Raw genomic sequence first — 56,522 nt, 5'->3', positions numbered from 1 at the left:
TGATATGAGCAAAAAAACATTCGTGGTAGCGACTGCGCTCACCAGTGGGGTGAGCGCGGCGATTGTGGGATTAGGAGTCAATGTCGCGCAGGCGAAGCCTGGACCGCCTTGCCCGCCGATGCAGGTGTGCAACGGTCCTGGCAATGGGCATGGGCCAGGTAGCGGCGGTCCGCCTGGGAACCCCGGCGGCCCACCTGGGAACCCCGGCGGCCCGCCTGGAAACCCGGGCGGCCCCGGTGGGCCGCCGCCCGGTGACCCGGGCAATCACGATGACTGGCACCCCGGTGATCAAGGGAATTGGCACCCGGGGGACCAGGGGAACTGGCATCCCGGAGACCAGGGGAATTGGCACCCGGGGGACCAGGGCAACTGGCATCCCAGACCCGGCGATCCGGGTCCTGACGACTGGCACTGGCGCCATGGCCCGCCACCGTGGGGCCATGGCCCGGGGCCCTGGGGCTGGGGACCGCCGCCGAGACCGCAGATCATCTGGGTGGCGCCGCCGCCGTGGGCGCCGCCGCCTCCGCCGTTCGATTATTGGGGCTACACCGTGTACCCGGTGTGGGACCCAGGATTCCTGGCATGGGGTTTCTGGTTCTTCGGCATCTGGATTGCGTTGTAATCCGTCAGTAGTTGCCGTCTGATGACTGGGCCTGTCACTGGTGACAGGCCCAGCGTCATGTCGGGAATCGGAGCTGCCGAGAAAGGTGTTGCAATGAGCATGACCGAGCGCCCCGTGCTGCAGTCCAGTGCGGCTCACCCCATCACGATCACGCCGACCGGCGGGCGCGTCACCGTCACGATCGACGGACGTGTGGTTGCCGACACGACTGACGCGATCACGTTGCAAGAGTCGAATTATCCAGCGGTGCAATATCTTCCGTTTGCGGATGTCGACCAATCGGTGCTCACCCGGAGCACCACCACCAGCTACTGTCCGTACAAGGGTGACGCCGGCTACTACCACGTCGGCGACGTCGAGGACGTCATCTGGACCTACGAACAGCCGTACCCGGCGGTGGCCGAGATCGCCGGTCGGGTGGCGTTCTATCCGCAGAAGGCCGACATCGTGGTGCGCCCCGCCTAACCTGAATCCGTGCCCACCGCCAGCTTGGTCCTGGACGGCCCGGCCGGCCTGGGTCTGACGTTGTCGCCACTGCGCCGCGGCGGGTCCGACCCGACCTTCCGGACCGTCGACGGCGTCGTCTGGCGCACCAGCCTGATGCGCACCGGCGGGGTGACGGCGCGGCTCAGCTCATCGGGGCTCGATACCGTCGACTGCGAAGTCTGGGGCGACGGCGCCGCCGAGTTCCTCGACCGGTTGCCGGGGCTGGTCGGCGCCGACGACGACCCGACGGGATTCGCGCCGACCGAACCGACCATCGCCGAAGCCTGGCGCCGGGCTCCGCACCTGAGGTTGGGCCGGACCGGCCGGGTGCTGGAGGCGCTGGTGCCCGCGATCCTCGAACAGCGGGTGCACGGCATCGATGCGTGGAGCGCGTTCCGCAAGCTGACCACCAAGTACGGCGCCCCGCCGCCCGGCCCGGCGCCGACCGGGATGCGGCTGCCTCCGACCGCCGACGCCTGGCGGCGTGTCCCGTCCTGGGAGTTTCACCGGGCCAATGTCGATCCTGGCCGGGCCCGGACCCTGGTCGGCTGCGCGCAGCGCGCCGATGCGCTGGAGCGGCTGACGCCGGATACGGCCACGGCGGCACTGATGTCGCTGCCGGGCGTCGGGGTCTGGACGGCGGCCGAGACCGTGCAACGGGCTTTCGGCGACGCCGACGCCCTCTCGGTCGGCGATTACCACCTGGCCAAGATGGTCGGCTGGACCCTCTTGGGGCGTCCGATCGACGACGCCGAGATGGTCGAACTGCTGGCACCCCTGCGGCCGCACCGGCATCGGGCGGTACGGCTGCTGGAGGTCAGTGGCCTGGCGCGCAACCCGAGATTCGGTGCGCGCCAGGCGATTCCAAACCTGAAGGAACTTTAGTCCCGATCTAGTCGTCGGCCTTGCCGAACAGCAGCGGGTAGGCGACACCGGCGACCGCGGCTCCGACCAGCGGTGCCAGCCAGAACGCCCACAGCTGCGTCGGCGCCCCGTTGCCGTTGAAGAACGCCACAGCGGTGGAACGGGCGGGGTTGACCGAGGTGTTGGAGATCGGAATCGAGATCAGGTGGATCAGGGTCAGGGACAGGCCGATGGACAGGCCGGCGAACCCCTTGGGCGCCCGGGCGTCCGTGGAGCCCAGGATCACGAACAGGAACATCGCGGTCAGGACGATTTCGGTGATGAGCACCGACACCAGGCCGAAATGTTCCGGTGAGTGGTCACCGAACCCGTTCGCCGCCATGTTCCCCGTTGCCGACCAGCCCTGCTGCCCGCTGCCGATCCAGTAGATCACCCCGCCTGCGATCAGTCCGCCGACGACCTGAGCGATCCAGTAGGCGGGCAGCGCCTTCCACTCGATCCGGCGGGCCAGCGCCGCACCGAGCGTGACTGCCGGATTGAAATGACCGCCCGAGATGCTGCCGAACGCGTACACGCCCGTCAGTACCGTGAGGCCGAAAGCGATTGCGACACCGAGGAATCCGATGCCGACAGAGGTGTGCTCGCTGGGGTTGGCGGCAAAGACCGCTGCGCCGCAGCCGCCGAGGACGAGCCAGAACGTGCCGACGGCCTCCGCCGCCAATTTGTGTGTCATCGTGGGAGCACTCATTTGGTGAAACCCTCCAGTTCGAGTCGAAAAGCCGGGTCAGCAAACCGCCATTCGAGCGTCCCACCCATTGACCGCGCAGCCCGCCGTCGTTGCTGAACAGCGGCTCAAAGGTGACCGGAGGTTGCTCCGCGGGAGCCCGCGAATCTAAGAATCTGAGCAATCTTTGCAGCAAATAACCATTTGATAACAGCCAGCGGAAATGTGATTTATAGCAAACTTGGATGAGGCGTAGTGACCAGTGGTGCGGGTGGGCGTCGCCCGGGTGTGACGGGAATCGATTAGCGAAAATGCAAGTGCTCCAATAAAATTGGCCCTACCGACGGGTAGCTTTCGAGTGTTGTGAACCACGTTCGCAGCAACCTCATTAGGCCTACCTAAGTTGGCATGTCAGGCCGGGTTTGTCATATCGTTTTGTCTCAATCGAGGCGAGCGGGACGGCCCGTCGTTCAGTGCTGCACGCTGGCATACCGTCGCTCAGTCCGCTGGCGCCGCCATAAGCGGCGGTCAAGCGATGCTTCGTAATGAAGATGGTGAAGGGTTAGGTGGGAATGACGCCGCAGCACGGCGGACCCAGCAAGGTCGGGCTGTACAACCCCGCGCATGAGCACGACGCCTGTGGCGTCGCCATGGTCGCGGACATTCACGGACGTCGGAGCCGCGACATCGTCGACAAGGCGATCACGGCACTGCTGAACCTGGAGCACCGCGGTGCTGCAGGTGCCGAGCCGAACACCGGCGACGGCGCAGGCATCCTGCTGCAGGTTCCGGACGAGTTCCTCCGCGCCGTCTGCGCGGAGGAAGGCATCGAGCTGCCCGCCGAGGGCAGCTACGCCACCGGCATCGCGTTCCTGCCGCAGTCGGCCCGCGACGCCAAGCTGGCGTGCGAAGCCGTCGAGAAGATCGTCGAAGCCGAGGGCCTGCAGGTCCTGGGCTGGCGCGACGTCCCGTTCGACGAGTCGTCGCTGGGTGCGCTGGCGCGTGACGCCATGCCGACCCTGCGTCAGATCTTCATCGCCGGCGCTGACGGCATGCAGCTCGAGCGCCGCGCCTACGTCATCCGCAAGCGGGCCGAACACGAGCTGGGCACCAAGGGCCCGGGCCAGGACGGCCCCGGCCGCGAGACGGTGTACTTCCCCAGCCTGTCCGGCAAGACCATCGTCTACAAGGGCATGCTCACCACCCCGCAGCTCAAGGCGTTCTACCTGGACCTGCAGGACGAGCGGATGAAGAGTGCGCTGGGCATCGTGCACTCGCGCTTCTCGACCAACACGTTCCCGTCGTGGCCGCTGGCGCACCCGTTCCGGCGGGTCGCCCACAACGGTGAGATCAACACCGTCAACGGCAACGAGAACTGGATGCGGGCCCGTGAGGCGCTCATCCACACCGACGTGTTCGGGTTCCACAACGACCTGAACAAGATTTTCCCGGTCTGTACGCCGGGCGCCTCGGACACCGCACGGTTCGACGAGGCGCTCGAGCTGCTGCACCTGGGTGGTCGTCCGCTGCACCACGCGGTGCTGATGATGATCCCCGAGGCGTGGGAACGCAGCGAGACCATGGACCCCGCGCGGCGGGCGTTCTACCAGTACCACTCGTCGCTCATGGAGCCGTGGGACGGCCCGGCGTCGGTGTGCTTCACCGACGGCACCATCGTCGGCGCCGTCCTGGACCGCAACGGCCTGCGTCCGTCGCGGATCTGGGTCACCGATGACGGCCTGGTCGTCATGGCCTCCGAGGCCGGCGTCCTGGACCTGGACCCGTCGACCGTCGTCAAGAAGTTGCGCCTGCAGCCCGGCCGCATGTTCCTCGTGGACATGGCCGAGGGCCGGATCGTCGACGACGAGGAGATCAAGGACAAGCTGGCGGCCGAGCACCCCTACCAGGAGTGGCTCGACAACGGCCTGTTTCACATCGACGACCTGCCTCCGGGCGACTACGTCAAGATGCCGCACCACCGCGTGGTGCTGCGGCAGCAGGCGTTCGGTTACACGAACGAAGAGGTCACCCAGCTGATCGTGCCGATGGCACGCACCGGCGCCGAGGCGCTGGGCTCCATGGGCACCGACACCCCGATCGCTGTGCTGTCGCAGCGGCCGCGGATGCTCTACGACTACTTCCAGCAGCTGTTCGCGCAGGTGACCAACCCGCCGCTGGATGCCATCCGGGAAGAGGTCGTGACCAGCCTCTCGGGTGTCATCGGCCCCGAGGGCGACCTGCTGAACCCGGACGAGAACTCGTGCCGGCAGATCGTCGTACCGCAGCCGATCCTGCGCAACGGTGACCTGTCCAAGCTGATCTGCGTCGACCCCGACCACGAGATCCGGGGCCGCAAGCACGGCATGCGCGCCGCGGTCGTCAGCTGCCTGTACCCCGTCGCCGACGGCGGTGACGGCCTGCGCCGGGCCCTGGAGGACGTGCGCACCAAGGTGTCGCAGGCCATCCGCAATGGCGCCCGCATCATCGTGCTGTCGGACCGTGAGTCGAACGAATGGCTCGCACCGATCCCGTCGCTGCTGTCGACGGCGGCCGTCCACCACCACCTGGTCCGGGAACGCACCCGCACCCAGGTCGGTCTGGTGGTCGAGTCCGGTGACGCCCGTGAGGTTCATCACATGGCCATGCTGGTGGGTGTCGGCGCTGCCGCCATCAACCCGTACATGGCCTTCGAGACCATCGACGACATGGTCGACCGCGGCGTCATCTCCGGACTGACCAGTGACAAGGCCAAGGCCAACTACGTCAAGGCCGCCGGCAAGGGTGTGCTGAAGGTGATGTCCAAGATGGGCATCTCGACGCTGGCGTCCTACACCGGCGCCCAGCTCTTCCAGGCCGTCGGTATCAGCCAGCGCGTGCTCGACGAGTACTTCACCGGCATCTCCTGTCCGACCGGCGGTATCGACCTCGACGACATCGCGGCCGACGTCGCGTCGCGGCACAGCCTGGCCTACCTGGACCGGCCCGACGAGTGGGCTCACCGCGAGCTCGAGGTCGGCGGCGAATACCAGTGGCGTCGTGAGGGCGAGTACCACCTGTTCAACCCGGACACGGTGTTCAAGCTCCAGCACTCCACCCGCACCGGGCAGTACTCGGTGTTCAAGGAGTACACCAAGCTGGTCGACGACCAGAGCGAGCGCATGGCCTCGCTGCGTGGCCTGTTCACGTTCAAAGACGGTGTGCGCGAGCCCATCTCGATCGACGAGGTGGAGCCCGCCAGCGAGATCGTCAAGCGCTTCTCCACGGGTGCGATGAGCTATGGCTCGATCTCGGCCGAGGTGCACGAGACCCTCGCGATCGCGATGAACCGCCTTGGCGGACGGTCGAACTCGGGCGAGGGCGGCGAGAACGTCGAGCGGTTCGACCGGGACGCCAACGGCGACTGGCGACGCAGTGCCATCAAGCAGGTGGCGTCGGGCCGGTTCGGTGTCACGTCGCACTACCTGACGAACTGCACCGACATCCAGATCAAGATGGCCCAGGGCGCCAAGCCCGGTGAGGGCGGTCAGCTTCCGGGACACAAGGTGTACCCGTGGGTGGCCGAGGTCCGGCACTCGACCCCGGGTGTCGGCCTGATCTCGCCGCCGCCGCACCACGACATCTACTCGATCGAGGATCTGGCGCAGCTGATCCACGACCTGAAGAACGCCAACCCCGAGGCCCGCATCCACGTGAAGCTGGTGTCGGAGAACGGTGTCGGTACGGTCGCGGCCGGCGTCTCGAAGGCGCACGCCGACGTGGTGCTCATCTCCGGGCACGACGGTGGCACCGGTGCCACCCCGCTGACCTCGCAGAAGCACGCGGGTGCCCCGTGGGAGCTGGGCCTGGCCGAGACGCAGCAGACCCTGCTGCTCAACGGTCTGCGCGACCGGATCGTCGTGCAGGTGGACGGCCAGCTCAAGACGGGCCGCGACGTGGTCATCGCCGCGCTGCTCGGCGCCGAGGAGTACGGCTTCGCCACCGCACCGCTGGTGGTCTCGGGCTGCATCATGATGCGCGTCTGCCACCTCGACACCTGCCCGGTGGGTGTGGCCACCCAGAACCCGGTGCTGCGTGAGCGGTTCACCGGCAAGCCGGAATTCGTCGAGAACTTCTTCCTGTTCATCGCCGAAGAGGTCCGCGAACTCATGGCGCAGTTGGGCTTCCGCACCATCAACGAGATGGTCGGCCAGGTCGGCGCGCTGGACACCAGCAAGGCCGTTGCACACTGGCGGGCGCAGAAGCTGGACCTGACCCCGGTGCTGTACGAACCGGAGTCGGCCTTCATGAAGCAGGATCTGTACTGCACGTCGGGCCAGGACCACGGTCTGGACAAGGCGCTCGACCAGCAGCTGATCGCCGAGTGCCGGGACGCCATCGAGTCCAAGGTTCCGGTGAGCCTCGCCATGAAGATCACCAACGTGAACCGCACCGTCGGCACGATGCTGGGCCACGAGGTCACCAAGGTCCATGGCGGCCAAGGGCTTCCAGACGGCACCATCGACATCACGTTCGACGGTTCGGCGGGTAACAGCTTCGGCGCCTTCCTGCCGAAGGGCATCACGCTCCGGGTGAACGGCGACGCCAACGACTATGTCGGCAAGGGCCTTTCGGGTGGACGCATCGTGGTCCGCCCGTCGAAGGACGCGCCGGCCGGTTACGTGGCCGAGGAGAACATCATCGGCGGCAACGTGATCCTGTTCGGTGCCACCAGCGGCCAGGCGTTCCTGCGCGGTGTGGTGGGCGAGCGGTTCGCGGTGCGTAACTCGGGTGCGCAGGCGGTCGTCGAGGGCGTTGGCGATCACGGCTGCGAGTACATGACCGGCGGCAAGGTGGTCATCCTCGGTGCAACCGGCCGTAACTTCGCCGCGGGTATGTCGGGCGGTATGGCCTACGTCTACGACCCGCAGGGTGCGCTGCCGGGCAACATCAACGGCGAGATGGTCGATCTCGATGCGCTCGACGCCACTGACGAACTGTGGCTGCACGAGATGATCACGGCCCATGTCGACGGGACCGAATCAGCTGTGGGACAGCGGATTCTGGCCGACTGGCAGAATCAGAAGGAGCAGTTCATCAAGGTGATGCCTCGCGACTACAAGCGGGTACTGGAGGCGATCGCCGGGGCCGAGGCCGCCGGCGAGAACGTCGAGCACGCGATCATGGCGGCCGCTCGTGGCTGATCCGAACGGCTTCCTCAAGCACACCCACCGCCAGACCCCGGTTCGCCGGCCGGTCGACCTGCGCCTCAAGGACTGGAAAGAGGTCTACGAGGAGTTCTCGAAGGAGACCCTGCAGGTCCAGGCCTCGCGCTGCATGGACTGCGGTATCCCGTTCTGCCACAACGGTTGTCCGCTGGGGAACTTGATCCCCGAGTGGAACGACCTGGTGTACCGGGACCGCTGGCGTGACGGCATCGAGCGCCTGCACGCCACCAACAACTTCCCGGAGTTCACCGGGCGGCTGTGCCCGGCGCCGTGTGAGGCGTCGTGCGTTCTCGGCATCAACCAGGACCCGGTGACCATCAAGCAGGTCGAGGTCGAACTGATCGACAACGCCTGGAACGAAGGCTGGGTCAAGCCGATGGTTCCGGACGTGAAGACCGGCAAGACGGTCGCCGTCATCGGTTCCGGACCGGCCGGCTTGGCCGCTGCCCAGCAGCTGACCCGCGCCGGCCACGACGTGACCGTCTTCGAGCGGGCCGACCGCATCGGTGGTCTGCTGCGTTACGGCATCCCGGAATTCAAGATGGAGAAGCGGCACATCGACCGCCGTCTGGAGCAGATGGAGGCCGAGGGCACGAAGTTCCGCGCCAGCGTGAACGTCGGTGTGGACATCACCGTCGAGCAGCTGCAGGAAGACTTCGACGCGGTGGTGCTGGCCGGCGGCGCGACCGCATGGCGTGACCTGCCGATCCCGGGCCGCGAGCTCGAGGGCATCTACCAGGCCATGGAGTACTTGCCCTGGGGTAACCGGGTGCAACTCGGCGACGACGTCGTCGACGCCGACGGCCAGCCGCCGATCACGGCCAAGGGCAAGAAGGTCGTCATCATCGGTGGTGGCGACACCGGCGCCGACTGCCTGGGCACCGCCCACCGGCAGGGTGCCGAGAGCATCCACCAGTTCGAGATCATGCCGCGTCCGCCGGAGGAGCGCGCCGAGTCGACCCCGTGGCCGACCTACCCGCTCATGTTCCGGGTGTCCTCGGCACACGAAGAGGGCGGCGAGCGCGTCTTCTCGGTCAACACCGAGGAGTTCATCGGCGCCGACGGCAAGGTCACCGCACTCAAGGTGCACGAGGTCGTCATGAAGGCCGGCAAGTTCGAGAAGGTCGAGGGTTCGGACTTCGAACTCGCGGCGGACATCGTCTTCCTGGCCATGGGCTTCGTCGGCCCGGAGCGTGAAGGCCTGCTGAACGAGCTGGGCGTCGAGCTGACCGACCGCGGAAACGTGGCCCGGGACAACGACTTCCAGACCACCGTGCCCGGCGTCTTCGTCGCCGGTGACATGGGCCGCGGCCAGTCGCTGATCGTGTGGGCCATCGCCGAGGGTCGCGCCGCGGCCGCCGGCGTGGACCGCTACCTGATGGGCGAGTCGGCGCTGCCGAAGCCGATCAAGCCGACGGCTGCTCCGCAGCGCTGATCTGACAATCGACCGGGCCCGGTGGTGCGATGCACCGCCGGGCCACGGTTTTTTTGCGTCACGAACGAGTTTCTGAGTCACGGACATGCATGTCGATCGCAGAACCGGTGATCTTGACGCTGCGTTGGTGGTGCAGATTGGTGACGGGCGCCGCATGCATTGCTCGGTAAAATCGGCCGGTGAACAGCGGGGGAGGGCAAACGCGGCTGCCGCGTCTAGTGGTGCTGGGTTCGGTCGCTGTCGCGATACTGGCGTTGGTGGCGCACAACCAGCTTGTGCCGTTCGATGTGAAGTTCTTCGGATTGATGGAGAACGACTTCGACCTGTCGACGTATCGCGCTGCGGTCGATGGGCTTTGGAACGGCAAGCCGTTGTACGAGACGCCGGCGTTGAAAGAGGCGTGGTTCGTCTACCCGCCGTTCGCGACAGTGCTGCTTGCTCCTTTCGCGTTGGCCAGTTTCGAAGCCGCGAAGTGGTCGCTGTTGGTCCTGTCGGTAGGGCTTTTGGCGCTGTTGGCTTGGCGCATCATGCGATTGGCCGGCGTTCGTTCTGGCTGGAGACTGGCGGTGGTCAGCGCTGCACTCGGCGTGACGGTCATGGATGTCGAGCCGGTGCAGGCCACGCTCTGGTGGGGACAGGTCAACGTGGTGCTCATGGCGATGGTGCTGCTGGATCTATTGCGGCCCAAAGCTTCCCGTTCTCGAGGTGTCGGGTTGGGTCTGGCGGCTGGTATCAAGCTGACGCCGCTGGTGTTCCTGCCGTACCTGCTGCTGACTCGACAATGGCGTACTTTTGCCATTGCCACAGGGACTTTCGTGGCAACGGTGGTGGGTACCTGGCCGTTCCTCCCGACGGACAGCGGTTGGTTCTGGAGTCACCTCGGAGATACCACGCACATCGCTCATATCGATCACCTGGCGAACCAGTCGATCAATGGCTTCCTCGCCCGCTTCTTCGCACCTCTTCCACGGCCTGAGTGGTTGTGGATCCTCTTGAGCCTCTTGGTCCTTGCTGTCGGACTGGCGGTGGCGTGCTGGGCCCACCGCCGCGGCGAGCAGGCCCTGGCTCTCGGGGTGGTGGGCCTGACCGGTTGTGCCGTCTCGCCGTTCAGCTGGGCGGCGCACTGGGTCTGGTTCGTGGCGGCGATCTTCTGGCTCGTCGGGAAAGCCTGTACGACGCCGGGCGGTTGGGCTCGGGGCTGGGCGTACCGTGCTGCCGGCTTGTTCGCGGTGGTGTTCATGTGGACGCTGCACAAACCCGGCAGGAACCACACCACGATGTACTTCAGCGGTGTGTACTGGAATTTCCTCGACCTGCGGCCGTTCTGGATCGGCCAATTGATGAGCGGGTGGTATCCGCTGGTGTACCTGTGCTTCCTGATCGGTGCGGTCGGTTGGTTGCGGTTGAGTACGTCGGAGCCGCGTGTGGTGGGCGCGACGGCCATGAGTGCCGACGATCTCGGGGACTACCCGCCGGAATTCCTTGACGACGAGGTGGCTGCTCGCGTCTAGCGCGGTCGGGGCGCGCCTCGGCACCTAGTGATGCCGTTGGTAACAGCTCGATACCGCCGGGTGTGTCGCATGAGGCTGGTGTGACTGAAGTTGCACAATGAATCGGTTCGGGTCCCGATCGACCAGAACTGAATACTTATGGCGAACTACTCCACTATCCCCGGACCCCAGTTCGCCGGCTCCGAGCTGAGCCGGCGACGCTTTCTGGTCGGCTTGTCCGCCTCGGTGGTGGCCGGAGTGGGCCTGGCGCGGTGCGCCTTCGACGGGCCGACAGCTGCTGTGGCCGCGGCACCGCCGCCGTCGCCGTCGGAGCCGGTGCGACACGGCATGGGATTGGCGTTGCCCGGTGGCGGCGAGCTCAGCAGCCTGCCGGACGTGGCCGGTAACCGGGTGGCGATCACGCTCGACGACGGCGTGAGTTCCGAGGTGGTGCGCGCGTACACCAAGCTCGCGCGAGACACCGGGATGCGGCTCACCTATTTCGTCAACGGCAGGTACCAGTCGTGGACCGAGAATCGGGACCTGATGCTGCCGTTGGTGGAGTCGGGGCAGATTCAGCTGGGTAACCACACCTGGTCGCATCCGGACCTGGCGAAACTCTCCAAGGACGAGATCGTCGATCAGCTGGAGCGCAACCACAAGTTCCTGCAGTCGACCTTCGGGGTCGACTCCCGGCCGTACTTCCGGCCGCCTTACGGCAGTCACAACGCGATCGTCGACAAGATCGCCGCGGAGCTCGGCTACTCGACGCCGACCATGTGGACGGGATCGCTGGGTGACGAGAACATCGTCACCGAGGACTACATCCTCAAGATGGCGGGCAAGTACTTCACGGAGCAGACCGTGATCATCGGTCACCTGAACCATCTGCCGGTGACGCACGTGTACGGCCAACTGGTCGACCTGTTGAAGGAACGCAACCTGCGGACGGTCACGCTCGACGACGTGTTCCGGAAGCCGCGCGAACTGCCTGTCTGATCCGCATGGTGACGTAGCTCATATTGTCTGGTAGGTCACTTTGGTCGACGTGCCACTCTTAAATTAAGAGGGCATTAAGGGCATCTCGCGCAACATGAATCACATCAGCCACACCAGAAACGCGAATGTTACTTTCGGCGCGCCTCCGGAGGTTTGCCGGTGACCGGCGTTGTAATGAAATCGCGAGGGCCTTGCGATAGTCTGGCCCCACGGTGCAACCAAACGCCGACCGCAGGAGTGATCACCGTGTACAACAACCCGCTAGCGCGCACGCGTATGGGACGTATTGCCTGGTCCCTGTTCCGCCATCCAGTCAAGAGCCGCGAGTTTCCGGCCAAGAACGAGCGTCTGGCCACCGCAGCGGACATGGTCCGCTTCGGCGTCTAGCGCCAGATCGACCGGAGCGGCCGACCGTAATCGGCGGTAACGTCAGCTGCTTTGCTGACCGTTATCAATTTGTGACCTCCGCGATAATTAAGAACCCAGCCCGCCCGGAACCGATCTCTCGGCTCCGGGCGGTTGCCGTATCTCAGGCGGTCAGTAGCCCTGAGTCCCGGATGGTTTCGGCCAACGGTTCCAGCACGGCCGGGTCGTGCGGTTGTGGGATGTAGATGATCGCCAGATCCAGGCCCTCGGCGGCCAGCCCGGCAGCCTCGTCGACCGCCTTGCGGTAGTCGCGGTCCTGGCCGAGCCGCACGTGCGCCGACAGGGTGATCTCCTTGGGATCGCGACCGATGTCGGCACAATGCGCCGCCAGCACATCGCGCTTGCGGGCAAACTCCTCCGGCGTCCCGCCGACGAAGTTCCAGTGGTCGGCGTACTTGGCGGTGATCTTCAGGGTGCGCTTCTCGCCGCTACCGCCGATGCAGAACGGCGGATGCGGCTGCTGTGGCCCCTTCGGCTCGTTGCGGGCGTCCTTCAGTTGGTAGAACTTCCCGTCGAAGGTCGTGGTGTCCTGGCTGAGCAGGCCTTTGAGTACTTCGCAGGCCTCTTCGAAGCGGTCGAACCGCTCTTTGATGGAGCCCAACTCGATGCCGTAGGCGCCGGACTCCTCCTCGTTCCAGCCGGCGCCGATGCCCAGCTCCAGCCGGCCGTTCGAGACGATGTCCAGCGCGGACGCCATGTTGGCCAGCACTGCCGGGTGTCGATAGTGGATGCCGGTGACGAGGACACCGACCCGCAGCCGTTTGGTGGCCTGCGCCAGCGCGGTCAGCGTGACCCAGCCCTCCAGGCAGGGGCCGGTGGAGTCGGAGAAGATCGGATAGAAGTGGTCGAAGGTCCAGCCGGACTCGAATACGTCGATGTCGTCGGCGGCCTGCCAAACGGCGAGCATGTCCGACCAGGTGGTGTCTTGCGGTGAGGTTTTGAAGGCGAATCGCACGCTTACTGAAACTAGTCAGGACCGTCGACTAATTCCTGTGAGTTTCCTCGACGCGTTGGCAGACTGGACCCATGGACCCGGTGGCCGCGCTGCGAGAGATCGCCTTCTACAAGGATCGTGCGCGTGAGGAATCCCGCCGCGTCATGGCATATCGCAAAGCCGCGGACGTGGTGGAGGCGCTGACTCCCGAGCAGCGCGAAAAGCTGGGCCGTACCAACGGCTGGCAGACGCTCGCGGGCGTCGGACCCAAGACCGCCGCGGTGCTCGCTCAGGCGTGGGCGGGCCGTGAGCCAGACGCACTCCTCCAACTTCGCACTGCGGCAGCCGATTTGGGTGGGGGAGTGCTGCGTACGGCACTGAAGGGGGACCTGCACCTGCACTCCAAATGGTCCGACGGATCTGCGCCGATCAGCGAAATGATGGCTACCGCAAAACGTTTGGGCCACGAATACTGCGCACTCACCGACCACTCGCCGCGGCTGACCGTCGCCAACGGCCTGAGCGCGGACCGGCTCCGTCAGCAGCTGGACGTCATCGACGAAATCCGTGACCGATTCGCACCGATGCGGATCCTCACCGGCATCGAGGTCGACATCCTCGACGACGGTTCGCTGGACCAGGAACCTGAGCTGTTGGAGCGGCTCGATGTGGTGGTGGCCAGCGTGCACTCGAAGCTGTCCATGGACGCCGCCGCGATGACCCGACGCATGGTCCGCGCGGTGTCCGGTGGCCGGGCGAACGTGCTGGGCCACTGCACCGGCCGTCTGGTCGAAGGATCGCGCGGCACCCGGCCCGAATCAAAGTTCGACGCGGTAGCGGTGTTCGCGGCATGTGCCGCCAATGATGTTGCGGTGGAGATCAATTCGCGTCCCGAACGGCGTGATCCGCCCACCCGGCTGCTGAACCTGGCATTGGACACCGGGTGTCTGTTCTCGATCGACACCGATGCCCATGCGCCCGGCCAGCTGGACTTCCTCGGCTACGGAGCGCAGCGCGCCCTGGATGCCGGTGTGCCACAGGAGCGGATCGTCAACACCTGGCCGGTCGAGCGCCTGCTCGCGTGGACCGCGTAGCGTCGGACCTATGGTTCTCGGTACCGCCACCGTCATCACGATCTTCGCGGCCGGCCTGATCTTCCTGCTGGCCCTGATCCTCGGCATCTGGAAGTACCGGCAGATGGCCGTCAACCCGGATCATCTGGCGCACCCCTACGTCGACATCGCGCACCGGGCGGCGCTGCTGTATTCGTTCTCCACGTTGCTGGTGGCGGTGTTCGTGCAGCTCAGTGCCTGGCCGATGTGGGTGAACCTCACGGCCGCAATGGTTTTGGTGTTCTTCTTCGTGGTCGCGATCGCCGCGTACATCCAGCACGGATTTCGGCAGGACACCACCAACCAGTTCGAGCACCCGAGCGGCGGTCTGCACGCGGGCATGGTGGCGCTGATCCTCGGTGAGGTCGGCGGGTTTCTGGTGCTGCTATCGGGTTTCGTGGTTGCACAACTCTGAGCCGAGGGAGCTCGACATGATCGGTCGATCGAAGACGCGGTGGGCCGCGGCACTCGCGGCGGCGGCGGGCATCCTGGCTTCGTGCTCCGTCCACGTCGGCAATCAGGCGACCACCATGCCGAAAGAGAAGCTGGAGGTTGCGGTCAAAGCCAAACTCAGCCTCAAAACCACATCGAACATCGACTCCGTGGTCTGCGATGGCGGTCTCGAGGCCACGGTAGGTGCGGCTCAGGCCTGCACCGTCGTCACCGGCGTGACGAGTCGGCGGGCAACGGTGAGGGTCGCCGACATCCGAGGGTCCGACATCGGCCTCAGCATCGAACTCATCCCGGGCAAGTGACACTCCAGGACTGCCTGCTGCAGCTGAACAGCCCGGCGCGCCCATGGTTGATCCGTGACGGCGCACCGGAGGGCGTCGACCTGGTGGCCGAATGGAAGTCCGACGACCCGGACTGGCGACAGGTGCTCGAGGATCTCGCGGTGGCGCTGACCTTCCAGATTCACCTACGGCTGGACGTCGAGGGCCGACTCCTGCACGCGGTGGATCACCTGGTCGAATGGCGACAAGACGCCGAGGGTCAGTGGATCGAGTGCCACGACACCGGCGACCTGCAGCTGTTCTGGTCAGGCAACTCGAACTGTATGCACCACTTGATCACCACCGACGACATCAAGATCCCGATCCAGCAGTGCGTCGCCGAAGCCGGGTGGGCGTACCGCGTGGGTTAGCGGCCCGTCGGCGTGAGCCGGTCAGACCTCGTCAGAGAAGTCGGCGGTGAGCCACCGGTCGGGACGGACGGTGAACAGGACAGTGGCAACGCCTGCCATCGAGCGGACGAACTCGCGCCCGGCGTCTTCACCCAGATAACGGACCGCGATTTCTTCACGCGCGTCCTCCGGTGCGGGGGTGGCGGTCTCGATGACCGAACCCTCGACGATCACGTACTGGTAGGGCGGCTCTTCCCGCTGGACCACGAGGGAGACCACGCCCGCCTGCTCGATCAGCTTCGCCTTGCGACTGCCGGCCCCAGTGTTGATCCGGATCAACCCGTCAGGGGTGTAGTCGTACCAAATGGGGACACTTGACGGCGGCCGGCCGTCTTCGGCGGCCACGGACAGCACCGCTACGTGCTTGTCGGCGAGGAACTGTTCGCGTTCTGCTTTGGTCAGGTTTCTCGGCATGACCCCGGCAACACTGCGTCGCCCCACGCTATTCCGGCAGCATCGGCATCTCCCAGCCCGGGTCTGCGCCGACCAGCACACCGCGGGTCAGGCACGCACTGCCGAACTTCTGACGCACCAGATCGACGGCGCAGTCCACCGCGGCGGTGTCGGGCTCACCGTCGAACGGCAGCTCGAGCTGTTCGGTGCCGCCGGTATCGACGTTCGACACCGAGAATCCCAGCAGGGTCAGCCCGCGCTCGGTGAGCAGCGGCCCGGCGGCGGCCACCAATCCACGTGCGGCCGTGAGGATTTCCTCGGTCGACGCCGTTGCGCGACGCATGGTGTGCGAGCGCGTGGCGCGACTGTAGTCGTCGAACCGCAGGCGCAGGACCACCGTGCGTCCGGTCCGACCGCTGCCGCGCATGCGGCGGGTGATGCGGTCGATCAGGTTGATCACCATGGCATCGATCTCGTTGTCGGACATCGTGTTTCCGCGCCGTCCCACCGCCCGCTGGGCGCCGACGGAACGGCGGCGGACGCCCGTCGTCACCCGCCTGCGGTCGATGTTGTGCGACAGCGCGAACAGCTGGCGTCCCATGGCCGCGCCGACCATGGCGCCCAGCGCCGACTCGGTCAGGGCCGCGACGTCGGCGACGGTTTCGACGCCGTGTTCCCGGAGTTTCTCCGCCGTCTTCGCCCCGACGCCCCACAGGTGCTGCACCGGCAGCGGATGCAGAAACGCGAGTTCACGATCCGGCGGCACCAGCAGCAGTCCGTCGGGCTTGGCTTCCCGGCTCGCGACCTTGGCCAGGAATTTGGTGCGCGCGATGCCGACGGTGATCGGCAGCCCGACGCGCTCGCGGACCGCGTCACGCAGCGCCGCCCCGATCTGGACCGGGGTGCCCGACACCCGGCCGAGGCCGCCGACGTCGAGGAAGGCCTCGTCGACCGACAGCGGCTCGACCAGCGGGGTGGTGTCGTGAAAGACCTCGAACACCGCCTTGCTGGCTGCCGAGTAGGCCGACATCCGGGGCGGCACGACGATGGCCTGCGGGCACAGGCTGCGGGCCTGATGTCCGCCCATCGCGGTGCGGACGCCGAACGCCTTGGCCTCATAGCTGGCGGCGAGCACCACGCCGGCGCCGACGATCACCGGTCGGCCACGCAGCACGGGATCATCCCGCTGCTCGACCGAGGCGTAGAACGAGTCGAGGTCGGCATGCAGGATCGCAGCTGCTTCGGCGTCCGACACGAACATATATTCGCACAGACGTTCGATATGCGGTAGGTCAGCTGCTGTAGATGCTGTTCAGCCAGATGTGGGTGAGGGTGTTCACGACGTCGTCGTGAGCGACGGCCCCGGGCTCGCCGGCCAGGGTGGCCATGATCATGCGCTCGTTCATCAGATTCAGCGAGGTGGCCAGGTCCCGGGCGGGCAGGGTCTCTGGCGCGGCGCCGCGCGTGCGCTCCGCGGTGATCAGGGCGGCGGTCAAGTTGATCCACTTCTGCATGAGGCCGGCCCAGACCTCGCGGAATTCTGGAACCGTTCTGACGGCTTCGACGCCGGCCCGGGCGGTGGCCGGGTGGGAGCCGAACGAGCTGAAAAAGATCTCGATGCCGTGCCGGATGGCTTCCCTGGGGTCGGCCGGCATGTCTTCGAGCGCGCCGTCGAAGCCGGTGTCGGCCCGCTTGATCAGCGGATCGAGCAGAGACAGCAGCACCGCTTCCTTGGACGAGAAGTAGAAGTAGAACGTCGGCCGCGAGATGCCGGCGCCTTTGGCCAGGTCGTCGACGGAAATCTCGGCGAAGGAGCGCTGCTGCAGCAGGGTGGTCGCGGTGGCCAGAATGGCCGCTTCGCGGTCGTCGCCCGAGGGTCGAGCCGCGCGTCTGCCCCGGGGCGTCCGGGTCTGTGCGGCGGTACTCATGCAGCTGAGCCTAACAGTTTGTCGAACTTCTCAACACACTGTTGACCGACTCAACACGGTGTTGATACCGTCGGTACCATGATCGAACACTTCGATGTTGTCATCGTCGGCGCCGGCATCTCCGGCATCAGCACCGCCTGGCACCTCCAGGACCGCTGCCCCACCAAGAGCTACGTGATCCTGGAACGTCGGGAGAACATCGGTGGCACCTGGGACCTGTTCAAGTACCCCGGCATCCGCTCGGACTCCGACATGTTCACCCTCGGCTTCCGGTTCAAGCCGTGGGAGTCGGCCAAGTCGATCGCAGACGGGCAGTCGATCTGGGACTACATCAACGAGGCGGCCGACGAGAACGGCATCCGGCAGCACATCCGCACCGGCCAGCGTGTGACCTCGGTGGACTGGTCGGACGCCGACAACCGCTGGACCATCGACATCGAGGTCGGCGGTGAAGCCAAGCAGATCACCGCGTCGTTCCTGTCGGTGTGCAGCGGCTACTACAACTACGACCAGGGCTACTCGCCCGAGTTCCCCGGCGCCGCCGACTTCAAGGGACAGATCGTCCACCCGCAGCACTGGCCCGAGGATCTGGACTACACCGGCAAGAACGTCGTCGTCATCGGATCCGGCGCCACGGCCGTGACGCTGATCCCGTCGCTGGTGAACGGCGGCGTGGGCCACGTGACCATGCTGCAGCGCTCACCCACCTACATCGGCGCGCTGCCGCTGGAGGACCCGGTGGCCAAGCAGACCAACAAGTTCCTGCCGAAGCACCTGGCGCACTTCGTGAACCGCTGGAAGCAGATCGGCTACAGCACCGGGCAGTACCAGCTCGCCCGCAAGTTCCCCGCCGTCTTCAAGAAGGCGCTGCGCCAGATGGCTGAGCGCCGGCTGCCCGAAGGCTTCGACTACGACAAGCACTTCAGCCCGCGCTACAACCCGTGGGACGAGCGAGTCTGCTTGGCGCCCAACGGCGATCTGTTCAAGGCCATCCGCTCGGGCAAGGCCGGCGTCGTCACCGACACCATCGAGACCTTCACCGAGAACGGCATCAAGCTTGCCTCCGGCGAGGAGCTGCAGGCCGACATCATCGTCACCGCAACGGGTTTGAACATGCAGCTGTTCGGTGGCGCGACCGCGCACCGCAACGGTGAGCTGATCGACCTGCCCGGCTGCATGACCTACAAGGGCCTCATGCTCTCGGGCGTGCCGAACATGGCGATCACCTTCGGGTACACCAACGCGTCCTGGACGCTCAAGGCCGACCTGGTGTCCGAGTTCATCTGCCGCGTACTGAACTACATGGACGCCAACGGTTTTGACCGCGTCGAGCCGCAGCACCCCGGTGGCAGCGTCGACGAACTGCCGTTCATGGACTTCACCCCCGGCTACTTCAAGCGCGCCATGGACAGCCTGCCCAAGTCAGGCTCGGAAGCGCCCTGGAAGCTGAAGCAGAACTACTTCTTCGACATGCGGACCATCCGGTACGGCAAGGTCGACGAGCAGTCCCTGCAGTTCACCAAACACCGTGTGGCCGTGAACGTTTAGTTCGCTGCCCAGCAGACGCAAACTGCCCCTTCTCGAACGAGAAGGGGCAGTTTGTGATTGTTCGTGATTACGGGGTAACGACGACGATGCCGTCCTCGTCGCAGTAAGCGATGTCGCCGGGGACGAAGGTGACGCCGCCGAAGGTGACCTCGACATCGCGGTCGCCCGCTCCGGTCTTGGTGCCCTTGCGGGGGTTGGTGCCCAGCGCCTTGATGCCGACGTCGATGGTGCGCAGCGTCGACGCGTCGCGCACCGGTCCGTTGACGATGACGCCCGACCAACCGTTGTCGTGGGCGAGGCCGGCGATGATGTCGCCGACGAGGGCGGTGTGCAGTGATCCGTCGCCGTCGACCACCAGGACGCCGCCGTCGCCCGGCGTCGACAGGATCGACTTGAGCAGGGCGTTGTCCTGGAAGCACTTCACCGTGGTGATCCGGCCGGCGAACATGGTCCGACCGCCGTAGTTCTGCAACTGCAGATCGCAGCTGCGGACATCGGGGTAGATCTCGTCGACGAGGTCAGCGGTGGCGCGGGGTTCGATGGTCACCCGCCGATTATCTCAGGGGCGCTGTCAGTCGGCGGCGCGGCGTCGGACCAGCAGCACGAGGAGCAGGGCCAGCACGGCCGCGGCGATCACCGCGGCCGCCGGCACCCCGGAACGCTGGGGAACGGGCGGAGCCAGCGTGAGGACGGGCAGTGGTGCGGGTTCCGCTTCGACGGGCGGGGGAGATTCGGGTTCCGCTTCGACGGGCGCCGGCGGTTCGGGGACCGGGAGTTGGGGAGCTGCGGGTTCGGGGGCCGGCGGTGCCGGTGGCGCGACCTTCGGCGGAGCCTTCTTCGCGGGGGCCTTCTTGGCCGGGGCGGTGGTCGCGGCCTTCTTGGCGGGTGTCTTCTTCGCCGGCACCTTTTTGGCGGGCACCTTCTTGGCAGCGGCCTTCTTCGCCGGCGCTTTCTTGGCGGGAGTCTTGTTGGCCGGCGTCTGATTCGCCGGAACGCTGGGCTGCGCCTCGTCGGGGGAACTCTGCTCGTCTGCCATGCGGGTGCTCCTCCGAGCGGTCAGGACACCCCGAGGCGGGCCAGGACGTCTGCGTCGATGCCGTTGAGCTGGTTGTCGATGGCGGCGTGCGCGGTCCGTCGCTGCGGGGCCGGCATGTTCTCCGCTGCCGTCACCGCGGCAGAGAGGTCGGCCAGCTTGCCCGTCAGCGTCGTCACGAACTGCTTGGTCTCGGCGTCCTTGGGCTTGTTCTCGGCCACCTGGCGCAGCGATCGCTCTGCGCCGGCGATCCGTGCGGACAGCGCGCCGCCGGTGCCGGAGAACTGTCCGATCTGGCTCAGCGGAACGCCCAGCTGGTCCGCACGGCGTTGGTCGATGACTCCGCGCGCGGAGATCGCCGCCCGGTAGGCCACCGGCACGACGACAGGCGCGAGGATTCGCGACACCATCAACAGCCGGCGAATCTTGGTCGGCGACAGCAGCTTGCCTTCGCGGACTGCTTGCAGCCGGGTTTCAGCAACTTTGAGTGCCACTTTGTCGCTGTCGCGCTGGGCCTTGACGCCGGCCCGGTCCCGCTTGGTTTGCCGGCGGCCGTCCGCCTTGATGCGCCGGGCCTCGTTCTTGGCAGACAGCCGCGCTTCGAGTTTTGCCTTCGCCTTGATCGCCTTTGCCTCGGCGCGGCGGGTTGCCCGGCTCTTGCGTCGCTTGAACAGGCCCATTCCGGCTGACCTCCCGGTCGTCTCGACACGTGTGCACGATCTTGCTGCGATGGTGACGCCACCTTATCGTCCGTGGGCTGGAATCGGGCACCGGGTCGCAGGTCGAATTGCGCCGCAATTCCAAGGTGGAATTTCCCACATTTCCGACTACTTTATCCAGCAAACAAAGTCGGGCAGTTGTGCGACAATTATTCAGAATTCAGCAGAGCGGGTTTTCGATGCGATGAAAGCGGAGGGGACGATGGCGCCACGCCAACGAATAGCTACAGCTGCCGCCCTGACGGCATCTGGGCTGTTGATCGCTGGCATGGGCGGTGCAAACGCATTCGCTGACTCTGCAGCTTCCGGTAGTGGCACGAGTGACCACAGTGGCGGAGCTACGCACCACGCCGACAAGCCCAGCGGCAGCTCAACCGCTGGTGGCGGGCACAAGGCCCCTGGGCGGCCGACCAAGCCGACGGACGGCCAGTCGCAGACGCCGTCGACCGGTAGTACCGGTTCGGGCGCGAAAACAGATAAGCGCGGCGCATCGGGCGGCGTTGCCAAGGGCGGTTCCGAAGCCGGTGCTCACGGCCCCGGCAATACCGGTGAATCGGGCAAGAATACGTCCGAAAGCAATCCTTCCAGCAAACAAAATAATGCCACTTCGCCGGGTCGATCCGAGGAATCTGGAACATCAAACCCGGCCGCTGGCGAACATCAGCCGTCGGCCGGCTCGTCGACGCAGCAGGCGGAAACCGGAACGACCACCGGCACCACCGCGCCCGCCACAACGGGTGGGACAAGCCAACCGGAACCGGCTGCCACGTCGGGCCCGGCGCCTGCCACCGCCATCCACCTCCCCGGCATCAGCCTCCCCGGTATCAAGCTCCCCAGCCTGCCGAGCCTGCCCGGACTTCCTGGCCTACCGGCCCTTCCACACCTGCCCGGTCTGCCCGCTCCGGGCGGCGTCAGCCCAGGCAGCGGTTCGGCAAGTCCCGCGTCACCGACGTCGCCCACCAAGACCCCCGCCAAACCGAAGCCGGCCGCGGCGACGACCACCATCAACCTGGGGGGTTTGACGTTCTCCCTGCCGTCCGCGGCGGTCCACACGTCGCCGACCGGCGCCGTGCAGGGCGTGGACCTGACGAAAATCCCGCTGGCGGCACTGATACCGCGGTTGCCGCGGTGGGATCAGCTCCCGCAGCTGCCCGACATGTCGAACATCCCGGTGCTGGCGCAGCTCGCCGCGATTCCGGTTTTCGTCCTCGCCCACATCGAGCCGGTCTATGACTTCGTCGCAGGGCTCACCAACGCGACGCTCGACGCCGCGACGTCGCTGCCGTTCATGCAGACGTCGATTTCGATGCTGAGCGAGCAAGTCGTGCCAGGCATGAATCTCGGGCGCCCGAACCGCATGCCCGTGCCGACGGGGAGCCTGCCGGTGGCGCCCGTAGTGGATACGCCGGCATTTCCCGCGCTGAAACTGGACAGCCCGGTCGTCGTCAGCGCACCGGCCGAAGTCCCGGCGGTGCGGTCACCGCAACCGACCACGTTCGGCACGAAGAACGAGATCGTCGCCGAACCCGCATTCCGCGCCGGATATCCTGACTACCTGCGCGCAGCCGGTCTCAGTGAGGTGGCGGCGGTGGCCGTCCCCGGCTTCACCGGCATCCTCATCCTGACGGGCGCCGGTGGGCTGGTCGGGTACCGGCAAGCGCGCGCTGGTCACGTGGTCCGCCGCAGCGGCACTGCGCGATTTATGACCTGACAGAACGGGTCTGCGGCACAATTGATGGCAACCGTGCCAATCGCAGTGAAAGGGGGTTCGGCATGCCCGCGAGCCGCCGTGTCACACGCGCAGTCAATTCGGTGCTGGATCTTGCCCCGCGACGTGGTGAGGTCTCACTCGCCCGTCTCGTCGACGCGGTCAGTGAGGACCGTGGCCGCCCGATCGAGGTGACCATGGCCGACCTGCCCGCCGGAGTCTGCGGACAGTGGCGCCAGTACAACGACCGCGATGTGTTCCTCTTGCAGAAGGGACTCCCGGCCGGTGACCGGACCCTCGCCCACGAACTCGGCCACCTCGTCCTCGGTCACGACGGCGTCTCCGTTGTCGAGGCTGCCCGGGACTCCATGGAGCTGGCGAGTTCCGATCTCATCGGTTACATGCTGAATCAGCGGACCGGTTGCATGGGGCCGGCCGGCGAGGAGGCCGAACAGGAAGCCGAGGACTTCGCCGCGCTGCTGATCCACCGGCTGGGTCGGCTGCCCTCTGACCGGTCCTCGATCGTCCAGATCCGTCTCGGCGAGGCGTTTGGTTGATCATCTGGGTAATCGCCGGCCTGCTCGGCCTGGCGACCGGCCTTCGTATCGGTTGGGCACTGGTCAACAAACAGTCGCTCGTCAGCGCAGCGATGATCGTCGCGCTCGGCAGCCTGGGCTTGGTCGCGGCGCTGAACTGGGAGCCGCTCACACTGCTGCTCGACACCATCCTGCACTGGCCGAACGTGTCCAGCATGCTCAGCCAGGTGGCGCTGATCGCCTGTGCCGCCGGCAGCTGCGTCATGATCACCTCGGCATCCTCGAGCCGTAAACCGCTGGCGATCCGGCGCATCGCCATCGCCCAGTACAGCGTCGCCGCAGCCATCGCGGTGCTCACGCTGGTGCTGTTCTTCCTGACCCCGCGGCAGCCCGAGATGGCGCCGGAGGAGTACCTGCGCCGGAATCTCGGTTCGGGCGGCAACTCGCTGTCGTGGCTGCTGCCGTTGCTGTACGTGCTGTTGGCGCTGACGCTGGTCGCCTGGGCCGGGGTGCGTAACTCCAACCGGACCCGGCGGGGCCGGGCCTTGTTCGTCTTCAGCATCGGCATCGTGCTGATCGTGCTGGCCAGTGCTTTCATTCTGCTGCGCGCCGTTGGCAGCACCCAGCTGGTCGGAGTCGGCGCGGCAGCGACGATTCTCGGCTGCGCCATGCTGGTGGTGGCCAGTGGCTCGCTGTTGCCCAGCGTCGAGGACTGGTTCGGGGCCCGGCGGGAACTGCGGACCATCGCTCCGCTGCTCGCCGAGCTGAGCCGCCGTCACCCGAACATCGGGATCGGCGTGCGCCCGCGCGGGCCACTGTTGTTCCGGGTTGCCGAGCAGATGTCGCTGATCTCGGACGCGCTGTACCTGGAGGCCACTGATGTGCTGGACGGTGGCGGAGCCGGCGGCAGTCAACGCGTCGAGGTCGCGCCCGATGTTCAGGCACGTCGGGTGGCCAGCTGGATCTACGACGGTCGTAGCGACCGGCCGAAGGGAGGGTCGCGGACGAAGTTCCCTGGGCCGAGCTGGCTGAGGCAGCCCGCGACGTATTCGGATCGGGAGTGGATTCTGGCGATTGCCGCGCAGTACCGCGAGCTGGAGCGGCAGGGTAGGGCCGAGGCGACCGGAGCGGCCGCCAAGGCGCAGGTAAGTCGGGTTAAAGCAGTACGACCAGCGGATTAACGGAATCCGCTGGTCGTAATGTGGTCTAGCCCGGTCGGGCTAACCGGATTAGCTGTCGAGGTTCTCTTGGCGACGCAGCTCGTCGACCTTGTCGGCGATGTCCTTCTTGGCTTCCGGGGACAGGCCGACGGTACGTGCGGCAATGCGGCGGATGCCCTCATCGCGCATGTTGGCGAGCCAGGTCAGCTCCCGGTCGAGCTTCTCGTAGTACTCGTCGTCGGTGAAGTAGGCCGGCTTGATCCTGAAGAAGTTGGCAAGCGCGGCCATGGTCGCGACGGACGGGTTGGTCCGGTTGCCCGAACGCAGCTGCGACAGGTACGGGGCGGACATGGTCACACCTTCGGCCTTGAGTGCAGCGATGACCTCGGCAGATGTGTGTGCACCGCGTCCTGGCGGGTAGACGGTGTCAAACAGCCGGTTCAGCCGAGCGGCGAACGTCATGCTCATCGGTTCTTCCTCCACTTAACGATATCTCTAGGCGTCAGTGTCACTATTTGCTGACTATCGTAGCGAGAGTTGCGCCGGGAGCCAAGTGCAAACCACGGAAAACTCGATCCAGCTACCAAATTTGTCGACCTAAAGGCCTCCGAACAGGGATTCTAAGCGCGGATCTCAGGGCCTGCCTGCAGTCGGAGGAGGCAAATTTTGACGCGTGTGCTATTTTGCCCGGACCTCGGCTACGCGTCGCACCGCAGTCTCTGTCGGGTGGTGGACGATTCAGCAATCCGGGGGCAGTGCGGTCGGAATCGTCCTCAGTGTTTGCCGTTAGCCTACCGGCCATTAACCATCACGGCAGGACGTGGCAACCGCCCGCGCAGATGGTCGAGTGCGCTGGGGAGCATGGCGCGGGCGCAGCAAGTATGCGTACTTCTTTGCTGTTAACCCACTGTTGGGTCAGGCGGCAAGCAGCATCGCGAGAATCGCGGTATCGGGGTGGCTGATGGGGTCCACGCCGACCCTGCTCACCATCGATGTGATGGTGCCGTCCGCTTCGGCTTCGACCCAGGCGGCCCGGTGGTCGAGTCCCAGGTAAGGAAGTCCGGGCAGGAGCAGGCAGCCGGAGGCGGCACCGCGGCACTCCGGGAGGGAAGGCGTCGTCTCGGCGGGCGGATGGAGCATCAGCAGTGCCGTCGGCTGGTGGCCGGCGAAGTATCCGGGTGGCACCGCGGCTTCGCCGACAACGGGGCCTTCGGCGAGAACCAGGCCGACCGTTCCCGGCTGTGGATGTTCTGGAAGTTCTTCGCGCGCCCCGAAGATGGTGGTGGTTGCCAGCAAGCCTGGCAGTGAGGCCACCCGCACGGCGACCATCAGTAGCTGGGCCCATTCCTTGGTGGAATCCGGCCACCGCCCGGAGACCACGAACCCCTTCAGTGCGCCGCCGGAATGGAACGGGGCAATTTCGACCGCTTGACCAGACCCGCTGTCCATGGCTGCCTCCGGGTGCTCAAACAACAATCCATCGATACGACAGTGGATCGCTGACTCCAGGGTGCGGCAGTGGCGGGTTAGCACGCAAGAGTGCCCGAGTGCCAGAAGTGTCACGTGAGCCGAAAGTGGATTTCGGCTCGCGCAGTTGAAGTTCCGGTGATAACGAGAACGGGGCGCCGCGCACAAGCGCGACGCCCCGTTGCCCTTCAAACGCGAGATCAGCCGAAGATCAGACCATTGGTCTTCGTGGTGGCAGCAGCGAAGCGCTCCTGCACGTCGGCCCAGTTGACCACGTTCCAGAAAGCCTTGACGTAGTCCGCCTTGACGTTCTTGTACTGCAGGTAGAAGGCGTGCTCCCACATGTCGACCTGCAGCAGCGGGATGATGCCGAGCGGCACGTTGGCCTGCTGGTCGTACAGCTGGAAGGTCAGCAGTCGGCCGCCGAGGCTGTCGTAGCCGAGCACAGCCCAGCCCGAGCCCTGCAGGCCGTTCGCGGCCGCGGTGAACTGCGCGCGGAACTTGTCGAACGAACCGAACTGATCGTCGATCGCCTGTGCGAGCTCGCCCGTCGGCTTGTCGCCGCCGTTGGGGGACAGGTTCTTCCACCAGATCGAGTGGTTGACGTGGCCGCCGAGGTGGAAGGCCAGGTTCTTCTCGTTCAGGAAGATCGCGGCGTGGTCGTCTCCGGCCCGCGCCTCCTCGAGCTTGGCCACCGCATCGTTGACGCCCTTGACGTAGGCCGCGTGGTGCTTGCTGTGGTGGATTTCGTTGATCTGACCGGAGATGTGCGGCTCCAGAGCGCCGTAGTCGTAGTCCAGTTCCGGCAAGGTGTACTCAGCCACAGGATTCCTTCCTTAGATGATCGCGTGCGGGATCAACGACCCTAGTCGGGGTTCGTCCACAGATCCGAGACCACATTGCTCCATCGCTGCGCGCACCGCAAGGACACCCCCGTGACAGGGGTGGGATCGACGCCCGTTGGGGCTTTAGACCAGAACGATCAGAACAAGCACCAGCAGCAGGACCAGCGCAATGATGCCGGCGCGGATGCAGGCGACCAGTTGGCTGTTGGTGCGGGATGGGAAAGCGGAATGCCACTCCGGCGATGCGCCCGAACCCGGACGCAACGGATGTGCCGCCATTGCATGCTCCCTGACCTGCCAGAACAATCCTGGGTTCCCGATTTCGAGCGGAGTGAGGATTGTCACAACCGGATGTTGTGACGCCGATCATAACCATTTGCCGGCGGGATGGGGAAATCGGGCGCCATCGGCGGCGGGTCGGGTCCGCGGCCCCAAAAGTACTTAGCTCGACAAGCTTTTTCGCTCAGTCCGCGTGTCGGCCTGTTGATCAATCGGGTCGAGCGGCCACTCGTTTATCCCCAGTCAATTACGGGTTTGGCGCGCTACCGCCGGTACGGGCGTCCGCGGGCGGGCCGGCGCCCTGTGGATGAACCTGTGGAAACTGTGGATAGTTCGGCGATTGCTGTCGTGGCGTGCCGTCGTCGCGCAAGTGCTGCCCATGCCAGCATGTACCCATGGACGATGTGCACGTGCCAGAGATTGACGTCGATCAGTTGCCCGCCGAGTTCGACTCGACCGCGGTCCTGCTCGACGTACGCGAAGACGACGAGTGGGCCCGTGGACATGCCTCCGGGGCGCAGCACATCCCGATGAGCGAGGTGCCTGCTCGATTGGGCGAGATCGACGGTGATGCCACGCTCTACGTCATCTGCCACGCCGGTGGCCGATCGCTGAAGGTCTCGCACTACCTGGCGCGCAACGGGTTCGAACCGACAAACGTCAGCGGCGGGATGCTGGCCTGGGCCGGGTCCGGCCGCGCCATCGTCACCGACGGCGGCGCTCCCGGCGCCGTCTGACGGCCCGTAGGCTGGTCCCGTGATCCAGGTCTGTTCCCGGTGCTCGACGCGTTGGAACGTGCGTGATCGCCAGCGCCAGTGGTGCCCGCGCTGCCGCGGTCCGCTGTTGGCGCCCGTCGCGCAGCTGCCGGCCGCCGGGCAGGCGAAGTCGGCGCGCGGATACCGCTGGATCGCGGTGCGGCCCGGCCCGGCGCCGAAGCCGCGCCGGCATCAACCGCCGTTGGGGCCGACGCCCCACTACGACCACATCCCGCGCTGGGGCCTGACTGACGAGTTCACCGAACAGGAACCTGGGCACGCCGTTGGGCCGGACGCATCGCATCGCGGACCGTCGACCGCGGTGGTGCAGACGGTCGCGGCCGTCACGATGATCGCGCTCGGGGCCGCGGCCCTGATGCACGTCGTGCGCTACATCCTGCTGCTGATCAACCGCACCGTGCTGCTCAATCCGTGGGTCGCGATCGCGGGCAGTTGGCTCGGCGTCGCGGCAAGCGTCGTCGCGTTGTTCACGGTGCTGGCGATGGCCATCGTCTTCACCAACTGGCTGATCGCCCGCCGCTCGGCGGCCTATCACCGGGCGGGCACTTCCGAGCCACGCCGCCGCTGGGTGCTGTGGGCGGGCTGCCTCGTCCCGGTGGTGAACATGTTCCTCGCGCCGGTGTTCGTCACCGAGATGGCGACGGCCGAGAACCGCATGAACACGTTGCGTCGCCCGATCGGCATCTGGTGGGCGATCTGGGCCGTCTCCGGTCTCGTTGTCGCGTGGTCCATCTGGGGCATGTTCGCGACCGATCCGCAGGGCATCGCCGACAGCACCGAGGTGACGATCATCGCGTACCTGATGGGCATGCTGGCGCTGGCGATGGTCCTGCGCGTCTATCACGCCTTCGAGCGGACGCAGGCCGACGCACCCGCACGGCGCTGGGTCGTCGCGGGCGCCGAGGAAAACGTTGGGAAAGCGGAGGCATCGGCCGCGGATTCGTCCGTTCCGGTTGAGGCCGCACCGGAGGAACCGGCAGCATAGGACCATGGCCTCGGACGGGCAGGACGGCACACTCGGTCACCCATTCGTGGTGGCACACCGTGGCGCGTCGGCCGAGCGGCCAGAGCACACGCTGGCGGCCTATCAGCTGGCCCTGAGTCAGGGCGCGGACGGCCTCGAATGCGATGTCCGTCTGACCCGCGACGGGCACCTGGTGTGTGTGCACGACCGCAAGGTTGATCGCACGTCCGATGGCACCGGGCTGGTGAGCGAGATGAGCCTGGCGCAGCTTCGCGAATTGGATTACGGCGCATGGCATTCGAGCCGGACCGACGGCGGTCAGAGTTCGGCCGGCCTGCTCACCCTCGACGAGCTGATCCGGCTGGCGCTGGACTGGGCCCGCCCGGTGAAGCTGTTCATCGAGACCAAGCATCCGGTGCGGTACGGCGCGCTGGTCGAGAGCAAGGTGCTTGCCCTGCTGCACCGGTACGGTATCGCCGCGCCGGCCTCCGCGGATCTCGCTCGCGCCGTGGTGATCTCGTTCTCGGCGGCCGCGGTATGGCGGATCCGCCGCGCCGCGCCGATGCTGCCGACGGTGTTACTCGGCGAGACGTCGCGGTACTTGGGTGGCAGCGCGGCGACGACCGTCGGCGCGACGGCGGTGGGGCCGTCGATCACGACGCTGCGCGAGCATCCCGAACTGGTCGACCACGCCGCCGCGCATGGGCGTGCGCTGTACTGCTGGACCGTCGACCACTACGAGGACGTGCGCTACTGCGCGGATCTCGGCGTCGGCTGGATCGCCACCAATCACCCGGGTCGAACCAAGGACTGGTTGCAGAACGGGCTGACCGGCGCGGGCCGGGACGCCGGCCAGGACGCCGAAGGCTAGAGATTGCCGCCGGCGGCTTCGGGAGCGGTCGGGTCGACGGCGCCGGCACCGGCGAGCTCGCGGGCGACGAAATCCTCGAGGTTGAACAGGTTGTCGCCGGCCCGGTCGGCGATCTTCACCAGCGTGGTGATGGTTGCGACCTCTTCGACCTGCTCCTTGAGGAACCACTGCATGAACTGCTCGCCGAGGTAGTCGCCCTCTTCGCGGGCCACGCTGGCCAGCCGGCTGATCTGCTCGGTGACAACGCGTTCCTGCGCCAGCGCGAGCTTGAGGGCGTCGGTCGGCGACGTGAAGGCGTTACGCACCGGGTCGACGCCGGGAATCTCGACCTCGATGTCGCGGTCGAGCAGATACTTCACCAGCATCATGGCGTGATTGCGCTCCTCGACGGCCTGCGCATAGAAGTGCTTGGCCAGCTGCGGGAGGTCTTCTCCATCGAAGTAAACAGCGACCGCAATGTATTGCTGAGAGGCGCCGAATTCGCTCCGGATCTGTTCCTGGAGGAGTTGGTGGAATTTCGTCTCGAGGCGCGTCACTTCGGTCATGGAATTCAAGATAATGCAGGTCAAAGGGCATTGTCATGCAAGGTAAACCTAATTCAGGAAAGGTTATCCTTACCCGGTGTGGCGGGCGCAATATATTCAAATTCGAATTGCTGAATGGGAATAAAGGTAAGCCTTGGCTGGCGCCGGCGGAATTAGGGTGAGTGCAGCCAGCCCAAATGGCGGGCGGCCAACGCGTAACCGACGAATGCGACCGTGTCGATCACGCCATGTCCGATGATCAGCGGCCACAACCGGCCGGTGCGCCGCCAGGTATACCCGAACACCAGCCCCATCACGATGTTCCCGAGTCCGGCACCGAACCCCTGGTACAGGTGATAGCAGCCGCGCAGCAGCGCCGACAGCGCCAGCGACTTGGTCGCGGAGACATCCAATTGGCGCAATCGGGTCAGCAGGAATCCGACGACGATGATCTCCTCGGCCCAGGCGTTGGCGAACGCCATGAGCAGCAGAACCGGAATGCGCCACCAGGTGTCGCCGAGCGTGCTCGGCACGACGTCGACGCCGATGCCCAGGGCCCGGCCGGCCACATACAGCCCGAGTCCGGGCAGGCCGATCAGCGCGGCGAGCCCCAGGCCGCCCAGCAGATCGGGGCGCCAGTGGAAGCGACCAAGCCCGATCGCCGCGGGCCGGAAGCCGGTGCGCCACAACAGATAAAGGGCCAGCGCGCCCCAGCTGACCAGAGTGAAGACCGGGCTGAGATTGAGCAGGAAGTCGATGAAGTCGATCGGGGAGCGACGGTGGTTGAGCGCCACCTTCTGCCCGGACAGCCCGAGGATGACGGCCTCGGCCAGGCTGACCACGGCCGTGTAGGCCGACAGCCCGAACGTCACCGCCAGCACCACGGCGACCTCGATGCGCAATGCGCGTCGTTCGGTGTGGTCCTGCTGCGGTCCGGTCATCGCAGCAACGGTAACCGCGCTTGGCTAATGCGCTTCGCGCAAGCGGCTCATCGGTGCGCTCAGAGCTTGCGCGCGCGCAGCCCGTTGAGGAATGGGCAGCCCATCAGTGTGCGGATGGCCTGGCTGAGGCCGGTGACGTCGTCGACGGGCTTGCTGAACGGCAGCCGAACGTCGTGGTCGCCGTCTTCGCGTTCGATGCGCAGCTGTACGCCGTAGCGGTCCAGGCCCAGCGGGCGCACGTGGCCGTGGCGCAGGGTGATCGGCAGCCGGCTGGCGAGCCGGTCGACCATGTCGCGGTGTGCGCTTTCCATGTGTTGCACCCAGTGCGATTCCATGGCGCAGAACGGATCGGGACGAGCGTCCAGGAGTGCGCCGACGGGCACGGATTCGGCGCCGGTGGCGTCGGCCACCACGACGGACTCGATCTCGAGACGGACCAACACGTACGGCGTGTCGGTTTCATCGTGGCCGGCGCCATTTACCTGGAGCAATGCGGGATGAGGGTTCTCGGAGGCGACCAGGTCGAGCATGGCCGGGACCCGTGCCGCGGGTACGTCGTAGAGGCGGCCGCGGAACCAGACCAGGGAGCGCACCCGTTCGCGCAGCGGCAGGGCGGCCAGGTCGGTCAGCTCCAGCATGGCGGCGACCCCGCCGGTCCCTGCGGCAGTGACGGTGGCGGCGAGCAGTCCGGCGGCGGGCACGGTCAGGACGACGGAGCCGTCGGCCAGCAGGTGGTGCACCGGTGTGGTCGTCGGGGTGACGCCGTCGGCGGCCAGCGTCGCGTCGGCGGCCCGGGTGCACGCGCTGCGGACACGTTCGGCCGTGGTCGGTGCTGCGATTGTCGTCGTGAGGTCGCGCATGTCCCGCCTTCGCTAGTAAGTGAGGTAAGCCTAAGTTAACTATCGGCGGGTGTTGGCGCAAGGCCTATCGAAAGGCCCGCGTCGCGGGCTCTGGCGGGCGGGCAGCCAGTAGGGTTGCGGCGTGGCACGCATCGCCTATCTCGGGCCGCAAGGCACTTTCACTGAAGCGGCCATGCTGCAGCTGGTCGCCGGCGACCCGGATTTCGAACCGATCGCCTGCGACAGTTCGAGCGCGGCAGTGGAAGCCGTTCGCATGGGGGCCGCGGATTACGCGTGCGTGCCGATCGAGAACTCCATCGAGGGTTCGGTGCTGCCGACCATGGACAGCCTGTCGTCCGGCAGCGGAGTGCAGATCTTCGCCGAGCACACGCTCGACGTCTCGTTCAGCATCGTCGTCCGTCCGGGTGTGGCCGCCGACGCGGTGTCGACCGTCGCGGCGTTCCCCGTGGCCGCGGCCCAGGTGCGCCGCTGGCTGGCTGAACGGCTGCCGCACGCCACCCTGGTGCCCGCTATCTCGAATGCCGGTGCAGCGCAGCAGGTTTCCGAAGGTCTGGTGGATGCCGGGGTGAGCACCGCGCTGGCCGCCGTGCGGTGGGGGCTGGATTCGCTGGCCGACGGCGTGGTCGACGAACCCAATGCCAGAACACGTTTCGTGCTGGTCGGCCGTCCCGGCCCGCCGCCGCCGCGCACCGGTGCCGACCGGACGTCCGTCGTGCTGCGGCTGCGCAATGAACCGGGTGCCCTGGTGTCTGCGATGACCGAGTTCTCGATCCGGGACATCGATCTGACCCGCATCGAATCTCGGCCCACCAGAACGGAATTGGGCACCTACATCTTCTTCCTGGACTGCGTCGGGCACATCGACGACATACCGGTCGCCGAGGCGCTGAAGGCGCTGCACCGGCGGGTGGCCGAGGTGCGGTACCTGGGGTCGTGGCCGACCGGGGTGGCCGCCGGTGCGGCGCCGCCGGTCACCGATGAGGCGACACAGTGGTTGGCGGGGTTGAGAGAGGGGAACCGCGGATGAGCGGGCGCTTGGTATTGGTGCGGCACGGGCAGTCGGAGGCGAACGTCGCCAAACGGTTGGACACCCGGCCGCCGGGGGCGCCGCTGACGCAACTCGGTCATCAGCAGGCCCGCGATTTCGGGATCGACTGGGCTCATCCCGTTGGGCTGGTGGTGCATTCGGTGGCGGAGCGGGCCGTGCAGACGGCCGCCGACATCGCCGACGGCCTGGGTCTGGACCCGGTCGAGGTCCACGGCATCCACGAGGTGCAGGTGGGCGACCTGGAAGACCGGAGTGACGCCGACGCCATCGCGCAGTTCGACGCCGTCTACGACGAGTGGCAGCGCGGTGTTCTCGATGTCGCCATGCCGGGCGGTGAGACCGGTCTCGAAGTGCTGGACCGGTATCTGCCGGTGCTGACGCATCTGCGGGTGCGGTACCTGGACGACCACGAGTGGGCGGGCGACATCCTGGTGGTGGGCCACGGTGCGGCCATCCGGCTGGTGGCCGCCCAAATGGCCGGTGTGGACGCCGATTTCGCGTCGGAGCATCATCTCGCCAATGCCGAGTGCGTGGTGCTGAGCCCGATCACCGACGGCCGGTGGAGCTGCGTGCAGTGGGGCTCGGTGCTGCCGCCGTTCTATCCGGGGCACGACCCCGAGGCGCCCGTCGCGGCCGACCCGATGGGCTGACTATCCCGCGGCGCGCAGGCCCACCGCGGGTTGTGCGCAGCCGCACGAGACCACGTCGCAATCGATGCGCAAAGTGTGCTCGGACTCCGGTAGCGCGCAGGTCTCGTCGGTGCATTCGGCCGGCAGACCGGCGTGCACGATGACCGTGCCGTGGCAGTGCGCCAGCCCGTCCACGCAGTTGCGGCAGGCGGTGCTCATGGACTCTGTTGTAACACCGCGGTCCGACAAATTCGCGGTGCCGCGCTGTTCAGCCCCAGCCCAGCTCGTGCAATCGTTCGTCGTCGATGCCGAAGTGGTGGGCGATCTCGTGGATCACCGTGATGGCGACCTCATCGACGACCTGCTCCTCGGAGTCGCACATGTCGAGCAGGGCGTCGCGGTAGATCGAGATGGTATCGGGCAGTGCGCCCGCGTAGAAGGAATCCCGCTCGGTGAGCGCGACCCCTTCGTACAGCCCGAGGATGTCGGGGTCGTCCGGATTGCGCGGTTGCACCAGCACCACGACGTTGTCGAGCGCCGCGGCGAGCCGGGGCGGGATGAGATCGAGCGCGTCGGACACCAGCTCCTCGAACCGCTGCTGCCCCATGCGTACCGGCATGGCTACGGAGCGGGTGCCGGCGCGGCCGGTCCAGGCGGCGCACCCGCGCCCACCGGTCCGGCCGGTGCCGCGGGCGCGGCGGGCTCGTCTTCGATCGGACCCTCCAGGGGAGCGCCGCTGCCGGGCACCGGCGGAGCGGGCGGCGGACCGTTGAGGAAGGTGTTGCCCTGCTGCTGTTGAGGCGTGCCAGGGGTGGTGTTGCCGTGCTGGTTCGAGGTGTCGGGCTGGCCCGGCATGTGCTGGTTGCCCTGCGGCGTCTGCGAGGTCTGCTGGCCGCGCTGGTTCTGCCCGGACTGATCGGACTGACCGGACTGCGAACCCTGCGACGACGACGATGACGACGAGCCCTGCGACGACGTGTCCACCGGCGGCTCGATGACCGGGATCGGCGGGAGGTTCAGCCGTTCCTCCGGGATGGCCGGCGGCGCGACGGGCGACTGCCCGTTGACCATCAGCGGTCCCTTGGCGCTGTTGATCAGCGTCGACCAGCCGCCGTTGCCGAGCGACGTGCCGATGCTGCACGACACCTGCCGGCTGCCGGCCGTCCAGCTGGGCAGCGCGATCGAGCTGTAGATCAGGGTCAGTGTGGTGCCTCGCAGCTGAACCGGGGCCAGGTAGGCGTCGGTGGCCTTGGTGCACGCGTCCTTGATGTACGCCAGCTGGTCGGGCTCGGCGGGCATGGCGTCGTGGTACTTGTCGGCCAGGTTGACCGCGCCGGTGACCTCCATGGCGTGCGGCGCCGAGCAGTCGACCGGGATGTCGATGGGCTGGTTGGTCGCCGGGTCGATGCCGAGGCAGGTGCCGGCCGGCCACACCTTCGACTGGTCGACGTCCGCGACCTTGCCCTTGTAGGCCAGCTGCTGGCTGTTCGGGCCGAGCAGCTGCAGGCCGCACAGCATGCGGCGCTGCCCCTTGGTCTTCCAGGCCTTGTCGCCCGACCAGACCAGGCTCACCGCGAACTTGCCGTTCGGGTCGAAGCGCGGGCCGAGGTAGTCGCGCGCCGCGTTCTGGCACTGCTCCTGGCTGATCTGCTTGATCCGGGAGTCCGACGGCGGCGCCGCGTTGGGGCCGTATTCACTGCCCGGGAACGTCCGCATGTCCAGGGACTCGGCGACCTCGAAGCGGTGTTCGTTCTTGCAGTCGACGATCTCGACGGCGTCCGGCGAGCGCTCCGGCCAGTTCAGGCAGTCGCCGGGCTTGGCGTGGTCGAGGGTGTCGCTGACGCGGCCGGCGTTGACGCGTCCGGTGCTGAAGCCGAGCCCCGTCGGGCCGAGGGAGCCTTCGGGCAGGACGGTGAGGACGCCGGCGATGAGCAGTCCGCCGAGCGCGGTGAGGACGAGCGCACGTTGAGTCCCGGTGACATGCATGCCGTGCATGCGTTGTCGCCAGGTGGTCGTCGTCTTCGGCGCGTCTGGGGGTGTGTCCAGTCCCAGTTCGACCGCCGCGGGTGCGTCCAACATCGGTTCTATTGTGACAGCCGCTGCTGGAGCTGTGACAAGAGTTGCAGTTGTACTGTTATGTGGTTGTGGCCGGGCCCAGCTAATGGCCCTCGACATTCCACGGTCGCGGTGAGAAAAGTAGTCTGACGTCCGTGATCGACCTCAAGCTGTTGCGCGAAGATCCAGACCGGGTGCGGGCATCGCAGCGGTCCCGTGGCGAAGACCCTGGCCTGGTGGATGCGCTGCTGGATGCTGACGCGGCCCGGCGCGCCGCCATCGCCGAGGCCGACACGGCGCGGGCCAACCAGAAAGCGGCGAGCAAGCTCGTCGGTGCGGCCTCTGCCGAAGAGCGGCCCGCCCTGCTGGAGAAGGCCAAGGAACTCTCCGCGGCGATCAAGGCCATCGAGGCCCGGCAGGCCGAGATGGAGGCGGCGTTCACCGCCGCGCACATGGCGATCGGCAACGTCATCATCGACGGCGTGCCCGCCGGCGGCGAGAGCGACTTCGAGGTGCTGGACATCGTCGGCACCCCGACGGCCATCGAGAACCCCAAGGACCACCTGGAACTGGGCGAGGCCATCGGCCTGCTCGACATGGAGCGCGGCGCCAAGGTGTCCGGCTCGCGGTTCTACTTCCTGACGGGCCAGGGCGCGCTGCTGCAGCTCGGGCTGCTGCAGCTCGCCGTCCGGCTGGCCACCGAGAACGGGTTCACGCTGATGATCCCGCCGGTGCTGGTGCGCCCAGAAATCATGCGCGGCACCGGATTCCTGGGCGCGCACGCCGATGAGATTTACCGCCTCGAAGCCGACGACATGTACCTCGTCGGGACCTCGGAGGTGCCGTTGGCCGGTTACCACTCCGACGAGATCCTCGACCTGTCCGAGGGGCCGCTGCGGTACGCCGGCTGGTCGTCGTGCTTCCGCCGGGAAGCCGGCAGCTACGGCAAGGACACCCGCGGCATCATCCGCGTGCACCAGTTCGACAAAGTCGAGGCCTTCATCTACTGCAAGCCCGAAGACGCCGAGGCCGAGCACCAGAAGCTGCTCGCCTGGCAGCGTCAGATGCTGGCCATGATCGAGGTGCCCTACCGCGTGATCGACGTCGCGGCAGGCGATCTCGGCTCGTCGGCAGCGCGTAAGTACGACTGCGAGGCGTGGGTGCCGACGCAGCAGGCCTACCGCGAGCTGACGTCGACCTCGAACTGCACCACGTTCCAGGCCCGGCGGCTCTCGACCCGCTACCGCGACGAGAACGGCAAGCCGCAGACGGCGGCCACCCTCAACGGCACCCTCGCCACCACCCGCTGGCTGGTGGCGATCCTGGAGAACCACCAGCAGCCCGACGGCAGCGTCCGGGTACCCGAAGCCCTGGTGCCGTACGTCGGCACTTCGGTGTTACAGCCGAAGTAGAAACCACGTCGGCGGGGGCATGACGGTGGAATACCCGGTGCGGGTGGCGGTGCTCGGTCCGGTGCAGGCGTGGGTCGGTGACGATCCGGTGGACCTGGGTGCGCGGATGCAGCGGGCGCTGCTGGCCCGGTTGGTCGCCGCGCGCGGCCACACGGTGTCCGTCGACCGGCTCATCCACGACCTCTGGGAAGGCGAACCGCCACCGAAGGCACTGTCGGCGTTGCAGGTCTACGTCTCGCATCTGCGCCGCGTGCTCGAACCCGGCCGGCAGCGCCGGGCGCCGGCCCGCATCCTGGTCAGCGCCGCGCCCGGGTACTGCCTGCGGTTGCCGGACAACGCCGTCGACTCCTGGCGTTTCGAAGCGAAAGTCACTGCCGCACAAGAGGAATCTGATTCAAGAAACCGTGTGCAACTGCTCGACGAGGCACTCGCGGGCTGGGCGGGCGAGCCGTTCGCGGGGGCCGGTGACGCCCTGTGGGCGGCGCCGGAGGTCTCGCGGCTGACCGAACTCCGGCTGGCGGCGGTGGAAAGCCAGGCCGCCGCACTCGTCGACCTCGCCCGGTACAGCAGCGCCATCGCGGCGCTGGAAGGGCACGTCGCCGAGCATCCGGGGCGCGAAGGGGCCGCCGCGGTCCTGGCGACCGCGCTGTACCGGACCGGGCGGCAGGCGAATGCGCTCGACGTGCTGCGGCGCACCCGCGAGCACCTGATCGACGAGCTCGGTCTGGAACCGGGCCGGGCCCTGCGCGATCTCGAGCGCGACATTCTGCGCCAGGCCGATCATCTGGAACCGTCGCGGCCTGCGCCGCTACGGTCGACGACGCCGGCGGCCCCGGCGGCCGCGTCGCGGGAACCCGTGGGGCACGTCGCATACGGCCGGGCCGAGGAGCTCGCGGCGATCGACGCCACCGCCCGTGGCGTCGCCGCGGGTGCCAGTGCGGTGCTGTGGATCGGCGGCGAGGCGGGCTCCGGCAAGACCACGCTGGCCGCGGCCGCCGCGGCCCGGTTGCGGGCGGCCGGCTGGCGGACGGTGCACGGCCGGTGCCAGGAGGTCCATGGCGCGCCCGCGGGCTGGGCGTGGACCGAGGTGCTCCGCGAGCTGGTCGATTCGGCCGATCACGACCGGCAGGCGCTGGCCCCGCTGCTGCACGACGGCGCCGCCGCCGAGCAGGGCACGTTCTGGCTGGGACAGGCGGTGGCCGACGCGCTCGGCACCGTCGCCGACGACCAGCCCCTGGCCGTCGTGCTCGATGACCTGCACCGCACCGACGGCCTGACGCTGGAGCTGCTGCGGCTGGTGGCCGACCGTGTTCAGGACCGCCGCGTGCTGGTCATGGCGACGTACCGCCCGTCGGAGGATCGCGGCGAGCTGGAGGTGGCCCGGGCGGCTCTGACGGTGCATACGTCCGCGCATCTGATCCTCGGCGGTTTGGACGCCGCGGCCACCGCTGCCGTCGCCGCCGATTGCGGACTGACGACCAGCGGTGAGGCCCTGCGCCTGCTGCGGGAACGCACCGGTGGCAATCCGTTGTTCGTGCGCGAACTGGCCCGGCTGATGGCCGCCGAGGGGCCGGACGCGGTGTGGGCGTCGGTGCCGGTCGGGGTGCGCGACGTGCTGCGGCGCCGGCTGGCCCGGTTGCCCGGCCCGACGGTCACCGCCCTGCGGCAGGCCGCCGTGCTGGGCCGCGACATCGACGTCGACCTGCTGGCCGAGCTGGGTCGGAGCGACCCCGACGATCTGCTCGACGCGCTGGAACCGGCTGTCCTGCTTGGCCTGCTCGACGAGCCGACGCCCGGCCGGCTGCAGTTCGCGCACGGGCTGGTCCGCGACACCCTGTACGAGGACACCTCGAAGCTGCGCCGGTCGCGGCTGCACGCCGCCGCACTGGAGTTGCTGCGCGCGCCCGGTCGCTCGGTTGATCAGGCCGCCCTCGCCCATCACGCCGTCGCCTCGGCGACGGCCGAAACCGCTTTGGCGGCAGCTGATTTCGCGACCGCCGCGGCACGGGATGCCGGTTCGGTCGGGGCCCATGCGGAAGCCGCCCGGCAGTGGCGCGCCGCGGTCCAGATGCTCGAACTCGCGGCCAGCCGGCAGCTGGCGCCGAGCCTGGCAATGCTGGATCAGGACATCGAGGTCCGCTGCGGACTGATCGCCGCGCTCGCGCAGTCCGGCGACGCCGTCACCGCGCGCAGCGAGATGAAGTGCGCGCTGCAGCTGGTCTCCGGCCGGTTTCGCGACGACCTGGTGGTGCGCATCCTCACGGCGTGGGACACCCCGCTCGTGTGGCGCGACCGCGAGTACGACGAATCCGACGGCCAGATGATCGGGCTGTTGCGCCACGTGCTGGCCGGCGACGTTGCCGCCGCGGACCGCATCCGGCTGCTCAAAGCGCTCTACGTCGAGTTGGAGGGCAACGACCCGGACGGTGCGCTGGCGGCCAGCACCGAGATGCTTGCGCTGGCGCGACAGGTGTACGCGGACGATCCCGGGGCGGGTCGCCTGCTGTGCACGGCGCTCAACGTCCACGCGTTCTGTGCCCTCGGACCCGACCTCGACACCGAGCGCGACGTGCTCGCCGCCGAACTGCTGCAGACCGCCGAAGCCGCCGAGCAGGCCGACTACCAGGCGGTGGCCCACTGGCTGCTGTCGCTGGCGGCCGGCAACCGCTGCGATCTGGCGACGGCCAAACGCCACGTCGACCTCGCGGTGGCGCGCGCCAGCACCGGTCAGCTGGTCCACCTGCTGGGCGTGCTGGGTCTGTTCCGCGCCCGGATGTACCTGCTGGCCGGCCGCCTGGACGAGGCGGTGAGCGCCTACACCGACCTGGCCGCACGCATGGCCGAGAACGGCGCCGCCAACGGCGCCAAGCTGGCCATGGTCGGCCGGACGACGGGCGAATTCTGCCTCGGCGACCTCGGCACACTGGCCGACGAGTTGCTGTTCTTCTACCGGGAGATTTCCGTCGCCGCGCTGGACGCGGCGGTGCTGGCGCTGGTCGCGCGGGGCCGCGAGGCCGAGGCCCGGGAGCTGTGGCCGGACCGAAAGCCCATCGAGCGGGCCTATTTCTGGGTGCCGTTCACCGTGCTGCGGGTCAATGCCGCGGTGGCGATGGGTGACATTGACGAGGTGCGGACCCGCTCGGCCGAACTGGCGCGCTACTCCGGCAGCATCGCCGGGCTCGGGGTCGACGGGTTGATGGTCGGCCCCGTCGACGACGCGCTGGCCGCGGCCGCCGACGTGCTGGACCGGCCCGACGAGGCCCGCGACTTCCGCAAGGCCGCCGAAACGCTGCGGGACCGGCTGGCGGCCGAGGCCCGCAGCTTCATCGACTAATCGGCCAGGGCCTCGAGTCGGCTCTCTGCGAGGTCGCCGAAGACCGCGCGCATCACGCGCCGGTGCCGCAGCGCCAGCACCGCCAAGAATGCCCGCAGCCCGATGCCCAGTTGTCCTGCCATCGAGGCCCGCTCGTCGTCGGTCATCACCGCGAGCGAGCGCGGACCGTCGAACGACATCCGGCTGCCGGCGCGCGCGGCCGCCTCCACCGCTTCCCAGTCCGCGACCGACACGTGCTCGGTGATCAGCGGGAACAGGTCCAGTTCCTCGTCGTTGATGTGCTCGGTCAGCAGCGCGGTGAGTTCCGCCAGCTCGAAGGCCATCAAGAACGCGACCTTGCGGTCACCGTTCGACAGCCGGAACGCGGCGGCGCGGGCACGCAGCTGGTCCAGGCGCGGGTCGAGCGCGGCGTGGTCGTCGGTGAGCTCGCTCAGGTCCAGGTGATCGCCCACGCTGGCCTGGATCACCGGCCACAGCACGGTGTCCTCGGTGCTGTGATGGTGATGGATGGAGTCGCACAACATCTCGATGTACTGCGAGATGGCGCGGGCCCGAGCGGGCGTGCAGATCACGTCCCGGTCGCGCACCGCCTTGGCCAGCTCGGTGAGACGGACCAGGTCGACGAGCATGGCGCGGTGCGCCAGCGTGATGCCCAGCAGATCGGGCTTGGGTTCGTCGGGTTGACGGGGTGCGACGGTGACGGTACGGACGGAGGTGGGCACAGCGGACTCCTTGTGATCAGGTTGGTGCACAGCCTGGTGCCCGTGACTTAAGCGCGACTTGGTTGTGGCTTGTCGGGGCTGGTCGCGGCCGAAGTAGGGTGGCAGCCATGATCGATCTCGACCTGGACGACATGCGTGGCTGGTTCGGCTTCGGGGTGGCGGGAAACTTCGCCGGGCACCTCGAACAGGCCGGGGAGGCAGTCGATTTCGTGAACGTCAGGTCGGAGGGCGGGGCGCCCAAGGGCATTTTCCCGTGGTACGCGCCGGGCAGTGACACCTTCCTCGGCGAGTTCCCGCTGTCGACGGACGCCGTCCAGCTGCCCGTCAGTGACACCCCGCTGAATCTGCAGATCGAACCCGAGGTCGGGTTGGCGTGTGAGGTGTCATGGTCGGGCGACCGGGTGGTCGGGCTGCGGCCGTTCGCGCTGGGCGCGTTCAACGACTGCTCGATCCGCCGGCCCAATGCCCCGAAGATCAGTCACAAGAAGAACTGGGGTCCGGCGTCCAAGGGCGTGGCCCCGCAGTTCTTCGAGATCAGCGACCTGAGCCCCGACGGCCCGACGTCGTCGCTGCGCCTGGCCAGCTTCCTGGACGACGGCACCGGCACCGAGCACGCGTACGGCCAGGACAGCCCGTTGCTGGGCTACTCGTACTACGGCACGCAGCTGCTGGACTGGATCGTCGACCGGCTGGCCAACCAGAAGGGTTCCGACGACACGCCTCTGGAGGACGTGGGCGCCCTGATGGTGGCCAGCGGGCACCCGACGCGCCTGCTCGTCGGCATCGGCGCGACGCGCTACACCGAGCTGGGGGAGTCCACCTACCTCAAGCCGGGCGACCAGGCCATCGTGCGGGTGTACGACACCGCCTCCGACGACGCCTCGGTGCTGCGGCAGACGGTGCGGGCCGCGCAGTAGCTCGGTTTTCCGTCCCGAATTGGGCGTAGCATTGGTGCACGTCGGGGCCATCGGCCGGAGGTATCCATGATGCTCAACTCGACCCGCTCGTTCGTCATCACGTCGGCGGCAATTCTGGCGTTGAGCGGCAGCAGTGCTGTCGCCGCAGCCGATCCCCCCGCTCCAGGTACCCCGTGCGGCGGGGACAAGGTGATTACGTCCATCAACACCTGTGAGCCGCTCAACTCGTCCTGCACCGGCTACGACGGGATGCTCATCGGCCGCGTCGCCGCCGACGGGCGGTGCGTGATTCCCGGGCTCGCCGGCACCAGCTGGTAACAGCGGCCGTCAACGGCCTGCTTGTTCCTTCAGCAACACCTCGAGCGTCGCCAGAAACTCCCTGGGTCGCAACGGGGTACAGGCCGGCGCCGGGGTGGTGCCGACGACGTCGAGGGTCACCAGCGTCGACTTGATGGGCCGCCAGATGTCCAGCGGCAGCCAGCGCCGCGGATCGGTGCCGCCCCAGATCAGGAACCGGTCCATGATGAAACCGAGCGACTCCGATTTGTAGCCGCGGATCGCGCTCAGCGGGATGATCTTCGACGTGCCCGACGGAAAGTGGTAGCGGCGCAACGTGATTGCCTGCCGGTCCAGGAAAATCTGGCCGTCGTCGTAGTGCGCATCCGAGCGAGCGCCGGAGTGGGCGCTGGTCACCGTTTGGCGCTCCGCAATTCGTGACCCTTGGAGGTCAGGCAGCGGCCGTTGTCCAGGTTCCACTGCCAGCCGTGCAGGTTGCAGGTCAGGGTGTTGCCCTCGACGATGCCGAACTTCGACAGGTCGGCCTTCAGGTGCGGACAGCGTCGCTGAATCTCGTAGCCGCCCAGGTCGATTGACGCCGATGTGTCGTGCGCCTCGGCGAACCAGCCGTCGGCGTAGGCGATGCGCTCGTCGGTCAGGCACTTGAAGAACGTGTAGAGGTATTCGTTGTAGCCGCCGACTCGCCACGCCTGGAAGCGGGTGGACAGGAAGATGGTGTTGACCCAGTCCGGCTCGTCGTCGCGCAGCACGGTCCGCACCAGCTCGGGCGCGATGCCGAAGCCGTAGCGGAACTTCTCGTCCGGAATCGCTTCCCGCACAGCGCGTTTCGGAAAGTCCAGGACGACGGTCTCGGTACCGATCCGCAATTCGACGGGGTAGCCGATGCCGTCGCAGATCTGGTCGCTCTGCACCATGATCGGCTCGAACTTGGCCCGCAGCGGCTCCAGCAGCGAATCGCCGGAAGCCGGCGCCCACGAAGCCTTTTCGGCGGCCAGCACCGGTGCCATGCGCTGGGCGTAGGCCTCGATGTACTCGGCCTTGCCGGTGGTGAAGATCGCTTCGGCCTCGGCGTCGGGGATCGGGTGCGTCAGCGAGTCCAGCGTCGAACCGGTGAACGAGGCCACCGTGCCCGGGATCATCAGCAGTCCGCCGTCGTGACCGTGCCGGCGCAGCTGGTCCAGGAACACCGCCTGGTCCGGGAAGATGTTGGCCGGATCGTCGTGATCGTCGTTGAGCCAACGCAATTCGGGATCCAGGAAGCACGGCGGACCGGCCGACGGCACCACCCAGGTGGCCCCGACCTGCGCGATGTACTGGCGGGAGCGGTCCATCTGCCGCTGCCGCTTCTGGGTGCCGAAGGCCTCCTTGGCCCGGGCCGGCATGTCGTAGACCATCGGGTACCAGATGGCGCCCGAGTACTGCAGCATGTGCACGTCGACGTCGCCGAACTCGGTGGCCACCATGTCCAGGTCGATCGGGCGGGCGTCGTTCATGTTGAACGCGACGGTCTCGCCGTCGGAGACCACCAGGCCCGAGTCGCCGATCGGGCCGTCCGCCGGGGCGCGCAGGGCGATGATCATCACGTCCAGGTCGCCCTTCGGGCCGCTGACGCGGTGCTTCACCGAATCGGTGGTCTCGAAGAACGTGTGGAAGCCGAGGGCCTCGAGCTCACGGCGCAGGTCCGGCACCGGGTAGTCCGGCAGCAGCACCGTCGCGTCCTTGTTGACGTGGGCGCGCAGGTGCTCGGGATCGAAGTGGTCCTTGTGCAGGTGGCTGACGTACAGGTAGTCGCAGTCGCCGAGCGCGTCCCAGTCCAGCCGGCTGTTGTCCGGGAACGGGAACCACGACGCGAAGTAGGCAGGGTTCACCCACGGGTCGCACAGAATGCTGCCCGCAGCGGTATCGATCCGGAATCCGGCGTGTCCAACGCTTGTGACCTGCACAAATGCCCCTTTTGGCGGTGGAGAGTTCGCCAGCGAGTCTAACTGGATTCCGGCGCGTCCCAGAGCGCGCGGTAGTAGTCGATGCGTGCGTCGTCCCGCGTCACCCCGTAGGCGTCCAGCAGGGCGGCCTCGTAGTTGCCGGGGTAGTTCCAGTCCAGGGACATGGTGGCGATGGCCAGGTCGGCCCACCGGTCGGCCACCCCGAGGTCCCCGATGTCGACGTGTCCGACGAATGCGCCGTCGTCGCTGATCAGGGTGTTCGGTGAGCAGGCGTCACCGTGGCAGACCACGAGCCGGTCCGGATCGGGGACGTCCACAACCCAGGACGGACGTCCGAATGGGCAGTCCTCGACCGGCAGCGCGTCGTGCATGGCGCGCAGGCCCGCGCCGATCGCGCGGGCCGCGGTCTCGGGATCGTCGGACCACCGCGGGTCGACGGCGGAGCGACCGGGCAGGCCCGCGGTGTGCAGCCAGCCCGCGCCCTCGCCGAGCACGATCGGCACGGCGATGTACTCCCTGGCCCAGCGCAGCCGGACCGCTTCGTCGGTGAGCAGCGGCGCGTGCTCGGCCGGGTAGGTCTTCACGTACTCGTCGCCGGCGCCGATGGCGAATGTCACGCCACCGAGTTCGTTCTGCCACACCGCGGTCACGGGACGGCCGACGGCCAGCGCGTCGACGACGTCGGGAATCGGTACGGGGCCGCTCGGGAAGGTCACCCCTACAGCCTGGCCTACCTTTGTAGGCACGGTACCGACGGTCCGCACTAGGCTGATGCTCGTGGAACCGGTATATGGCACGGCAATCAAGCTGGCGCGCACGGTGTGGCGCGTGCAGGGCTTGAAGTTCACCGTCACGGGCACAGAGAACCTGCCGGTCAGCGGCGGTGCGGTGGTCGCCATCAACCACACCAGCTACTTCGACTTCACCTTCGCCGGGTTGCCCGCCGTCCTGCAGAAGCGGGGCCGCAAGGTGCGGTTCATGGCGAAGAAGGAAGTCTTCGACAACAAGTACGGCGGCTGGCTGATGCGCAAGATGCGCCACATCCCCGTCGACCGCGGCAGCGGCGCCGACTCGTACTCCGAGGCGGTCAAGCAACTCAAACTCGGCGAGCTCGTGGGCGTCTATCCGGAAGCCACGATCAGCCGCAGCTTCGAGATCAAGGCATTCAAATCGGGCGCGGCGCGGATGGCCATCGAGGCCGACGTGCCGATCGTGCCGCACATCATCTGGGGTGCCCAGCGGATCTGGACCAAGGGCCATCCGCGCAACATGCGCCGCCCCAAGGTGCCCATCCACATCCATGTCGGTGAGCCCATCTACCCGACGCTGCCCGCGGCCGAGTTGACCGCGCTGCTGCACGCCCGCATGCAGCACCTGCTGTCGGAAGTTCAGGACGCGTACGGAGAGCACCCGGCCGGCGAATTCTGGGTGCCGCACCGGTTGGGTGGCGGGGCGCCGACGCTGGCCGAGGCCGACCAGATGGATCTCGACGAAGCCCGCGAGAAAGCGGCCCGCCGGGCGGCGCGGCAGGCGGAAGGGGCGCCGGAGTAGCGCCATGGAGCCAGTCTTCCGCGGCATCGAGATTGCCGCCAAGGCGGCGGTTGCCGCCACCGGGACTCGGATCACTTACCAAGGGCTGGAACACATTCCGGATACCGGTGGCGCGGTGATCGCGATCAACCACACCGGTTACGTCGACTTCCTGCCGGTAGGGCTGGCCGCCACGCATCGGAAGCGCCGGGTTCGCTTCATGCTCAAGGCCGAGGTGCAGCAGGTGCCGATGGGCAATTTCCTGGTCAAACGGGCAGGGCTCATCCCGGTCGACCGCAGTTCCGGCGGTGACGCGTATCCGGTCGCCGTGGAGCGGCTGCGCGCCGGGGAACTGGTCGGGGTGTATCCGGAAGCTACGATCAGTCGCAGTTTCGAGCTCAAGGAGTTCAAGACCGGGGTGGCGCGGATGGCGCTCGATGCGCAGGTGCCGATCATTCCCGTGATCGTCTGGGGCGTGCACCGGGTGTGGACCAAGGACCACCCGAAGCGGTTGGGACGCAAGAAGATTCCGGTCCTCGTTCGGGTGGGCGCGCCGATCCTGGCGGCTGGTCCGGTCGCCGAGGTGATGGCGATACTGCAGCAGACCATGACCGATCAGCTGCACACGGCGCAGGAGGAATACCCGCACCCCGAAGGTGCGTATTGGGTGCCGCGCCGACTGGGCGGCAGCGCCCCGACGCCTGAGGAGGCCGAATTGCTGGAGAAGGCCGAACGTGCCCGTCGGGAAGCCGAGGGCCGGTGATGCTGCCCGCGCTGATCGCCACCGACGTCGACGGCACCCTGCTCGACACCCATGAGCGGGTGACGCCGCGGACCCGCGCCGCCGTACAGGCCGCAGTCGCGAACGGGGCCCGATTCGTGCTCGCCACCGGCCGGCCGCCGCGCTGGATTCCGCCGGTGGTGGAGGGCCTCGGGTTTGCCCCGATGGCGGTGTGCGCCAACGGTGCCGTGGTCTACGACGCCGCGACCGATCGCGTCGTCTCGGCGCACACCCTGTCGCCGGACGCGCTGGGCGAGCTGGCCGAAATCGCCGCCCGGGTGATCCCGGGCGTCGGGCTGGCGGTCGAGCGCGTGGGCCGTACCGCGTTCGACGAGTCGATACCCCAGTTCGCGAGTTCGCCTGGCTACGAGCACGCCTGGCACAACCCCGACAACACCGAGGTTTCGGTCGAGGACATGCTCAGCGTGCCAGCGGTGAAGCTGTTGATCCGCAAGGCCGGCGCGCACAGCGCCGATCTGGCGGCGGCGCTGGCGCCGCACGTCGGCCTCGCCGGCGACCTGACCTACTCGACCAACAACGGGCTCATCGAAGTGGTGCCGCTGGGTATCAGCAAGGCCACCGGCGTCGCCGAGGTCATCCGCCCGCTGGGGATCAGCGCCGAGGACGTCGTGACCTTCGGCGACATGCCCAATGACGTCCCGATGCTGACCTGGGCCGGGCTCGGGGTGGCGATGGGTAATGCGCATCCGGAAGCCAAGGCGGCCGCCGACGAGGTCACCACGACCAACAGCGACGACGGCGTCGCGCGGGTGCTCGAACGCTGGTGGCTGTAGCTCTAGCTCTGCATCTCGATCCGGCTGAACCGCTCGAGCTGCACGGGCTCCTGCTGCGGTAGCGGCGGAAGTTCTTGTGGCACACCGTCGATGACGCGAGTGACGGTCGCGTGCTCGCGGTCGAAGTTGAGGGTGCCGTGCTGGAAGTTCTGCACGATCCATTGCGGTTCGGGAATCTCCCCGCTGGTCGGCAGCCCGAGGGCGCCGCGTTCGAAACCCAGTGCGCCCCAGGCGTCGTAGAGTGCGCCGGTCAGCGGCTGGGCGCCGGTGGCGGGCGACCAGTACATGGCGCCGTGGTCGAAGGTCGCGTAGCGGGTATGGCCGTCGGCCGCGGCCTCCGGTGAGGTGGCGACGCCGAGCGGGCTGGCCGCCCCGCCCATGGCCTGCCACTTGTCGAAGATGGCACCGCCGCGCAGCATGTCCATGGCGCTCAGGGCACCCGGCGGGGCGGTGACAGATGCTGCGATGTCCCGCAATTCGCCCATGGCGGCGTAGGCGGCGTTGCCCGGGCAGTCGGTGTTGCCGACGTCGCGGTGGGTGAAGATGGTCGGCAGGGTCGGCGTCGCACCGGCGGGGAAGTGGGTGAAGGTGCCGCCGCCGGAGGTCAGCACCACGCTGCCCAGGGGATTGACGTGGTCCAGACTCAGCCGCCAGCCGATCAGCCGGCCGGTCACCTTCAGCTGTAGCGGGGTCGGGGGCACGACGTCGAAGTCGCCGAGCATGGCCACGCCCCAGGTGTCCACGTTGAATCCGCCGGTGTGCGACCCCTCGACGGGCCTCGTCATCCCGCCGAAGCGGCCTTCGAAAACCTGACCGTACTTGTCGACGAGCGCGTTGTAAGCGATGTCGCACCAACCCAATTCGCGGGTGTGGTACTCGTAGATCGAGCGGACGATGCCCGCAGAATCCTCCGGTGCGTAGTCGTTGCTGCCGGCGGTGTGGTGCACGATCGCGGCACGCACGCCCGGGTCGTACACCGGCTGGCCGCAGCGGACGCCCTCGTTGGCGCCCCACTGGGCGCGGCTGATGATGTTCGGCGGCTGGTTCGGTGCCGACACCGCGGTCGGCTGGAACTGGACGTCGGCCGGCGCCTCCGGCGGGCTGATGAGGACCGCTTTCATGCTGGGGCCCAACGGCTTTTCGACATCGACGGGGCGGTACCCCAGTCCGGGACCCTGCGGTCGGTTGGCGTCCGGCGGTGTGGCGGCCGCTTCGGCGGGCCGGGTCACCGCGATCTGGACGGTCGTGGTGCGGCCGACGAACACGGGCTCGGTGCCTCGAGTGGTGGCGCGGGCCTCACCGACGCCGTCGGGTGCCTCGACTTCGTACCAGGGTCCCCAGGATCCGTCGGCTTTCTGGGCGCGCACGCGGGCCGAGGTGCCGGTGAAGTCCGATGCGGTGAGCGCGACCAGGGAGAAGGGGGTGTCCTGGTGGATTTCCCGGACGGTCTGTCCGCCTCCGACACCGGCCAGTGGCTGCGTGCGGAGCTCCGGTGCCGACGGCTTGTCGTCCGTCAGGCCGGGGATGCCGGGGATACCGCTGACGGCCAACGGCACCATCACGACTGTCGCCGCCAGGGCGGACAACAGTATTGACGGTGCAGGTCGACGGCGCGGCACAGCGCGAATGTTACGTATGTGTCAGCTGTTACCAGTGTTTCGACACGGGTTACTGAGCTGTCAATTCTCTGCGATGCGCCGCAACGGCACCGCAGAGCCGTGGGGCTTCTGCGGTGCCGTCTTGGTTACAGGTCTTCAGTTGTGTGACTGGATGTCAGACCGCGGGTGCCGGCAATGCTGGTGCGGCCGCTGCGGCTGCCGCGGGGGCGGCCTGAGCGGACTTCACCGCGGAGGTGATGGCCGGCATGACCATGCCCTTGAGCAGGTCGATCGCCTGGGTCGCACCCAGCTGGTTGGCCGCGCTGGTCAGATCGCTGATCAGCCCGCCGCCGCCGCTGCTCGGAGCTGCGCCGAGGCCGAGGCCGTCGCCGCCGCCCAGTCCGACGGACGGGTCACCGAGGATCGGGTAGCTGCCGCCCAGTCCCTGGCCCGGGCCGAGGCCCAGGCTGGCGTTGGGATCGGTCATCGGCATCCCTGCCGTGCCGAGCCCCGCCGGGTTCGCGCTGATCGACGGGGTCGTCAGGCCCGTGGCGTTGAGACCGGGAGCCGTCAGCCCGGGCGTGCTCACGCTCGGGAGGGTGGCGCCCTGGGTCGTCAGGCCGGCGCTGGGCAGGCCGCCCAGTCCCGGGGTCAGCGCCGACGGGCTGGTGGTACCCAGGCCGGTCGGCGGGGTGAGGCCCGGTGCGGTCGCCCCGGTCGGCGGGGTCAGACCAGGTGCGGTCAGTCCGGTCGACGGGGTGGTGCCCAGGCCAGGGGTCAGACCGGCCGGCGCCGTGAGCCCACCCGGCGCCGTGAGGCCGGCCGGAGGCGTCAGGCCCGGGGTGCTCAGGCCGGGGGTCAGGCCCGGAGAGCTCAGTCCCGGGGTCAGGCTGGTCTGCGGCGACAGTCCGGTCAGGGGGCTGGTGGAGGCGCCGGCGCCACCCATGAGGTTCGGCAGGTTGACGCCGAACTGGGACAGGCCCTGCGACAGCGCGGACATGACCTCGTTGGGGAGGTCGGTGACCAGCGCGGCCTGGACGAATTCGCGGTGCTGCGGAGTCGGGTTTGCCGGGGTCATCTGGGCGACCGCCACGAGTGCGATCGGACTTGCGACGGCCACGGCGGCGACTGCGCTCATGGCTGTCGAGAGCTTGCGTCGACGTCGGTTAGGCACGGAAGTCTCCTCGGGTCGTGTGGGGCACGGCTCGAGCTGGCTTGCCGAGTCGTCGGTACTGACGGATTCGATGTTAAAGCTGTGATTGGTGGGATTAGAGTGACGATGCGGAATCGTGAGCGAATTGCGACCGGCCCGCGCACTGGCTGGGCCGACAGGGTGTTTTCGGGCCGAACGGCCTCTGTCGGATACCCTGAACGCCGATGACCTCCGCTGATTCCCGGGGCGCTGTGACCCAGTCCTCCGGCCCATATGACCTCATCGTCGTCGGCTCCGGATTCTTCGGCCTGACGATTGCCGAGCGCGCGGCAACCCAACTCGACAAGCGGGTGCTGGTCGTCGAGCGCCGGCACCACCTCGGCGGCAACGCCTACTCAGAAGCCGAGCCGGAAACCGGCATCGAGGTGCACAAGTACGGTGCCCACCTGTTCCACAACTCCAATCAGCGGGTGTGGGACTACGTGCGGCAGTTCACCGACTTCACCGGCTACCAGCACCGCGTCTTTGCCATGTACGACGGCCAGGCCTACCAGTTCCCGATGGGGCTGGGTCTGGTGTCGCAGTTCTTCGGGCGCTACTTCAGCCCGGAGCAGGCCCGCGCCCTGATCGCCGAGCAGTCCGCCGAGATCAACACCGACGATGCGCAGAACCTCGAAGAGAAGGCCATCTCGCTCATCGGCCGGCCGCTCTACGAGGCCTTCGTCAAGGGCTACACGGCCAAGCAGTGGCAGACCGATCCGAAGGACCTGCCCGCGTCGATCATCAGCCGCCTGCCGGTGCGCTACAACTTCGACAACCGCTACTTCAACGACACCTACGAGGGTCTGCCGGTCGACGGCTACACCGCCTGGCTGCAGAACATGGCCGCCGACGAGCGCATCGACGTGGTGCTGAACACCGACTGGTTCGACGTGCGGGACTCGCTGCGCGCCGAGAGCCCGGACGCCCCGGTGCTCTACACCGGTCCGCTCGACCGTTACTTCGACTACTCCGAGGGCCGGCTGGGTTGGCGCACCTTGGACTTCGAGATGGAAGTCCTGCCCATCGGTGACTTCCAGGGCACCCCGGTGATGAACTACAACGACCCCGACGTGCCGTTCACCCGGATCCACGAGTTCCGGCACTTCCATCCCGAGCGGGAGTACCCGACCGACAAGACCGTCATCATGCGGGAGTTCTCGCGCTTCGCGGGCGACGACGACGAGCCGTACTACCCGATCAACACCGATTCGGATCGCGCGATCCTGGCCGCCTACCGCGCCAGGGCCAAGGCCGAGACCGATGAGAACCGCGTGCTGTTCGGCGGCCGCCTCGGCACCTACCAGTACCTCGACATGCACATGGCCATCGCCAGTGCGCTGAACATGTACGACAACGTCCTGATGCCGCACCTGCGTGACGGCGCGGCCCTCGGCGACGCCGTTGCAGAAAGTAGCTGAAAAACCATGAGCGACATTCCGTCCGGCGCGCTGGCGTCGGGACAGTCCCGCGCCGTGAGCCTGCTGTCTCGGGTCATCCTGCCCCGGCCGGGTGAGCCCCTCGACGTTCGCAAGCTGTACATCGAGGAGTCGTCCACCAACGCCCGGCGCGCGCACGCCCCGACTCGCACCACGCTGGAAATCGGTGGGGAGTCCGAGGTTTCGTTCGCCACCTACTTCAACGCCTTCCCGGCCAGCTACTGGCGCCGCTGGTCGATCCTGACCTCGGTGGTGCTGCGCGTCGAGCTGACCGGCAGCGCCCGTGTCGACGTCTACCGGTCGAAGGCGACCGGCGCGCGAATCACCGTGGGCGGCAGTGAAATTGCCAGCGGCGAGGACGGCCTCCCGGCAGTGGTCGAGTTCGAGATCGGCTTGGAGCCGTTCGAGGACGGTGGCTGGATCTGGTTCGACATCACCACCGACAGTGCGGTGACGGTGCACAACGCCGGGTGGTACGCACCGGTGGAAGCACCCGGGCGGGCGAACATCACGATCGGCATCCCCACCTTCAACCGCCCGGCGGACGCCGTCAACGCACTCGCGGCGCTGACCTCGGATCCGTTGGTGGACCAGGTGATCGGTGCGGTCATCGTGTCCGATCAGGGCGCCAACAAGGTGAAGGACCACCCCGACTTCGCGACCGCGGCAGCCCCGCTGGCCGACCGGTTGTCCATCCACAACCAGCCGAACCTCGGTGGCTCCGGCGGCTACAGCCGGGTGATGTACGAGGCGCTGAAACACACTGACTGCGAACAGATTCTGTTCATGGACGACGACATCCGCGTCGAGCCCGACTCCATCCTGCGGGCGCTGGCGTTCAACCGGTTCGCCAAGACGCCGACCCTGGTCGGCGGCCAGATGCTCAACCTGCAGGAGCCCTCGCACCTGCACGTCATGGGTGAGATGGTCGACGCGGCGAACTTCATGTGGACGCACGCCATCAATGCCGAGTACGACCACAACTTCGCGAAGTACCCTCTCGCCGACGAGGAGGAGTACCGCAGCAAGATCCTGCACCGCCGCATCGACGTCGACTACAACGGCTGGTGGATGTGCATGATCCCGCGCGCGGTGGCCGAGGAACTCGGCCAGCCGTTGCCGCTCTTCATCAAGTGGGACGACGCGGACTACGGGCTGCGCGCGGGTGAGCACGGCTACCCGACGGTGACCCTCCCCGGCGCGGCGATCTGGCACATGGCGTGGAGCGACAAGGACGACGCCATCGACTGGCAGGCGTACTTCCACCTGCGCAACCGCCTCGTGGTCGCGGCGCTGCACTGGGACGGCAACATCCGTGGCCTGGTTGCGAGCCACTTCAAGGCGACTGTCAAACACCTTCTGTGCCTTGAGTATTCGACGGTGGCGATCCAGAACCGGGCCATGGACGACTTCCTCGCCGGGCCGGACAACCTGTTCACCATCCTCGAGTCCGCGCTGCCCGAGGTGCGCGCCATGCGTGCCGAGTACCCGGACGCGGTGGTGCTGGAAAGCGCGACCACGCTGCCCGCGCCGTCGGACAAGAAGTGGCGCCGGAAGGTCAAGATTCCCACCAGCTTGCCCGCCATCGCGGTCCGGCTGACCCGCGGTGTCGTGAACCAGCTCAAGCCGCACGATCCGGAACACCATGTGCGGCCGCAGATCAACGTTGCGACGCAGGATGCGCGCTGGTTCTCGCTGTGCATGGTCGACGGTGTCACCGTCACCACCGCCGACGGCCGCGGCGTGGTCTACCGGCAGCGCGACCGCGAGAAGATGTTCGAGTTGCTGCGTGAGTCGCTCAAGCGCCAGGTGCTGTTGGCCCGCAAGTTCAACCGCATGCGTCGGGTGTACCGCAACGCACTGCCGGAGCTGACGAGCAAGGAGCGGTGGGAGTCCGTGCTGCTGGCCTCTCAAACCGAATCGGCCGGTGTCAGATGAGCCTCGAAGGTATCGAGGGCGATGACGCCCCTGGTGCTCCGCACGGTGAGGACGCGATCCTGGTCGGCGTGCAGTCAGCGCTGACCGGGCGTCCCGGGGTGCTCGCCGGCGCCCGCGTGCTGTCGTACTTCGGTGAGCACAGCCTCGGCTGGTTCGCTGTCTGCGGCCTGGGCGCGGTGCTGCAGCCGCAGCGTCGCCGGGCCTGGGTGACGGCCGGTGTCGGCACCTTCCTGGCCCATGCGGCCGCCGTGCTGATCAAACGCGTGGTCAAGCGGGAGCGCCCGCAGCACCCGGCCATCGCCGTCAACGTCGGCACCCCGAGCCGGCTGAGCTTCCCGTCGGCGCATGCGACGTCGACCGCTGCGGCCGCGATCCTCATCGGCCGGGCCACGGGCCTGCCGCTGCCGTGGTTCCTGGTGCCACCGATGGCGTTGTCGCGGCTGGTGCTCGGCGTGCACTATCCCACTGACGTGCTGACCGGTGTCGTGGTGGGAACCGCGGTCGCCGAATCAGTTGGCGCGATTTCCGAGCGAACTGCAAAGCGCGAACCAAAGGCTGGGGCATGACCGAAGTGACGCAGGAGCTGGGGCCGCCGAAGAACCTGGCCGCCGGCCTCGTCAAGGCGCTGCGGCCGCGGCAGTGGGTGAAGAACGTCCTGGTGTTGGTCGCACCTCTGGCGGCCCTTGGTGGCGGGGCGCACTACAGCTACGCCGATGTGCTCAAGCACGTCGGCGTGGCGTTCGTGGTGTTCTGCATGGCCGCGTCGTGCATCTACCTGATCAACGATGCCCGCGATGTGGAAGCAGACCGCCTGCACCCGACCAAGCAGTATCGGCCGATCGCGGCCGGTGTGGTTCCGGTGACCATGGCCTATGGACTGGCCGCGGCACTGGGTGTCGGCTCGCTGGCCATCTCGTGGTGGCTCACGCCCAGCCTGGCGATCGTCATGGCCGTCTATATCGCGTCCCAGCTGGCCTACTGCTTCGGCCTGAAACATCAAGCGGTGCTGGACATCTGCATCAACGCCTCCGGGTTCCCGCTCCGTGGTATCGCCGGTGGTGTCGCCGCCGGGATCCCGCTGTCCAAGTGGTTCCTGCTGGTGTTCGCGTTCGGCTCGCTGTTCATGTCGGCCGGAAAGCGTTACGCCGAACTGCAACTCGCCGAACGCACCGGGGCCAAGATCCGCAAGGCGCTGGAGTCGTACACCAGCAGCTACCTGCGGTTCGTCTGGACGTTGTCCGCGACCGCCGTGGTGCTCTGCTACGGCCTGTGGGCCTTCGAGGGCAACAAGGGCCCGTGGTTCGCGGTGTCGATGGTGCCGTTCACCATCGCGATCCTGCGCTACGCCGTCGACGTCGACAGCGGCGCGGCGGGTGAACCCGAGGAGATCGTGCTGAACGACCGGGTGTTGCAGCTGCTGGGCGTGGCCCTGGTCGCAACACTCGTCGCCGCGATTCTGCCCGGACTGATCCGGTGAGTGACTCGCCCGCCCAGCAATTGCTGCGCGGGCCGGTCTTTCCGTATGGCCGGGCCGCGCGGATCAGCCTGTGGCTGAGCGTCGCGGTGTCTGCCGCCCTGTTCGGCTGGGGCGCCTGGCAGCGCCGGTGGATCGCGGACGACGGCCTGATCGTGCTGCGCACGGTGCGAAACCTGTTGGTCGGCAACGGCCCCGTCTTCAACGCCGGTGAGCGCGTCGAGTCCAACACCTCGACGCTGTGGACCTATCTGGTCACCCTCGGCGCCTGGATCGGCGGCTCGGTGCAGCTCGAGTACGTGGCCCTGGCGCTGGCCCTGACGTTGAGTGTGGCGGGCCTGGTCTTCGCGATGCTCGGCACCGGCCGGCTGTACGCCCCCGGGCTGCGGGGCCGTCGTGCACTGCTGGTCCCGGCCGGCGCCCTGGTCTACATGGCGGTGCCGCCGGCGCGTGACTTCGCCACGTCGGGCCTGGAGAACGGCCTGATCATGGCCTACCTCGGACTGCTCTGGTGGATGCTGGTGTGCTGGGGCCAAGGCCCGCTTGCTCCTCGCGTCCGCGGTGCGGTGCGCGCGCCCGGTGCCGACGACCGCGAAGCCGACGCCAACGTCACCAGCGCCCGGTTCGACGGTGCGCTGGCCTGCCTGGCCGGGCTGTCGGTCCTGGTACGCCCCGAGTTGGCGCTGATCGGCGGGGTGGCGCTGGTCATGCAGCTGGTCGCCGCCCGCGGCCGCCGTCGGCGGCTCATCATCGTGGTGGCCGGTGGTCTGCTACCGATCGGCTACGAGATTTTCCGCATGGGCTATTACGGCCTGCTGGTGCCGATCACCGCCCTGGCCAAGGACGCCACCGGATCCAAGTGGCAGCAGGGATTCGTCTACCTCAGCAACTTCAACGGGCCGTACTTGTTGTGGGTCCCGGCGGTGCTGACCGTGGCGCTCGCGATTGTGTTGTTCGTCACTCACAGCCGGCCGTGGTGGGGCCAGGCGGCACCGCGCGGCTACAGCACCTTGGCCCGTCGGGTCCAAAGTCCTACCGCGGTAGTGATTTTCATGGTGGGCAGTGGTCTGGTGCAGGGGCTGTACTGGATCCGCCAGGGCGGCGACTTCATGCACGGCCGCGTGCTCTTGGTACCGCTGTTCTGCCTGGTCACGCCTGTTGCGGTGATTCCGATCGTGCTTCCTGACGGCAAGAACATCGCCCGCGAGGTCGGCTACGCGCTGGCCGGTACGACGACGGCCCTGTGGCTGGCGGTCGTCGGCTGGTCGCTGTGGGCGGCCAACTCACCGGGCCTCGGATCCGACGCCACGCGGGTGACCTACTCCGGCATCGTCGACGAGCGGCGCTTCTACTCGCAGGCCACCGGCCACGCGCACCCGCTGACGGCC

General features: G+C 67.5%; 56 protein-coding genes (1 of these 56 only partly in view). 32 read left to right on the top strand and 24 right to left on the bottom strand.

Annotated features, from left to right (window positions below; genetic code table 11):
- The first annotated feature begins 493 nt into the window (after positions 1-493).
- From TL10_RS31970 to TL10_RS11995, 3 genes are all read left to right on the top strand, one after another.
- Positions 494-622 carry a hypothetical protein gene (locus TL10_RS31970; RefSeq protein WP_267884340.1) on the top strand — a complete coding sequence of 43 codons (129 nt, stop codon included), beginning with the start codon at positions 494-496 and terminating at the stop codon, positions 620-622.
- Positions 623-721: 99 nt separating this feature from the next.
- On the top strand, positions 722-1,087 hold the full coding sequence (locus tag TL10_RS12000; protein WP_043985850.1) for a DUF427 domain-containing protein: 366 nt from the start codon (positions 722-724) through the stop codon (positions 1,085-1,087).
- 9 nt (positions 1,088-1,096) lie between these two features.
- Positions 1,097-1,993 carry a DNA-3-methyladenine glycosylase family protein gene (locus TL10_RS11995; RefSeq protein ID WP_043985823.1) on the top strand — a complete coding sequence of 299 codons (897 nt, stop codon included), beginning with the start codon at positions 1,097-1,099 and terminating at the stop codon, positions 1,991-1,993.
- Between the two features lie 7 nt (positions 1,994-2,000).
- Here the strand turns inward: TL10_RS11995 and aqpZ are convergent, their stop codons facing one another.
- A complete protein-coding gene (gene aqpZ / locus TL10_RS11990; protein ID WP_234711437.1) occupies positions 2,001-2,705 on the bottom strand; it encodes an aquaporin Z in 705 nt (234 codons plus the stop codon).
- Positions 2,706-3,268: 563 nt separating this feature from the next.
- Between aqpZ and gltB the strand changes: the two genes are divergently transcribed.
- The 4 genes from gltB (at position 3,269) to TL10_RS11970 (ending at position 11,824) form a co-directional block, all read left to right on the top strand.
- Positions 3,269-7,876 carry a glutamate synthase large subunit gene (gene gltB, locus TL10_RS11985; protein WP_043985821.1) on the top strand — a complete coding sequence of 1,536 codons (4,608 nt, stop codon included), beginning with the start codon at positions 3,269-3,271 and terminating at the stop codon, positions 7,874-7,876.
- Positions 7,869-9,335, top strand: coding sequence for a glutamate synthase subunit beta (locus tag TL10_RS11980; RefSeq protein ID WP_043402420.1), 1,467 nt, complete (start codon positions 7,869-7,871; stop codon positions 9,333-9,335). The genes gltB and TL10_RS11980 overlap by 8 nt, the downstream gene beginning before the upstream one ends.
- 179 nt (positions 9,336-9,514) lie before the next feature.
- Positions 9,515-10,846, top strand: a complete 1,332-nt coding sequence (locus TL10_RS11975; RefSeq protein ID WP_043402423.1) for a glycosyltransferase 87 family protein — start codon at positions 9,515-9,517, stop codon at positions 10,844-10,846.
- Positions 10,847-11,032: 186 nt separating this feature from the next.
- Positions 11,033-11,824: a polysaccharide deacetylase family protein gene (locus TL10_RS11970; protein WP_043985849.1), complete on the top strand. Its 792-nt coding sequence runs from the start codon at positions 11,033-11,035 to the stop codon at positions 11,822-11,824.
- Between the two features lie 529 nt (positions 11,825-12,353).
- Here TL10_RS11970 and TL10_RS11965 read toward each other — a convergent pair.
- Positions 12,354-13,205 (bottom strand): LLM class F420-dependent oxidoreductase, encoded by an 852-nt coding sequence (locus TL10_RS11965; protein ID WP_043402425.1) that lies wholly within the window; start codon positions 13,203-13,205, stop codon positions 12,354-12,356.
- 71 nt (positions 13,206-13,276) lie between these two features.
- Here TL10_RS11965 and TL10_RS11960 point away from each other — a divergent pair, with 71 nt between their 5' ends.
- Genes TL10_RS11960 through TL10_RS11945 form a run of 4 tightly spaced genes read left to right on the top strand, consistent with a single transcriptional unit; the run spans position 13,277 to position 15,440 of the window.
- Positions 13,277-14,278 carry a PHP domain-containing protein gene (locus TL10_RS11960; RefSeq protein ID WP_043985820.1) on the top strand — a complete coding sequence of 334 codons (1,002 nt, stop codon included), beginning with the start codon at positions 13,277-13,279 and terminating at the stop codon, positions 14,276-14,278.
- 10 nt (positions 14,279-14,288) lie between these two features.
- Positions 14,289-14,711 carry a hypothetical protein gene (locus TL10_RS11955; protein ID WP_043985819.1) on the top strand — a complete coding sequence of 141 codons (423 nt, stop codon included), beginning with the start codon at positions 14,289-14,291 and terminating at the stop codon, positions 14,709-14,711.
- A gap of 16 nt (positions 14,712-14,727) precedes the next feature.
- On the top strand, positions 14,728-15,051 hold the full coding sequence (locus TL10_RS29580; RefSeq protein ID WP_052506395.1) for a DUF4333 domain-containing protein: 324 nt from the start codon (positions 14,728-14,730) through the stop codon (positions 15,049-15,051).
- Positions 15,048-15,440 (top strand): hypothetical protein, encoded by a 393-nt coding sequence (locus TL10_RS11945; RefSeq protein WP_043985818.1) that lies wholly within the window; start codon positions 15,048-15,050, stop codon positions 15,438-15,440. The genes TL10_RS29580 and TL10_RS11945 overlap by 4 nt, the downstream gene beginning before the upstream one ends.
- Before the next feature lie 21 nt (positions 15,441-15,461).
- On the opposite strand, the gene TL10_RS11940 is transcribed toward TL10_RS11945, so the two are convergent.
- The 3 genes from TL10_RS11940 to TL10_RS11930 are packed head-to-tail and all read right to left on the bottom strand — an operon-like array spanning position 15,462 to position 17,800.
- On the bottom strand, positions 15,462-15,893 hold the full coding sequence (locus TL10_RS11940) for a pyridoxamine 5'-phosphate oxidase family protein (RefSeq protein WP_043985817.1): 432 nt from the start codon (positions 15,891-15,893) through the stop codon (positions 15,462-15,464).
- A gap of 28 nt (positions 15,894-15,921) precedes the next feature.
- Positions 15,922-17,133 carry a DNA polymerase IV gene (gene dinB / locus TL10_RS11935; RefSeq protein ID WP_043985816.1) on the bottom strand — a complete coding sequence of 404 codons (1,212 nt, stop codon included), beginning with the start codon at positions 17,131-17,133 and terminating at the stop codon, positions 15,922-15,924.
- Between the two features lie 31 nt (positions 17,134-17,164).
- Positions 17,165-17,800, bottom strand: a complete 636-nt coding sequence (locus TL10_RS11930; protein WP_043402443.1) for a TetR/AcrR family transcriptional regulator — start codon at positions 17,798-17,800, stop codon at positions 17,165-17,167.
- A 78-nt stretch (positions 17,801-17,878) separates the two neighbouring features.
- Here TL10_RS11930 and TL10_RS11925 point away from each other — a divergent pair, with 78 nt between their 5' ends.
- Positions 17,879-19,348 (top strand): flavin-containing monooxygenase, encoded by a 1,470-nt coding sequence (locus TL10_RS11925; protein WP_043985815.1) that lies wholly within the window; start codon positions 17,879-17,881, stop codon positions 19,346-19,348.
- A gap of 67 nt (positions 19,349-19,415) precedes the next feature.
- Here TL10_RS11925 and rraA read toward each other — a convergent pair whose 3' ends face one another.
- From rraA to TL10_RS11910, 3 genes are read right to left on the bottom strand one after another with little or no spacing between them, the layout of a single operon-like run.
- On the bottom strand, positions 19,416-19,895 hold the full coding sequence (rraA, locus tag TL10_RS11920; protein WP_043402448.1) for a ribonuclease E activity regulator RraA: 480 nt from the start codon (positions 19,893-19,895) through the stop codon (positions 19,416-19,418).
- A gap of 24 nt (positions 19,896-19,919) precedes the next feature.
- Positions 19,920-20,384, bottom strand: coding sequence for a hypothetical protein (locus TL10_RS11915; RefSeq protein ID WP_043985814.1), 465 nt, complete (start codon positions 20,382-20,384; stop codon positions 19,920-19,922).
- A gap of 20 nt (positions 20,385-20,404) precedes the next feature.
- Positions 20,405-21,061 (bottom strand): DUF6474 family protein, encoded by a 657-nt coding sequence (locus TL10_RS11910; RefSeq protein WP_043402454.1) that lies wholly within the window; start codon positions 21,059-21,061, stop codon positions 20,405-20,407.
- Positions 21,062-21,368: 307 nt separating this feature from the next.
- On the opposite strand from TL10_RS11910, the gene TL10_RS30940 reads away from it, so the two are divergent.
- The 3 genes from TL10_RS30940 to TL10_RS11890 all read left to right on the top strand — a co-directional run bounded on the left by TL10_RS30940 (position 21,369) and on the right by TL10_RS11890 (position 24,525).
- Complete coding sequence (locus tag TL10_RS30940; RefSeq protein WP_071286358.1) at positions 21,369-22,811, top strand: hypothetical protein; 1,443 nt, start codon at positions 21,369-21,371, stop codon at positions 22,809-22,811.
- A 62-nt stretch (positions 22,812-22,873) separates the two neighbouring features.
- Positions 22,874-23,365 (top strand): ImmA/IrrE family metallo-endopeptidase, encoded by a 492-nt coding sequence (locus tag TL10_RS11895; RefSeq protein WP_043402463.1) that lies wholly within the window; start codon positions 22,874-22,876, stop codon positions 23,363-23,365.
- Positions 23,362-24,525 (top strand): hypothetical protein, encoded by a 1,164-nt coding sequence (locus TL10_RS11890; protein WP_043402466.1) that lies wholly within the window; start codon positions 23,362-23,364, stop codon positions 24,523-24,525. The genes TL10_RS11895 and TL10_RS11890 overlap by 4 nt, the downstream gene beginning before the upstream one ends.
- Before the next feature lie 48 nt (positions 24,526-24,573).
- Here the strand turns inward: TL10_RS11890 and TL10_RS11885 are convergent, their stop codons facing one another.
- The 4 genes from TL10_RS11885 to TL10_RS30935 form a co-directional block, all read right to left on the bottom strand.
- Positions 24,574-24,972 carry a helix-turn-helix domain-containing protein gene (locus tag TL10_RS11885; RefSeq protein WP_043402926.1) on the bottom strand — a complete coding sequence of 133 codons (399 nt, stop codon included), beginning with the start codon at positions 24,970-24,972 and terminating at the stop codon, positions 24,574-24,576.
- Positions 24,973-25,419: 447 nt separating this feature from the next.
- Entirely contained in the window at positions 25,420-25,953 is a 534-nt protein-coding gene (locus TL10_RS11880) for a hypothetical protein (protein WP_043402469.1), read from the bottom strand.
- A gap of 218 nt (positions 25,954-26,171) precedes the next feature.
- Complete coding sequence (locus TL10_RS11875; RefSeq protein ID WP_043402473.1) at positions 26,172-26,795, bottom strand: superoxide dismutase; 624 nt, start codon at positions 26,793-26,795, stop codon at positions 26,172-26,174.
- A gap of 144 nt (positions 26,796-26,939) precedes the next feature.
- Positions 26,940-27,161, bottom strand: coding sequence for a hypothetical protein (locus tag TL10_RS30935; protein WP_131630721.1), 222 nt, complete (start codon positions 27,159-27,161; stop codon positions 26,940-26,942).
- Positions 27,162-27,490: 329 nt separating this feature from the next.
- Between TL10_RS30935 and TL10_RS11870 the strand changes: the two genes are divergently transcribed.
- From TL10_RS11870 to TL10_RS11860, 3 genes are read left to right on the top strand one after another with little or no spacing between them, the layout of a single operon-like run.
- Complete coding sequence (locus TL10_RS11870; RefSeq protein WP_043985811.1) at positions 27,491-27,832, top strand: rhodanese-like domain-containing protein; 342 nt, start codon at positions 27,491-27,493, stop codon at positions 27,830-27,832.
- A 58-nt stretch (positions 27,833-27,890) separates the two neighbouring features.
- Positions 27,891-28,856: a DUF4328 domain-containing protein gene (locus tag TL10_RS11865; protein ID WP_318259851.1), complete on the top strand. Its 966-nt coding sequence runs from the start codon at positions 27,891-27,893 to the stop codon at positions 28,854-28,856.
- Positions 28,857-28,860: 4 nt separating this feature from the next.
- On the top strand, positions 28,861-29,706 hold the full coding sequence (locus tag TL10_RS11860; RefSeq protein ID WP_043985810.1) for a glycerophosphodiester phosphodiesterase: 846 nt from the start codon (positions 28,861-28,863) through the stop codon (positions 29,704-29,706).
- On the opposite strand, the gene TL10_RS11855 is transcribed toward TL10_RS11860, so the two are convergent.
- The 3 genes from TL10_RS11855 to TL10_RS11845 all read right to left on the bottom strand — a co-directional run bounded on the left by TL10_RS11855 (position 29,703) and on the right by TL10_RS11845 (position 32,031).
- Positions 29,703-30,251: a ferritin gene (locus tag TL10_RS11855; RefSeq protein WP_043402482.1), complete on the bottom strand. Its 549-nt coding sequence runs from the start codon at positions 30,249-30,251 to the stop codon at positions 29,703-29,705. The two genes, TL10_RS11860 and TL10_RS11855, sit on opposite strands and share 4 nt — an antisense overlap.
- Before the next feature lie 152 nt (positions 30,252-30,403).
- Positions 30,404-31,171, bottom strand: coding sequence for a CPBP family intramembrane glutamic endopeptidase (locus TL10_RS11850; RefSeq protein WP_043402484.1), 768 nt, complete (start codon positions 31,169-31,171; stop codon positions 30,404-30,406).
- Positions 31,172-31,230: 59 nt separating this feature from the next.
- Positions 31,231-32,031: a DUF2470 domain-containing protein gene (locus TL10_RS11845; RefSeq protein ID WP_043402487.1), complete on the bottom strand. Its 801-nt coding sequence runs from the start codon at positions 32,029-32,031 to the stop codon at positions 31,231-31,233.
- A 121-nt stretch (positions 32,032-32,152) separates the two neighbouring features.
- Between TL10_RS11845 and pheA the strand changes: the two genes are divergently transcribed.
- Both pheA and TL10_RS11835 read left to right on the top strand, forming a co-directional pair.
- On the top strand, positions 32,153-33,058 hold the full coding sequence (gene pheA, locus TL10_RS11840; protein ID WP_043402489.1) for a prephenate dehydratase: 906 nt from the start codon (positions 32,153-32,155) through the stop codon (positions 33,056-33,058).
- Complete coding sequence (locus TL10_RS11835) at positions 33,055-33,729, top strand: histidine phosphatase family protein (RefSeq protein WP_043402491.1); 675 nt, start codon at positions 33,055-33,057, stop codon at positions 33,727-33,729. The genes pheA and TL10_RS11835 overlap by 4 nt, the downstream gene beginning before the upstream one ends.
- On the opposite strand, the gene TL10_RS11830 is transcribed toward TL10_RS11835, so the two are convergent.
- Genes TL10_RS11830 through TL10_RS11820 form a run of 3 tightly spaced genes read right to left on the bottom strand, consistent with a single transcriptional unit; the run spans position 33,730 to position 35,796 of the window.
- Positions 33,730-33,927 (bottom strand): hypothetical protein, encoded by a 198-nt coding sequence (locus TL10_RS11830; protein ID WP_043985809.1) that lies wholly within the window; start codon positions 33,925-33,927, stop codon positions 33,730-33,732. It abuts the gene before it with no gap.
- Between the two features lie 49 nt (positions 33,928-33,976).
- The gene (locus TL10_RS11825) at positions 33,977-34,327 is read right to left on the bottom strand and encodes a metallopeptidase family protein (protein WP_043402495.1); all 351 of its coding nucleotides are present in this window, start codon (positions 34,325-34,327) and stop codon (positions 33,977-33,979) included.
- Between the two features lie 2 nt (positions 34,328-34,329).
- Positions 34,330-35,796, bottom strand: coding sequence for a septum formation family protein (locus tag TL10_RS11820; RefSeq protein ID WP_052506397.1), 1,467 nt, complete (start codon positions 35,794-35,796; stop codon positions 34,330-34,332).
- Between the two features lie 122 nt (positions 35,797-35,918).
- Here TL10_RS11820 and serS point away from each other — a divergent pair, with 122 nt between their 5' ends.
- Positions 35,919-37,175: a serine--tRNA ligase gene (gene serS, locus TL10_RS11815; protein WP_043402498.1), complete on the top strand. Its 1,257-nt coding sequence runs from the start codon at positions 35,919-35,921 to the stop codon at positions 37,173-37,175.
- A 19-nt stretch (positions 37,176-37,194) separates the two neighbouring features.
- Positions 37,195-40,509, top strand: a complete 3,315-nt coding sequence (locus TL10_RS11810; protein ID WP_043985808.1) for an ATP-binding protein — start codon at positions 37,195-37,197, stop codon at positions 40,507-40,509.
- Here the strand turns inward: TL10_RS11810 and TL10_RS11805 are convergent.
- Positions 40,506-41,231: a hemerythrin domain-containing protein gene (locus TL10_RS11805; protein WP_043402504.1), complete on the bottom strand. Its 726-nt coding sequence runs from the start codon at positions 41,229-41,231 to the stop codon at positions 40,506-40,508. The genes TL10_RS11810 and TL10_RS11805 overlap by 4 nt on opposite strands.
- Positions 41,232-41,338: 107 nt before the next feature.
- Here TL10_RS11805 and TL10_RS11800 point away from each other — a divergent pair, with 107 nt between their 5' ends.
- Both TL10_RS11800 and TL10_RS11795 read left to right on the top strand, forming a co-directional pair.
- The gene (locus tag TL10_RS11800; RefSeq protein ID WP_043985807.1) at positions 41,339-42,148 is read left to right on the top strand and encodes a DUF5718 family protein; all 810 of its coding nucleotides are present in this window, start codon (positions 41,339-41,341) and stop codon (positions 42,146-42,148) included.
- A gap of 66 nt (positions 42,149-42,214) precedes the next feature.
- Entirely contained in the window at positions 42,215-42,466 is a 252-nt protein-coding gene (locus TL10_RS11795) for a hypothetical protein (RefSeq protein WP_043402509.1), read from the top strand.
- A gap of 9 nt (positions 42,467-42,475) precedes the next feature.
- Here TL10_RS11795 and TL10_RS11790 read toward each other — a convergent pair whose 3' ends face one another.
- From TL10_RS11790 to TL10_RS11780, 3 genes are read right to left on the bottom strand one after another with little or no spacing between them, the layout of a single operon-like run.
- A complete protein-coding gene (locus tag TL10_RS11790; protein WP_043985806.1) occupies positions 42,476-42,841 on the bottom strand; it encodes a hypothetical protein in 366 nt (121 codons plus the stop codon).
- Entirely contained in the window at positions 42,838-44,388 is a 1,551-nt protein-coding gene (locus TL10_RS11785) for a Rieske 2Fe-2S domain-containing protein (protein ID WP_043985805.1), read from the bottom strand. Before TL10_RS11785 ends, TL10_RS11790 begins: the two co-directional genes overlap by 4 nt.
- Positions 44,389-44,426: 38 nt before the next feature.
- On the bottom strand, positions 44,427-45,104 hold the full coding sequence (locus TL10_RS11780) for an aminoglycoside 3'-phosphotransferase (RefSeq protein ID WP_043985804.1): 678 nt from the start codon (positions 45,102-45,104) through the stop codon (positions 44,427-44,429).
- Positions 45,105-45,165: 61 nt separating this feature from the next.
- On the opposite strand from TL10_RS11780, the gene TL10_RS11775 reads away from it, so the two are divergent.
- The 3 genes from TL10_RS11775 to TL10_RS11765 are packed head-to-tail and all read left to right on the top strand — an operon-like array spanning position 45,166 to position 47,493.
- On the top strand, positions 45,166-45,939 hold the full coding sequence (locus TL10_RS11775) for a lysophospholipid acyltransferase family protein (protein WP_043402933.1): 774 nt from the start codon (positions 45,166-45,168) through the stop codon (positions 45,937-45,939).
- 4 nt (positions 45,940-45,943) lie between these two features.
- Complete coding sequence (locus TL10_RS11770; RefSeq protein WP_043985803.1) at positions 45,944-46,681, top strand: lysophospholipid acyltransferase family protein; 738 nt, start codon at positions 45,944-45,946, stop codon at positions 46,679-46,681.
- Positions 46,681-47,493: a Cof-type HAD-IIB family hydrolase gene (locus TL10_RS11765; protein WP_081936871.1), complete on the top strand. Its 813-nt coding sequence runs from the start codon at positions 46,681-46,683 to the stop codon at positions 47,491-47,493. Before TL10_RS11770 ends, TL10_RS11765 begins: the two co-directional genes overlap by 1 nt.
- Before the next feature lie 2 nt (positions 47,494-47,495).
- Here TL10_RS11765 and TL10_RS11760 read toward each other — a convergent pair whose 3' ends face one another.
- Entirely contained in the window at positions 47,496-49,112 is a 1,617-nt protein-coding gene (locus TL10_RS11760; protein ID WP_110789049.1) for an N-acetylmuramoyl-L-alanine amidase, read from the bottom strand.
- 154 nt (positions 49,113-49,266) lie between these two features.
- On the bottom strand, positions 49,267-50,265 hold the full coding sequence (locus tag TL10_RS11755; RefSeq protein ID WP_043985802.1) for a hypothetical protein: 999 nt from the start codon (positions 50,263-50,265) through the stop codon (positions 49,267-49,269).
- A gap of 203 nt (positions 50,266-50,468) precedes the next feature.
- On the opposite strand from TL10_RS11755, the gene glf reads away from it, so the two are divergent.
- The 5 genes in view from glf to aftB are tightly spaced (at most 6 nt apart) and all read left to right on the top strand, a layout consistent with a single transcriptional unit that may run on beyond the window.
- Complete coding sequence (glf, locus tag TL10_RS11750; RefSeq protein WP_043985801.1) at positions 50,469-51,704, top strand: UDP-galactopyranose mutase; 1,236 nt, start codon at positions 50,469-50,471, stop codon at positions 51,702-51,704.
- Between the two features lie 6 nt (positions 51,705-51,710).
- Complete coding sequence (locus tag TL10_RS11745) at positions 51,711-53,660, top strand: glycosyltransferase (RefSeq protein WP_043402532.1); 1,950 nt, start codon at positions 51,711-51,713, stop codon at positions 53,658-53,660.
- Complete coding sequence (locus TL10_RS11740; RefSeq protein ID WP_043985800.1) at positions 53,657-54,226, top strand: phosphatase PAP2 family protein; 570 nt, start codon at positions 53,657-53,659, stop codon at positions 54,224-54,226. The genes TL10_RS11745 and TL10_RS11740 overlap by 4 nt, the downstream gene beginning before the upstream one ends.
- Positions 54,223-55,137, top strand: a complete 915-nt coding sequence (locus tag TL10_RS11735) for a decaprenyl-phosphate phosphoribosyltransferase (RefSeq protein WP_043985798.1) — start codon at positions 54,223-54,225, stop codon at positions 55,135-55,137. Before TL10_RS11740 ends, TL10_RS11735 begins: the two co-directional genes overlap by 4 nt.
- Positions 55,134-56,522, top strand: partial view of a terminal beta-(1->2)-arabinofuranosyltransferase gene (gene aftB, locus TL10_RS11730; RefSeq protein WP_110789048.1) — the 5' portion only. The gene runs 633 nt beyond the window's last position; the window shows 1,389 of its 2,022 coding nt (coding positions 1-1,389); it begins with the start codon at positions 55,134-55,136; its stop codon lies off the right edge, out of view. Before TL10_RS11735 ends, aftB begins: the two co-directional genes overlap by 4 nt.

The organism is Mycolicibacterium llatzerense, from assembly GCF_000878195.1.
Classification (GTDB): domain Bacteria; phylum Actinomycetota; class Actinomycetes; order Mycobacteriales; family Mycobacteriaceae; genus Mycobacterium; species Mycobacterium llatzerense.
This window is presented reverse-complemented; position numbering and strand designations above follow the sequence as displayed.

Bases quoted from the DNA above. Each gene is read 5' to 3' on its own strand.
- TL10_RS12000 (WP_043985850.1), top strand. From the start codon at position 722: ATGACCGAGCGCCCCGTGCTGCAGTCCAGTGCGGCTCACCCCATCACG.
- aqpZ (WP_234711437.1), bottom strand. From the start codon at position 2,705: ATGACACACAAATTGGCGGCGGAGGCCGTCGGCACGTTCTGGCTCGTC.
- gltB (WP_043985821.1), top strand. From the start codon at position 3,269: ATGACGCCGCAGCACGGCGGACCCAGCAAGGTCGGGCTGTACAACCCC.
- TL10_RS11960 (WP_043985820.1), top strand. From the start codon at position 13,277: ATGGACCCGGTGGCCGCGCTGCGAGAGATCGCCTTCTACAAGGATCGT.
- TL10_RS11955 (WP_043985819.1), top strand. From the start codon at position 14,289: ATGGTTCTCGGTACCGCCACCGTCATCACGATCTTCGCGGCCGGCCTG.
- TL10_RS29580 (WP_052506395.1), top strand. From the start codon at position 14,728: ATGATCGGTCGATCGAAGACGCGGTGGGCCGCGGCACTCGCGGCGGCG.
- TL10_RS11940 (WP_043985817.1), bottom strand. From the start codon at position 15,893: ATGCCGAGAAACCTGACCAAAGCAGAACGCGAACAGTTCCTCGCCGAC.
- dinB (WP_043985816.1), bottom strand. From the start codon at position 17,133: ATGTTCGTGTCGGACGCCGAAGCAGCTGCGATCCTGCATGCCGACCTC.
- TL10_RS11930 (WP_043402443.1), bottom strand. From the start codon at position 17,800: ATGAGTACCGCCGCACAGACCCGGACGCCCCGGGGCAGACGCGCGGCT.
- TL10_RS11925 (WP_043985815.1), top strand. From the start codon at position 17,879: ATGATCGAACACTTCGATGTTGTCATCGTCGGCGCCGGCATCTCCGGC.
- TL10_RS11915 (WP_043985814.1), bottom strand. From the start codon at position 20,384: ATGGCAGACGAGCAGAGTTCCCCCGACGAGGCGCAGCCCAGCGTTCCG.
- TL10_RS11910 (WP_043402454.1), bottom strand. From the start codon at position 21,061: ATGGGCCTGTTCAAGCGACGCAAGAGCCGGGCAACCCGCCGCGCCGAG.
- TL10_RS30940 (WP_071286358.1), top strand. From the start codon at position 21,369: ATGGGCGGTGCAAACGCATTCGCTGACTCTGCAGCTTCCGGTAGTGGC.
- TL10_RS11895 (WP_043402463.1), top strand. From the start codon at position 22,874: ATGCCCGCGAGCCGCCGTGTCACACGCGCAGTCAATTCGGTGCTGGAT.
- TL10_RS11885 (WP_043402926.1), bottom strand. From the start codon at position 24,972: ATGAGCATGACGTTCGCCGCTCGGCTGAACCGGCTGTTTGACACCGTC.
- TL10_RS11880 (WP_043402469.1), bottom strand. From the start codon at position 25,953: ATGGACAGCGGGTCTGGTCAAGCGGTCGAAATTGCCCCGTTCCATTCC.
- TL10_RS11870 (WP_043985811.1), top strand. From the start codon at position 27,491: ATGGACGATGTGCACGTGCCAGAGATTGACGTCGATCAGTTGCCCGCC.
- TL10_RS11860 (WP_043985810.1), top strand. From the start codon at position 28,861: ATGGCCTCGGACGGGCAGGACGGCACACTCGGTCACCCATTCGTGGTG.
- TL10_RS11855 (WP_043402482.1), bottom strand. From the start codon at position 30,251: ATGACCGAAGTGACGCGCCTCGAGACGAAATTCCACCAACTCCTCCAG.
- TL10_RS11850 (WP_043402484.1), bottom strand. From the start codon at position 31,171: ATGACCGGACCGCAGCAGGACCACACCGAACGACGCGCATTGCGCATC.
- TL10_RS11845 (WP_043402487.1), bottom strand. From the start codon at position 32,031: ATGCGCGACCTCACGACGACAATCGCAGCACCGACCACGGCCGAACGT.
- TL10_RS11835 (WP_043402491.1), top strand. From the start codon at position 33,055: ATGAGCGGGCGCTTGGTATTGGTGCGGCACGGGCAGTCGGAGGCGAAC.
- TL10_RS11830 (WP_043985809.1), bottom strand. From the start codon at position 33,927: ATGAGCACCGCCTGCCGCAACTGCGTGGACGGGCTGGCGCACTGCCAC.
- TL10_RS11825 (WP_043402495.1), bottom strand. From the start codon at position 34,327: ATGCCGGTACGCATGGGGCAGCAGCGGTTCGAGGAGCTGGTGTCCGAC.
- TL10_RS11810 (WP_043985808.1), top strand. From the start codon at position 37,195: ATGACGGTGGAATACCCGGTGCGGGTGGCGGTGCTCGGTCCGGTGCAG.
- TL10_RS11800 (WP_043985807.1), top strand. From the start codon at position 41,339: ATGATCGATCTCGACCTGGACGACATGCGTGGCTGGTTCGGCTTCGGG.
- TL10_RS11795 (WP_043402509.1), top strand. From the start codon at position 42,215: ATGATGCTCAACTCGACCCGCTCGTTCGTCATCACGTCGGCGGCAATT.
- TL10_RS11770 (WP_043985803.1), top strand. From the start codon at position 45,944: ATGGAGCCAGTCTTCCGCGGCATCGAGATTGCCGCCAAGGCGGCGGTT.
- TL10_RS11765 (WP_081936871.1), top strand. From the start codon at position 46,681: ATGCTGCCCGCGCTGATCGCCACCGACGTCGACGGCACCCTGCTCGAC.
- glf (WP_043985801.1), top strand. From the start codon at position 50,469: ATGACCTCCGCTGATTCCCGGGGCGCTGTGACCCAGTCCTCCGGCCCA.
- TL10_RS11745 (WP_043402532.1), top strand. From the start codon at position 51,711: ATGAGCGACATTCCGTCCGGCGCGCTGGCGTCGGGACAGTCCCGCGCC.
- TL10_RS11740 (WP_043985800.1), top strand. From the start codon at position 53,657: ATGAGCCTCGAAGGTATCGAGGGCGATGACGCCCCTGGTGCTCCGCAC.
- TL10_RS11735 (WP_043985798.1), top strand. From the start codon at position 54,223: ATGACCGAAGTGACGCAGGAGCTGGGGCCGCCGAAGAACCTGGCCGCC.